The 54253-nt window shown below is 63.1% G+C and carries 61 protein-coding genes and 1 tRNA gene (1 of these 62 cut by a window edge); 28 read left to right on the top strand and 34 right to left on the bottom strand.

Annotated features, from left to right (window positions below; genetic code table 11):
- A protein-coding gene (locus CRO75_RS12305) for a LysR substrate-binding domain-containing protein (protein WP_097135819.1) crosses the window boundary here: on the top strand, positions 1–385 show its 3' end. 551 nt of this gene lie to the left of the window's left edge; the window shows 385 of its 936 coding nt (coding positions 552–936); its start codon lies beyond the left edge, outside the window; its stop codon occupies positions 383–385.
- A gap of 10 nt (positions 386–395) precedes the next feature.
- Here the strand turns inward: CRO75_RS12305 and CRO75_RS12300 are convergent, their stop codons facing one another.
- Positions 396–1418 (bottom strand): GlxA family transcriptional regulator, encoded by a 1023-nt coding sequence (locus tag CRO75_RS12300; RefSeq protein ID WP_164485838.1) that lies wholly within the window; start codon positions 1416–1418, stop codon positions 396–398.
- A 293-nt stretch (positions 1419–1711) separates the two neighbouring features.
- Here CRO75_RS12300 and CRO75_RS12295 point away from each other — a divergent pair, with 293 nt between their 5' ends.
- Together CRO75_RS12295 and CRO75_RS12290 are read left to right on the top strand one after the other, a co-directional pair.
- The gene (locus CRO75_RS12295) at positions 1712–2383 is read left to right on the top strand and encodes a response regulator transcription factor (RefSeq protein ID WP_097135593.1); all 672 of its coding nucleotides are present in this window, start codon (positions 1712–1714) and stop codon (positions 2381–2383) included.
- 83 nt (positions 2384–2466) lie between these two features.
- Positions 2467–7962, top strand: coding sequence for a trifunctional serine/threonine-protein kinase/ATP-binding protein/sensor histidine kinase (locus CRO75_RS12290; protein ID WP_097135815.1), 5496 nt, complete (start codon positions 2467–2469; stop codon positions 7960–7962).
- A 127-nt stretch (positions 7963–8089) separates the two neighbouring features.
- Here the strand turns inward: CRO75_RS12290 and CRO75_RS12285 are convergent, their stop codons facing one another.
- Entirely contained in the window at positions 8090–9070 is a 981-nt protein-coding gene (locus CRO75_RS12285; protein ID WP_097135592.1) for an alpha/beta hydrolase, read from the bottom strand.
- 308 nt (positions 9071–9378) lie between these two features.
- Between CRO75_RS12285 and CRO75_RS12280 the strand changes: the two genes are divergently transcribed.
- Entirely contained in the window at positions 9379–9540 is a 162-nt protein-coding gene (locus CRO75_RS12280) for a DUF2986 domain-containing protein (protein ID WP_097135590.1), read from the top strand.
- 74 nt (positions 9541–9614) lie between these two features.
- Here the strand turns inward: CRO75_RS12280 and CRO75_RS12275 are convergent, their stop codons facing one another.
- Positions 9615–11741 (bottom strand): TonB-dependent receptor, encoded by a 2127-nt coding sequence (locus tag CRO75_RS12275; RefSeq protein WP_097135588.1) that lies wholly within the window; start codon positions 11739–11741, stop codon positions 9615–9617.
- Positions 11742–12009: 268 nt separating this feature from the next.
- Between CRO75_RS12275 and CRO75_RS12270 the strand changes: the two genes are divergently transcribed.
- Both CRO75_RS12270 and CRO75_RS12265 read left to right on the top strand, forming a co-directional pair.
- Complete coding sequence (locus CRO75_RS12270; RefSeq protein ID WP_097135586.1) at positions 12010–13755, top strand: SulP family inorganic anion transporter; 1746 nt, start codon at positions 12010–12012, stop codon at positions 13753–13755.
- A gap of 55 nt (positions 13756–13810) precedes the next feature.
- Positions 13811–14203, top strand: a complete 393-nt coding sequence (locus CRO75_RS12265) for a GFA family protein (protein ID WP_097135584.1) — start codon at positions 13811–13813, stop codon at positions 14201–14203.
- Between the two features lie 12 nt (positions 14204–14215).
- Here the strand turns inward: CRO75_RS12265 and CRO75_RS12260 are convergent, their stop codons facing one another.
- Entirely contained in the window at positions 14216–15244 is a 1029-nt protein-coding gene (locus tag CRO75_RS12260; RefSeq protein ID WP_097135813.1) for a sterol desaturase family protein, read from the bottom strand.
- Between the two features lie 247 nt (positions 15245–15491).
- Here CRO75_RS12260 and CRO75_RS12255 point away from each other — a divergent pair, with 247 nt between their 5' ends.
- Positions 15492–16112 carry a LysE family translocator gene (locus tag CRO75_RS12255; protein ID WP_097135582.1) on the top strand — a complete coding sequence of 207 codons (621 nt, stop codon included), beginning with the start codon at positions 15492–15494 and terminating at the stop codon, positions 16110–16112.
- Between the two features lie 137 nt (positions 16113–16249).
- Positions 16250–16870: a LysE family translocator gene (locus tag CRO75_RS12250; protein ID WP_097135580.1), complete on the top strand. Its 621-nt coding sequence runs from the start codon at positions 16250–16252 to the stop codon at positions 16868–16870.
- Positions 16871–17101: 231 nt separating this feature from the next.
- Here the strand turns inward: CRO75_RS12250 and CRO75_RS12245 are convergent, their stop codons facing one another.
- Positions 17102–17482, bottom strand: a complete 381-nt coding sequence (locus CRO75_RS12245) for a hypothetical protein (RefSeq protein ID WP_009043509.1) — start codon at positions 17480–17482, stop codon at positions 17102–17104.
- Positions 17483–17919: 437 nt separating this feature from the next.
- Here CRO75_RS12245 and CRO75_RS12240 point away from each other — a divergent pair, with 437 nt between their 5' ends.
- Positions 17920–18381, top strand: coding sequence for a GNAT family N-acetyltransferase (locus tag CRO75_RS12240; RefSeq protein WP_097135577.1), 462 nt, complete (start codon positions 17920–17922; stop codon positions 18379–18381).
- Positions 18382–18473: 92 nt separating this feature from the next.
- Here the strand turns inward: CRO75_RS12240 and CRO75_RS12235 are convergent, their stop codons facing one another.
- On the bottom strand, positions 18474–18956 hold the full coding sequence (locus CRO75_RS12235; protein ID WP_097135811.1) for a GNAT family N-acetyltransferase: 483 nt from the start codon (positions 18954–18956) through the stop codon (positions 18474–18476).
- A 165-nt stretch (positions 18957–19121) separates the two neighbouring features.
- Here CRO75_RS12235 and CRO75_RS12230 point away from each other — a divergent pair, with 165 nt between their 5' ends.
- On the top strand, positions 19122–20324 hold the full coding sequence (locus tag CRO75_RS12230) for a PrpF domain-containing protein (protein ID WP_097135809.1): 1203 nt from the start codon (positions 19122–19124) through the stop codon (positions 20322–20324).
- 43 nt (positions 20325–20367) lie between these two features.
- Here the strand turns inward: CRO75_RS12230 and CRO75_RS12225 are convergent, their stop codons facing one another.
- Positions 20368–21492 (bottom strand): endonuclease/exonuclease/phosphatase family protein, encoded by a 1125-nt coding sequence (locus CRO75_RS12225; protein ID WP_097135575.1) that lies wholly within the window; start codon positions 21490–21492, stop codon positions 20368–20370.
- 216 nt (positions 21493–21708) lie between these two features.
- Between CRO75_RS12225 and thpR the strand changes: the two genes are divergently transcribed.
- The gene (gene thpR / locus CRO75_RS12220; protein ID WP_097135573.1) at positions 21709–22254 is read left to right on the top strand and encodes an RNA 2',3'-cyclic phosphodiesterase; all 546 of its coding nucleotides are present in this window, start codon (positions 21709–21711) and stop codon (positions 22252–22254) included.
- A gap of 89 nt (positions 22255–22343) precedes the next feature.
- On the top strand, positions 22344–22535 hold the full coding sequence (locus CRO75_RS12215) for a hypothetical protein (protein WP_097135571.1): 192 nt from the start codon (positions 22344–22346) through the stop codon (positions 22533–22535).
- Positions 22536–22568: 33 nt separating this feature from the next.
- Here CRO75_RS12215 and CRO75_RS12210 read toward each other — a convergent pair whose 3' ends face one another.
- Positions 22569–23054 (bottom strand): adenosine-specific kinase, encoded by a 486-nt coding sequence (locus CRO75_RS12210; protein ID WP_009043517.1) that lies wholly within the window; start codon positions 23052–23054, stop codon positions 22569–22571.
- Between the two features lie 341 nt (positions 23055–23395).
- On the opposite strand from CRO75_RS12210, the gene CRO75_RS12205 reads away from it, so the two are divergent.
- From CRO75_RS12205 to CRO75_RS12190, 4 genes are all read left to right on the top strand, one after another.
- Entirely contained in the window at positions 23396–23677 is a 282-nt protein-coding gene (locus tag CRO75_RS12205; protein WP_097135569.1) for a DUF3303 family protein, read from the top strand.
- Positions 23678–23740: 63 nt separating this feature from the next.
- Positions 23741–24013, top strand: a complete 273-nt coding sequence (locus CRO75_RS12200; RefSeq protein WP_097135807.1) for a DUF4242 domain-containing protein — start codon at positions 23741–23743, stop codon at positions 24011–24013.
- Positions 24014–24234: 221 nt separating this feature from the next.
- The gene (locus CRO75_RS12195) at positions 24235–25224 is read left to right on the top strand and encodes a DUF2157 domain-containing protein (protein ID WP_097135568.1); all 990 of its coding nucleotides are present in this window, start codon (positions 24235–24237) and stop codon (positions 25222–25224) included.
- A complete protein-coding gene (locus tag CRO75_RS12190) occupies positions 25221–26258 on the top strand; it encodes a DUF2157 domain-containing protein (protein ID WP_097135566.1) in 1038 nt (345 codons plus the stop codon). The genes CRO75_RS12195 and CRO75_RS12190 overlap by 4 nt, the downstream gene beginning before the upstream one ends.
- A gap of 52 nt (positions 26259–26310) precedes the next feature.
- Here CRO75_RS12190 and CRO75_RS12185 read toward each other — a convergent pair whose 3' ends face one another.
- Positions 26311–26664 carry a hypothetical protein gene (locus tag CRO75_RS12185; RefSeq protein ID WP_007931870.1) on the bottom strand — a complete coding sequence of 118 codons (354 nt, stop codon included), beginning with the start codon at positions 26662–26664 and terminating at the stop codon, positions 26311–26313.
- A gap of 299 nt (positions 26665–26963) precedes the next feature.
- On the opposite strand from CRO75_RS12185, the gene ltnD reads away from it, so the two are divergent.
- The 6 genes from ltnD to CRO75_RS12155 all read left to right on the top strand — a co-directional run bounded on the left by ltnD (position 26964) and on the right by CRO75_RS12155 (position 33039).
- A complete protein-coding gene (gene ltnD / locus CRO75_RS12180; RefSeq protein WP_256596202.1) occupies positions 26964–28049 on the top strand; it encodes an L-threonate dehydrogenase in 1086 nt (361 codons plus the stop codon).
- Positions 28050–28059: 10 nt separating this feature from the next.
- On the top strand, positions 28060–29352 hold the full coding sequence (gene otnK / locus CRO75_RS12175) for a 3-oxo-tetronate kinase (RefSeq protein WP_097135564.1): 1293 nt from the start codon (positions 28060–28062) through the stop codon (positions 29350–29352).
- Positions 29349–29999, top strand: a complete 651-nt coding sequence (locus CRO75_RS12170) for an aldolase (RefSeq protein WP_097135562.1) — start codon at positions 29349–29351, stop codon at positions 29997–29999. The genes otnK and CRO75_RS12170 overlap by 4 nt, the downstream gene beginning before the upstream one ends.
- A 191-nt stretch (positions 30000–30190) precedes the next feature.
- The gene (locus CRO75_RS12165; RefSeq protein ID WP_097135560.1) at positions 30191–31657 is read left to right on the top strand and encodes an SLC13 family permease; all 1467 of its coding nucleotides are present in this window, start codon (positions 30191–30193) and stop codon (positions 31655–31657) included.
- A 19-nt stretch (positions 31658–31676) separates the two neighbouring features.
- A complete protein-coding gene (otnI, locus tag CRO75_RS12160) occupies positions 31677–32459 on the top strand; it encodes a 2-oxo-tetronate isomerase (protein WP_097135558.1) in 783 nt (260 codons plus the stop codon).
- 166 nt (positions 32460–32625) lie between these two features.
- Positions 32626–33039: a hypothetical protein gene (locus CRO75_RS12155; RefSeq protein WP_009043526.1), complete on the top strand. Its 414-nt coding sequence runs from the start codon at positions 32626–32628 to the stop codon at positions 33037–33039.
- Between the two features lie 21 nt (positions 33040–33060).
- Here CRO75_RS12155 and CRO75_RS12150 read toward each other — a convergent pair whose 3' ends face one another.
- Positions 33061–33894, bottom strand: coding sequence for a DeoR/GlpR family DNA-binding transcription regulator (locus CRO75_RS12150; RefSeq protein WP_037004675.1), 834 nt, complete (start codon positions 33892–33894; stop codon positions 33061–33063).
- A 225-nt stretch (positions 33895–34119) separates the two neighbouring features.
- Here CRO75_RS12150 and CRO75_RS12145 point away from each other — a divergent pair, with 225 nt between their 5' ends.
- From CRO75_RS12145 to CRO75_RS12135, 3 genes are all read left to right on the top strand, one after another.
- Positions 34120–34422 carry a hypothetical protein gene (locus CRO75_RS12145; RefSeq protein WP_097135556.1) on the top strand — a complete coding sequence of 101 codons (303 nt, stop codon included), beginning with the start codon at positions 34120–34122 and terminating at the stop codon, positions 34420–34422.
- Positions 34423–34565: 143 nt separating this feature from the next.
- On the top strand, positions 34566–35162 hold the full coding sequence (locus CRO75_RS12140) for an antitoxin Xre/MbcA/ParS toxin-binding domain-containing protein (RefSeq protein ID WP_009043529.1): 597 nt from the start codon (positions 34566–34568) through the stop codon (positions 35160–35162).
- Positions 35162–35665 (top strand): RES domain-containing protein, encoded by a 504-nt coding sequence (locus CRO75_RS12135; RefSeq protein ID WP_009043530.1) that lies wholly within the window; start codon positions 35162–35164, stop codon positions 35663–35665. The genes CRO75_RS12140 and CRO75_RS12135 overlap by 1 nt, the downstream gene beginning before the upstream one ends.
- Before the next feature lie 160 nt (positions 35666–35825).
- Here the strand turns inward: CRO75_RS12135 and CRO75_RS12130 are convergent, their stop codons facing one another.
- The 3 genes from CRO75_RS12130 to CRO75_RS33205 all read right to left on the bottom strand — a co-directional run bounded on the left by CRO75_RS12130 (position 35826) and on the right by CRO75_RS33205 (position 37347).
- Positions 35826–36428 carry a hypothetical protein gene (locus CRO75_RS12130; protein ID WP_239990576.1) on the bottom strand — a complete coding sequence of 201 codons (603 nt, stop codon included), beginning with the start codon at positions 36426–36428 and terminating at the stop codon, positions 35826–35828.
- Positions 36429–36624: 196 nt separating this feature from the next.
- Positions 36625–37170 carry a fimbria/pilus periplasmic chaperone gene (locus CRO75_RS12125; RefSeq protein ID WP_256596207.1) on the bottom strand — a complete coding sequence of 182 codons (546 nt, stop codon included), beginning with the start codon at positions 37168–37170 and terminating at the stop codon, positions 36625–36627.
- 6 nt (positions 37171–37176) lie between these two features.
- Positions 37177–37347 carry a hypothetical protein gene (locus CRO75_RS33205; RefSeq protein WP_239990575.1) on the bottom strand — a complete coding sequence of 57 codons (171 nt, stop codon included), beginning with the start codon at positions 37345–37347 and terminating at the stop codon, positions 37177–37179.
- 1130 nt (positions 37348–38477) lie between these two features.
- Here CRO75_RS33205 and CRO75_RS12120 point away from each other — a divergent pair.
- Positions 38478–38564 (top strand) — tRNA-Leu (locus CRO75_RS12120).
- A gap of 80 nt (positions 38565–38644) precedes the next feature.
- On the opposite strand, the gene CRO75_RS12115 is transcribed toward CRO75_RS12120, so the two are convergent.
- From CRO75_RS12115 to dcm, 5 genes are all read right to left on the bottom strand, one after another.
- Complete coding sequence (locus tag CRO75_RS12115; RefSeq protein WP_097135555.1) at positions 38645–39670, bottom strand: tyrosine-type recombinase/integrase; 1026 nt, start codon at positions 39668–39670, stop codon at positions 38645–38647.
- Positions 39671–39877: a DUF4224 domain-containing protein gene (locus tag CRO75_RS12110; RefSeq protein WP_080768734.1), complete on the bottom strand. Its 207-nt coding sequence runs from the start codon at positions 39875–39877 to the stop codon at positions 39671–39673.
- A gap of 38 nt (positions 39878–39915) precedes the next feature.
- A complete protein-coding gene (locus CRO75_RS12105) occupies positions 39916–40119 on the bottom strand; it encodes a hypothetical protein (RefSeq protein WP_097135553.1) in 204 nt (67 codons plus the stop codon).
- A gap of 156 nt (positions 40120–40275) precedes the next feature.
- A complete protein-coding gene (locus tag CRO75_RS12100) occupies positions 40276–40653 on the bottom strand; it encodes an ASCH domain-containing protein (protein WP_097135551.1) in 378 nt (125 codons plus the stop codon).
- Positions 40654–40729: 76 nt separating this feature from the next.
- Positions 40730–42232, bottom strand: a complete 1503-nt coding sequence (gene dcm, locus CRO75_RS12095) for a DNA (cytosine-5-)-methyltransferase (RefSeq protein ID WP_097135549.1) — start codon at positions 42230–42232, stop codon at positions 40730–40732.
- Positions 42233–42316: 84 nt separating this feature from the next.
- Here dcm and CRO75_RS12090 point away from each other — a divergent pair, with 84 nt between their 5' ends.
- Positions 42317–42844: a hypothetical protein gene (locus CRO75_RS12090; RefSeq protein WP_143503912.1), complete on the top strand. Its 528-nt coding sequence runs from the start codon at positions 42317–42319 to the stop codon at positions 42842–42844.
- An 8-nt stretch (positions 42845–42852) separates the two neighbouring features.
- Here CRO75_RS12090 and CRO75_RS12085 read toward each other — a convergent pair whose 3' ends face one another.
- The 13 genes from CRO75_RS12085 to CRO75_RS12025 all read right to left on the bottom strand — a co-directional run bounded on the left by CRO75_RS12085 (position 42853) and on the right by CRO75_RS12025 (position 49597).
- On the bottom strand, positions 42853–43161 hold the full coding sequence (locus tag CRO75_RS12085; protein ID WP_097135545.1) for a hypothetical protein: 309 nt from the start codon (positions 43159–43161) through the stop codon (positions 42853–42855).
- A gap of 75 nt (positions 43162–43236) precedes the next feature.
- Positions 43237–43698, bottom strand: coding sequence for a hypothetical protein (locus CRO75_RS12080; RefSeq protein ID WP_097135543.1), 462 nt, complete (start codon positions 43696–43698; stop codon positions 43237–43239).
- Positions 43695–43937 carry a hypothetical protein gene (locus CRO75_RS12075; protein WP_097135541.1) on the bottom strand — a complete coding sequence of 81 codons (243 nt, stop codon included), beginning with the start codon at positions 43935–43937 and terminating at the stop codon, positions 43695–43697. The genes CRO75_RS12080 and CRO75_RS12075 overlap by 4 nt, the downstream gene beginning before the upstream one ends.
- Positions 43934–45556 carry a YqaJ viral recombinase family protein gene (locus CRO75_RS12070; RefSeq protein ID WP_097135539.1) on the bottom strand — a complete coding sequence of 541 codons (1623 nt, stop codon included), beginning with the start codon at positions 45554–45556 and terminating at the stop codon, positions 43934–43936. The genes CRO75_RS12075 and CRO75_RS12070 overlap by 4 nt, the downstream gene beginning before the upstream one ends.
- Positions 45553–46440 (bottom strand): recombinase RecT, encoded by an 888-nt coding sequence (gene recT / locus CRO75_RS12065; RefSeq protein WP_097135538.1) that lies wholly within the window; start codon positions 46438–46440, stop codon positions 45553–45555. The genes CRO75_RS12070 and recT overlap by 4 nt, the downstream gene beginning before the upstream one ends.
- Before the next feature lie 155 nt (positions 46441–46595).
- Positions 46596–46799: a hypothetical protein gene (locus CRO75_RS12060; protein WP_097135536.1), complete on the bottom strand. Its 204-nt coding sequence runs from the start codon at positions 46797–46799 to the stop codon at positions 46596–46598.
- Complete coding sequence (locus CRO75_RS12055) at positions 46796–46987, bottom strand: hypothetical protein (RefSeq protein ID WP_097135534.1); 192 nt, start codon at positions 46985–46987, stop codon at positions 46796–46798. The genes CRO75_RS12060 and CRO75_RS12055 overlap by 4 nt, the downstream gene beginning before the upstream one ends.
- Positions 46984–47421, bottom strand: coding sequence for a hypothetical protein (locus CRO75_RS12050; RefSeq protein WP_097135532.1), 438 nt, complete (start codon positions 47419–47421; stop codon positions 46984–46986). The genes CRO75_RS12055 and CRO75_RS12050 overlap by 4 nt, the downstream gene beginning before the upstream one ends.
- A gap of 21 nt (positions 47422–47442) precedes the next feature.
- On the bottom strand, positions 47443–47649 hold the full coding sequence (locus CRO75_RS12045; protein WP_097135530.1) for a DUF551 domain-containing protein: 207 nt from the start codon (positions 47647–47649) through the stop codon (positions 47443–47445).
- Positions 47650–47670: 21 nt separating this feature from the next.
- Positions 47671–47862 carry a hypothetical protein gene (locus CRO75_RS12040; protein ID WP_097135528.1) on the bottom strand — a complete coding sequence of 64 codons (192 nt, stop codon included), beginning with the start codon at positions 47860–47862 and terminating at the stop codon, positions 47671–47673.
- A gap of 614 nt (positions 47863–48476) precedes the next feature.
- Entirely contained in the window at positions 48477–48734 is a 258-nt protein-coding gene (locus tag CRO75_RS12035) for a hypothetical protein (RefSeq protein ID WP_177409744.1), read from the bottom strand.
- A gap of 38 nt (positions 48735–48772) precedes the next feature.
- Complete coding sequence (locus CRO75_RS12030; RefSeq protein ID WP_097135524.1) at positions 48773–49339, bottom strand: hypothetical protein; 567 nt, start codon at positions 49337–49339, stop codon at positions 48773–48775.
- Between the two features lie 78 nt (positions 49340–49417).
- Positions 49418–49597 (bottom strand): hypothetical protein, encoded by a 180-nt coding sequence (locus CRO75_RS12025; protein ID WP_097135523.1) that lies wholly within the window; start codon positions 49595–49597, stop codon positions 49418–49420.
- A gap of 463 nt (positions 49598–50060) precedes the next feature.
- On the opposite strand from CRO75_RS12025, the gene CRO75_RS12020 reads away from it, so the two are divergent.
- Complete coding sequence (locus CRO75_RS12020) at positions 50061–50378, top strand: DUF1654 domain-containing protein (protein WP_097135521.1); 318 nt, start codon at positions 50061–50063, stop codon at positions 50376–50378.
- A 508-nt stretch (positions 50379–50886) separates the two neighbouring features.
- On the opposite strand, the gene CRO75_RS12015 is transcribed toward CRO75_RS12020, so the two are convergent.
- The 3 genes from CRO75_RS12015 to CRO75_RS12005 form a co-directional block, all read right to left on the bottom strand.
- Positions 50887–52515 (bottom strand): hypothetical protein, encoded by a 1629-nt coding sequence (locus CRO75_RS12015; RefSeq protein ID WP_097135519.1) that lies wholly within the window; start codon positions 52513–52515, stop codon positions 50887–50889.
- A gap of 264 nt (positions 52516–52779) precedes the next feature.
- A complete protein-coding gene (locus CRO75_RS12010; protein ID WP_097135517.1) occupies positions 52780–53058 on the bottom strand; it encodes a hypothetical protein in 279 nt (92 codons plus the stop codon).
- A gap of 310 nt (positions 53059–53368) precedes the next feature.
- Positions 53369–54253 (bottom strand): Ig-like domain-containing protein (locus CRO75_RS12005; protein ID WP_143503910.1); only part of this gene is annotated, 885 nt, incomplete at its 5' end.

The raw sequence follows: 54253 nt of genomic DNA, 5'->3' as shown, positions 1-54253 counted from the left end.
ACCGGTAACGCTGGACGAATTCTGCCGGCGCCCGCACGTGCTGGTCTCGACGCAGGGCACGGCGAGCGACGATGTCGACCGCGCCCTGGCAGGCCAGGGTCGTCGGCGCCGCGTGGTGCTGGCGGTCCCGCAATTCAGCGCCTTGCCGGCACTGCTGGAGAGCAGCGATCTGCTGGCCATCGTGCCCGACTACGTGGCCCAGGCGATGGTCCGCCTGCAAGGGCTGCGTGCCGATTACGCGCCGCTGCCCCTGTCGAGCCCGGACCTGTCCATGGCCTGGCGTGGCACCAGCCATGCAGACCCGCGCGAGTGCTGGCTGCGCGCCTGCTTCGCCCGCCATCTGGCGCGGCAGCCGGAACACCCGGCGGTGCTGGCCGTGGCCTGAGGGCGGGGTTTCAGCCTTGGCGGGTAAAGCGGCTGCGGTAGTCGCGCGGCGAAATCGACAGGTGACGCTGGAAGGTGTTGCGCAGCCGCTCCTCGTCGGCGAACCCGCAGGCGCGGGCGATCTGCTCGATGTTGCGCGGCGAGTTTTCCAGCAGGCGTTTCGCCGCCTCCAGGCGCAACAGTTCGATGGCCTTGGCGGGCGTGCGCCCGGTGTGCTGCTTGTAGACACGGGAGAAGTTGCGCAGGCTCATCTTCGCCTGTTCCGCCAGGCGCTCCACGGTCAGGTCCGGGTCGCTCAGGTGCTCGGCCAGCCACAGGTGCAGGTCGTCGAATAGCGAACTGTCCTGCGCTTGCATCTGCAACAGCGTGCTGTATTGCGCCTGTCCACCCGGCCGCTTGAGGTACACCACCAGCTCGCGGGCCGCCTGCATGCTGACCTCGCGCCCGCAGTCCGCTTCCACCAGGGCCAGCGCCAGATCGATGCCGGCGGTCACGCCTGCCGAGGTCCACACCGTGCCCTGCTGGATGAAGATCGCGTCGGCGTCCACCTCCAGGGTGGGGAAGCGCTGTTGCAGCGTGTCGCACATGGCCCAATGGGTGGCGGCGCGACGGCCGTCGAGCAGGCCGGCCTTGGCCAGCAGGAAGGCGCCGCTGCAAACCGAGGCCACGCGGCGCGCGGTGGGCGCTTCGCGGCGCAGCCACGCCACCAGCTCGACGTGGCTGTCCAGGGTCTGGCAGATATCGGGGGCACCGGGAACGACGAGGGTATCGATGGCCGCGAGATCGAGCTCGGCAAATGCGCAGGTGTCCACCGCCAGGCCCTCGACGGTGGACACCAGGCCGCCAGCGAGACTCGCCGTGCGCAGCCGGTAGCCGGGCAGCCCGCGCTGGGAGAGCGCCTTGCCGGCGGCCCAGAACACCGTCTGGGCGCCACTGAGATCGAGCAGGCCCATTTGCGGGTAGGCGACGAACACCACCTCGCGCGGGCCGGGCCAGGGCTGGTGATGTGTCGAGCGGTTGGGGGCGTTTGTCATGGAGTCCTGCCTGTTCGAGCAGCGAGCGAAATAGGGGGGGCGTGGGGCGTTTTCAAGCGCGCGAGGCTGGCCGTTTTTCAGGGGTTTCTGGCCTGGTGACGGCTCGCGCCGGCGTGCTAGTTTTCTTCGCGGCGCACATCCTTGTGCCACCGCGCGCGTGCCGACACCGACCGCCGAAAACCCCGGCCATGCTCCGGCTAACCGTTTGGCTGGCGCGTTGCTGCGGGTGTGATCATGGACTATCTTTTTTGACCTGCACACTGTGCGTGATGCGGTCCCGCTAAGGAGGCAAGATGACCTCGTGGTCCAGTTCCAACCCGCCGCACAACCCGCAGGCTCCCAAGGACCCGGTGGTCTATGTGGTCGATGACGATGAATCAATGCGTCTCGCGCTCGATGGCTTGTTGCGCTCGATCGGCCTGCAGGTGCAGACCTTCGAATCCTCCCAGGATTTCCTCGCTTTCGCCAAGCGCGACGTGCCCGGTTGCCTGATCCTCGATGTGCGCCTGCGCGGCGAAAGCGGCCTGGCGTTCCAGGAACAGATGGAGAAGAACGGCGTGCGCATTCCCATCGTGTTCATGACCGGCCATGGCGATATCGCCATGACGGTCAAGGCGATGAAGGCCGGCGCGGTGGATTTCCTGGCCAAACCGTTTCGTGACCAGGACATGCTCGACGCCGTCGCCAGCGCCCTGGCGCGTGACAGCGAACGCCTGCTCGCCGAGCACTCGGGCGCGGCCTTGCGCAGCGCCTTCGAGGCGCTGACCCAAAGAGAGCGCGAGGTCCTGCGCTTCGTGGTGGCGGGGTTGATGAACAAGCAGATCGCCGCGGAACTCAACCTGAGCGAAGTGACGGTGAAAGTCCATCGCGGCCAGGTGATGAAGAAACTGGGCGCGCGTTCGGTTGCCGACCTCGTGCGCATGGCCGAGGCACTGGGCGTGGAACCCTCGCGCCGGACAACCTGAGCGGGTCGCGCCGCTGATTGCCAGACACGCCGCGGGCCACGATTGCGCGCGGCAGCACAAACCCCATGAACGGTGCCATGCCGATGCCGAGCAGACAGCAGATCTTGTGGGACGATGGCGAGCGGGTGTTCTCCCGGGTTCGCCGCTCGGGGCAGGGCAGTGACAGTCATCTGCTGGTGCGGCCATCCGCTGAACAGCCGCTACCCGCGACCCTCGACCGACTGGCTCACGAATACAGCCTCAAGGATGACCTGGACAGTGCCTGGGCCCTGCGCCCCCAGGCGCTGATACGCGACGGCGGCCAGACGCGCCTGCTGCTCGACGACCCGGGCGGCGAACCGCTGTCGCGCCTGCTGCTGGCCCCTCTGGAAACAGAGGCTTGCCTGCGCCTGGCCATTAGCATCGCCGAGGCGCTGCGCCACTTGCACCAGCGTGGCCTGGTGCACAAGGATCTCAAGCCCAATCACCTGCTGGTCAATTGCCGCGACGGCCAGGCACGGCTGACCGGTTTCGGCCTGGCTTCCCGGTTGCCACGGGAACGACAGGCGCCCGAGCCGCCGGAGACCATCGCCGGCACCCTGGCGTATATGGCGCCCGAGCAGACCGGACGGATGAATCGCTCCATCGACTCGCGCAGCGATCTCTACTCTTTCGGCATTACCCTCTACCAGATGCTCACTGGCGTCTTGCCGTTCAGCGCGAACGACCCGATGGAGTGGGTGCACTGCCACATCGCGCGCAAGCCGCTGCCACCGTGCGAGCGGGTGGCCGGCGTGCCGCTGATGCTGTCGCAAATCGTCATGAGGCTGTTGGCCAAGACGGCCGAAGAGCGTTACCAGAGCGCCGCCGGGGTCGAGCACGACCTTCGCCGCTGCTTGGCCGACTGGCAGGGCGAGGGGCGCATCGAGGCATTCTCCCTGGACGAGCAGGGCACGCCCGACAGGCTGCTGATTCCCGAGAAACTCTACGGCCGCGAGCGCGAAGTGCAGACCCTGGTCGAGGCGTTCTCGCGCATCGTCAAGAGCAGCGCCCCGGAGCTGGTGCTGGTGTCCGGCTACTCCGGAATCGGCAAGTCCTCGGTAGTCAACGAACTGCACAAGGTCCTGGTGCCTCCACGCGGGCTGTTCGCGTCCGGCAAGTTCGACCAGTACAAGCGCAACATCCCCTACTCGACGCTGGTGCAGGCCTTTCAGGACCTGGTCCGCACGCTGCTGGGCAAGAGCGACGAGGTTCTGGCCGGCTGGCGCAGCGCATTGCTGGAAGCGCTGGGCCCCAACGCCCGCCTGATGACCGACCTGATTCCGGAGCTGAAGCTGATCATCGGCGAGCCGGCCCCGGTGCCGGAGTTGGAGCCGCAACAGGCGCAGCGGCGTTTCCTCCTGGTGTTTCGCCGCTTCATCGGCGTCTTCGCCCGTGCCGATCATCCCCTGGCGCTGTTCCTCGATGACTTGCAATGGCTGGATGCGGCGACCCTCGACCTGCTTGAAGACCTGCTGACCCACTCGGAACTGCGCCACCTGATGCTGGTGGGCGCGTACCGGGACAACGAGGTGGATGCCAGCCATTCGCTGACCCGCAAGCTGCAGTCCATTCGTCATGCCGGCGTGCGCGTCGATGAAATCAGGCTGGTTCCGCTGGCCAGGGCGCACATCGAACAGCTGATCGCCGAGGCGCTGCGTTGCCCGCCACCCAGCATCGTCGCGCTGGCCGGGCTGGTGCAGGACAAGACCGCTGGCAATCCATTCTTCGTCATCCAGTTTCTCCAGGCGCTGGCCGAGGAAGAGCTGCTGAGCTACGACCATGCGGCGCGCCGCTGGCGCTGGGAGCCGGAGCGCATCCACGCCAAGGGCTACACCGACAACGTCGTCGACCTCATGGTGGGCAAGCTCGCGCGCCTGCCAGCGCAGACCCGGCAGGCGCTCCAGCAACTGGCGTGCCTGGGCAACGTGGCGCAGATCGACACCCTGGCTACCGTGCTGGATCTGCCGCCGGCGCGGGTCCATGGGGTGCTGTGGGCGGCGGTCCGCCAGGAGCTGGTCGAACGACAGGAGGGCGCCTGTGCGTTCGCCCACGACCGCATCCACGAAGCCGCCTATTCGCTGATCGCCGAAACCTCCCGTGCCGAGGCGCATCTGCGGATCGGCCGGCTCCTGGCGGCGCAGACGCCCGTGGAACGGCGCGAGACCGCCATCTTCGAGATCGTCGGCCAGCTCAACCGTGGCGCCAGTCTGATCAGTGCGCGCGACGAGCGTGAGCAACTGGCCGAGTTCAACCTGCTGGCCGGCCAGCGCGCCAAGGCGTCCACCGCCTATGCCTCGGCACTGGCTTACCTGGGCACCGGCGCGGAGTTGCTCGACGAGGATTGCTGGGAGCGCCGCCACGCACTGCGCTTCGCCCTGGAACTCAATCGCGCGGAGTGTGAATTCCTCACCGGTCAACTGATGCTGGCCGACCAGCGCCTCACTGCGCTGGCGCAGCGCGCCATGACCACGGTGCATCGCGCGGCGGTGGCCTGCCTGCAGATGGACGTCTGCCTGCTGCTTGGTCGCAGTGACCGTGCGGTAGGGGTGTGCCTGGCGTATTTGCGCCAGGTCGGTATCGATTGGTCACCCCACCCGGACGACGAAGAGGTGCGCCGCGAGTATCAGCAGATATGGACGCAGCTGGGCGAGCGCAGCATCGAGCAACTCATCGACCTGCCGCTGATGGAAGACGCAGCCTCGCTGGTCACCCTCGACGCCTTGAGCAAGCTCTTCGCACCGGCTTTGCAGACCGATGCCAACCTGGCCTGCCTGACCATCTGCAAGGCGGTCAGCCTGAGTATGGAGCGCGGCAACTGCGATGCTTCCTGCGTGCTGTATGCCAACGTCGGGCGAGTGGCCGGCCGGCGTTTCGGCGACTATCAGGCGGGCTACCGATTCGGCCGCCTGGGCTGCGAGCTGGTCGACCGGCGTGGCTTGACTCGCTTCGAGGCGAGCACCTACCTGTGTTTCTCGATGTTCGTCGCGCGCTGGATGAGGCCGGTGCGCGAGTGCCGGGAGCTGCTGCATCGCGCCTTCGTCGCGGCCAACCGGGTCGGCGACCTGCCGTATGGCGCCTATGCCGGCAACGGTCTCATCTCCGACCTCCTGTTTATCGGCGAACCGCTGCAAGAGGTGCAGGGCGAAGCCGAGCACGGCCTGGCCTACGCGCAGAAGGTGCGCTTCGGTCTGGTCATCGACTTCATCGGCACCCAGCTGGCGTTGATCCGCATGCTGCGGGGACAGACCCGGAGCTTTGGCTGCTTCGACGATGGCCAGTTCGACGAAGCGCGCTTCGAGGCGCACTTGAACAGCACGCCGGACCTGGTCCTGGCGGCGTGCAAGTACTGGGTGCGCAAACTGCAGGCACGCTACCTGGCCGGCGACTATGGCGTGGCCGCGGACTGCGCGGCGCAGGCCAAGGCGCTGATGTGGGTCGCGTCGTCATTCTTCGAGGAAGCCGAGTACCATTTCTACGCCGCGCTGACGCTGGCGGCCTGCTTGGATGCCGGCGCCACCGCGGAGTCGGCCGCGCAACGGCAGGCTTTGGCCGAGCACCATGGCCAGCTGCAAACCTGGGCGCAACAGTGCGCGGAAACCTTCGCTTGCCGGGTGGCGCTGGTGGGCGCGGAAATCGCCCGCATCGAGGGGCGCCTGGTCGAGGCGGAACTGCTCTACGAGCAGTCCATCCAGTTGGCGCAGGACAGCGGCTTCGTCCATCTCGAAGCGCTGGGCAACGAGCTCGCGGCACGCTTCTATGGCTCGCGCGGCCTCGGCAAGATTGCCCGGCTGTACCTGCAGGACGCCCGCTACGGTTACCTGCGCTGGGGCGCCGACGGCAAGGTCCGGCAGTTGGAGAGGCTCCACCGGCACCTGCGCAACGAAGAAGTGGCACCCGGCCCGACCACCACCATCGCCACGGCGGTGGAGCACCTGGACCTGGCCACGGTGCTCAAGGTTTCCCAGGCCGCCTCGGGCGAGATCGTCCTCGAAAAACTGATCGACATGGTCATGCGCACGGCCATCGAGCAGGCCGGCGCGGAGCGTGGCTTGCTCATTCTCGCCGAGGCCGGCGAACCACGCATCGCCGCGGAAGCGGACACCGCTAATGGCCCCACCCAGTTGCGCGACGGGCCGGTGAGCGCGGCCGCGCTGGCGGAGTCGGTGCTCTACCAGGTGCTGCGAACCGGGGAGCACCTGTGCCTGGAGGACGCCACGGCTGACCCCGGGTTCGCTGCGGACCCTTATATCCACCAGCGCGGGGCGCGGTCGATCCTGTGCCTGGCGTTGATGAATCAGGCCAAGCTCATCGGCGCGCTCTACCTGGAGAACAACCTCACCGCCGGCGCGTTCAGCCCGGCGCGAATCGCCGTTTTGCGGCTGCTGGCGTCGCAGGCGGCGATCTCGCTGGAGAACGCGCGCCTGTACCGCGATGTGGCCGAACGCGAGGCGAAGATCCGCCGACTGGTGGACGCCAATATCATCGGCATTATCGTCTGGAGTGCCGATGGCGAGATCATCGAGGCCAACGATGCCTTCCTGCGCATGGTCGGCTACGAGCGCGACGATCTGGTTTCCGGGCGTGTGCGCTGGAACGAAATGACCCCGCCGCAGCGCCGTGCGGAAAGCCAGGCGGCCCTCGCCGCGGCCGTGCGCACCGGCCGCGCGCAACCCTTCGAGAAGGAATACATCCGCAAGGACGGCAGCCGTCTGCCCGTGATCGTCGGCCTGGCGGCCTTCGAGGCCAGCCGGCAGGAAGGGGTTGCCTTCGTACTCGACCTGACCGAGCGCAAGCAGGCCGAGGAGCAGGTCCGCGACGGCGAGCGGCGCTATCGCGAGGTGCAGACGGAACTGGCCCACGCCAACCGCGTGGCCACCATGGGGCAACTGGCGGCGTCCATCGCCCACGAAGTGAACCAGCCGATCGCCGCCACTGTGACCAATGCCAACGCCGCCTTGCGCTGGCTGGGCGCGCAACCGCCGGAACTGGGGGAGGTGAGCCAGGTACTGGGGCGCATCATCAAGGATGCCAATCGGGCGGCGGACGTGCTGGGGCGCATCCGCGAGCTGATCCGCAAGGCGCCGCCGCAGAAACAGCCGGTGGACGTCAACGCGGCGGTGCGCGAGATGGTCGAGTTCACCCGCGGCGAAGCCATCAAGCATGGCGCGGTGGTGCGTACCCGGCTCAGCGACGGCTTGCCCCTGGTGAATGCGGATCGGGTGGAACTGCAGCAGGTGCTGCTCAACCTGATCATCAATGCCTTCGAGGCCATGGGCGGCGTGCCCGATGGCGAGCGCCAGCTGCTGATCAGCACCGCGCACGAGCCGGACGGGATGCGGCTGACGGTCGGCGACAGCGGGCCAGGGTTCGCCGAAGAGAACGCCGAGCGGGTCTTCGCGCCGTTCTACACCACCAAGGCCACCGGCCTGGGCATGGGCTTGTCGATCTGCCGTTCGATCATCGATAGCCACGGCGGTCGCCTGTGGGCCAGCGCAAACCTGCCACGTGGCGCGCTGGTGCAATTCACGCTGCCGGCGTATCTCGCAACGGGCACCTGACGTTCAGCGCCGCGCTTGGCCTTGAGAGCCTGCGACCTGTCCCCACGCGGCGGCGAACCCTTCGGCGAAAAGCTCCGGAGCAACTGCCTCCGGAGCTTTTCGCCACGAGGTTACGGCGGCCGATCCATCAGCCCTGGATGAACGCCAGCAGGTCCGCGTTGATCGTTTCGGCATGGGTGGTGCACATGCCATGGGGCAGCCCGGGGTAGGTTTTCAGCGTTGCGCGCTTGAGCAGCTTGATGGACAGCCGCGCCGAGTCGTCGATGGGCACGATCTGATCGTCTTCACCGTGCAGGACCAGGGTGGGCACCTCGATCATCTTCAGGTCCTCGGTGAAGTCGGTTTCCGAAAACGCCTTGATGCAGTCGTATTGCGCCTTGGCGCCGCCGTTCATGCCCTGGCGCCACCAGTTGTCGATCAGCGCCTCGGAAACCTTGGCCCCCGGCCGGTTGAAGCCGTAGAAGGGGCCGGCGGCCACTTCCCGGTAGAAGGTCGCGCGGTTTGCCGCAAGCGCCTCGCGAAAGCCGTCGAAAACCTTCAGTGGCAAACCGCCCGGGTTCTTGTCGGTGCGCAGCATGATGGGTGGTACGGCACCGATCAGCGCCGCCTTGGCCACACGACCACCGCCACCATGGCGCGCGACGTAGCGGGCCACCTCGCCACCACCGGTGGAGTGGCCGATATGCACGGCGCCCTTGAGGTCCAGGTGGGCTGCCAGCTCCGCGACATCGGCGGCATAGGTGTCCATCTCATTGCCCACCGCGGACTGGCTGGAGCGGCCATGACCACGTCGGTCATGGGCGATCACCCGATAGCCCTTGTCGAGGAAGAACAGCATCTGGGTATCCCAGTCGTCGCCGGACAGCGGCCAGCCGTGATGGAACACGATGGGCTGGCCGCTGCCCCAGTCCTTGTAGAAAAGACGCGTGCCGTCCTTGAGCGTGAGATAGCCCGAGCCCTGGTCCTGGCGGCGCGAGCCGCCGTTCGCGGGTGTTTCGGCCTGGCTCGATTGAGCCGCCAGGGCAGGCACGGCCACCGCCAGCGCGGCAGCCGCCACGCCGGCGTTCATCAGGGCTCGGCGGGTAGTTCCTTGGGTTTCGTCGGTCATGGTGATAGCTCTCGTCTGGGTACCGCTCTCGCGGCGAATGAGGGCCGGTACGAACGCTCTCGCGAAGGGCGCAAGGCTTTTCGCAACAAGACCGAAGTACCGGTCCGCAAACCCTATTCCCAGGCAATATCCCGCACCATCGTCCATGGGTATCGCGCAGCCATACTTTGGTTTCACGGATGGGTTGGAAGGTGGCAGCAGGGGAGTGCTGCCGCGGTCATCTCCTCAGCGGTGGGGAGCACGACAGGAGTCGGGTCCGGTATGTTTGGCTGATATCATTCAAGAACTGACCAACCGAGTAGCAAACCATGAACCGTCGTAAAAAAATCAATCAGCTATTAAAGGCTAACGCGAAAAAGGCCAGTGCCAAATTGGCGCCGCGCAGCAAGCCCAAATACATCAGCAAGGCCGACCGATTGAAGCTGGCTGCCGAATCCAGTCCCGAGGCCGTGGTGTCCTCCGAGGGCTGATAGCGCGCCTTTTCCGGGTGGCTTCAGGCTGCCCGCCAAACCGGATCGCCTGCCCACGCCTGGCCGCCCTGGCCTTAACGCAGGCTCCACGACACCCCGAGATACATCGCCATGCCTTCCCCCGGCGTCGAGCGCGCGGCATCCAGGCCTTTGTCGTCGTAGCCCGGGGTGACGGTGGCGGCGTAGTGCTGGTCGGTCAGATTGCGCAGGTCGAGCCAGGTCTGCCAGTCGCCCTTGGGCGCGTTGTAGCCCAGGGTGGCGCCGAACAGCGCGTAGGGATCGGCGTAATAGCTGTTGGCGTAGTCCACCGCCACCTTGGACACCAGTTGCGTGTTGAGCGCGGCGAAGAAGCCCAGGGGCCAGTCGTAGCGCAACTCACCCTGGTAGTAGTGCATCGGCAGGCCCGGCAGGCGGTTGTCGCCGAAACGTTCATCGTCGCGGTAGTGGAAGTCGCTGAAGGTGTAGCTCTGGCGCAGGCTCAGCTGGCCGCCGTCTTTCCCTGACCACAGCTTGCTGTGCAGGCTGGCTTCCACGCCCTGGTGCACGGTGGGGCTGGCGTTGAGCTCGTAGGGGGTGGTGGCATTGGCGTCCGGCAAGACCGAGAGCAGTTCGTGGCGCACCTGGGCGTAGTACCAGGCCAGGCTCCATTGGCCGATGGCGCTGTCGCCACGGCCGCCGAGTTCCAGGGTGGTGGCGGTCTGGTTTTGCAGTTTGATCGGGTCGCGCTGGGTGCCGGTGGCGGCGCCGCTGCCGGCCGGGAAGCGAATGTTGGAGCTGTAGATCAGCGACCAGGGGTGTGGCGCCTCGACCGAGCGGCTGAGGTTGCCGAACAGTTGCAGGTCGGGGGTCAGCTGGTAGCGCAGGCCCAGGCGCGGGGCGTAGTCCCAGTCGCCGAGGCTGGTCTTGCCACCGCCGTCGGGGTAGGTCACGGCGCTTTCGCGGCGGGTGTAAATGGCGGCCAGGCCGGTGGTCAGCCACAGGTCGTCGGCGATTTCCAGGTCATTGCCCAGATGCAGGACGCTGTCCGAACCCTGGTAGGTGAAGTTGCGCATGTGGGTACCCGGCGCGTAGCCGGCGGTGTTGCCGCCGGGGATGCGCACCAACTCGCTGGCCCCTGAGTTGGGTAGGTGCTTGGTCACGCGCAGGCCCAGGGTGCTGTGGCTTTCCAGGCCCCAGAGGGTGTCGCGGCGCTTGTAGTCGAAGGTGCCGCTGACGTCGGTGTAGGCCACCTTCAGGCGGTTGGGGCCTTCGCGCAGGTCCATGGGGTAGTCGTGGTAGACCAGGCCGGTCTGGATACTTGAGTCGTCGTCGATATACCAGGTGGTCTTGTTGCCGATAAAGGTGCTGCCCGGCTGGTCGCGGCTGTCGTTACGCGTCACGTAGGCCGGGTTGGCCGCCCGCGGGTCGTGCTCGATGGAGCCTTTGGTGACCCGCCCGGCGAGGTCGTTGTCGGTCTGGCGATGGCGGATGTAGAAGCGGGTTTCCAGGTTCGGGTTGAAGCGATAGCCGAAGTTGGCGACGACCCCCTGGCTCTTGCTGGCGCTGTGGTCCTGGTAGCCATCGGAGCGGGCGTCGGTCAGGGACAGGTAGTAGTCGAAGTCGCCCAGCACCTGCCCGGAACTGACCTGGCGCTGCTGATAACCGTGGCTGCCGGTGGCGTAGCGCACCTGCAACTTCGGCGCGTCGTAGCCGGTGTGGCTGATGTAGTCGATGGCGCCGCCCAGGGCCAGGGCGCCGCGGTCGAAACCGTTGGCGCCGCGTAGCACTTCCACCCGCTCGAGCCACAGCGGCTCCAGTAACTCATAGGGCGTGCCGCCCGGGCCGCTCAGCGGCAGGCCGTCGAGCATCGTGTACAGCCCCGAGGCATGGGCGCCCGGCGCGCGGTTGATCCCCGAGCCGCGGATCGAAATCTTCACCCCTTCGTTGCCCGCGGACTGGGCATAGACCCCCGGCTGATACGCCAGCACATCCTGGTTGCTGGCCACGCGGCCCTGTAGCGGGCCGCGCAGGTCCACCACATTGCTGCCGCCAGGCACCTGGGCCAGCCGCGCCTTGGCCTCCTCGATCGATGCGTCTTCGCCGCTGCGCTCCTCGGCGCCGATCAGCACCTGCCCCAGTTCCAGGCCCTGGGCTTCGGCCAGGGCTGGACAGACAAGGGCCAGGCCCAGCAGCGCGGTGGGCAGGGATTTGGGCGAGGGCATCGAGGGAACTCCAGACAGGCAGGAACGGGCGGTGAGAGGTGCAATGAAATGCGCAGTGAGAACTGCGACGTATGAAAGAACGAAGGAAACACATGGCGATTTTGTGCTTTTGCCAGATGACCGGGCAGGGCCGCGGGCGCGGGTTGCCAGGGCCCGATCGATCCGCCGATATTGTGTTGAAAAGCCTGCAAAGAAAACCGACTCTGCTTAGCTCTTATCCCGGGCCCGAGGTTTCGCGTCCGCAAAGCCTCTGATCAAAGGTGCCTCCATGCTGCTTGCCCGCTGGCTGCCAGGTTTGGCCAATCTCCTGCAATACCGCCGCGAATGGTTCAGGTACGACCTGCAGGCCGGTTTGTCGGTGGCCGCCGTGCAGATCCCGATTGCCATCGCCTACGCCCAGATCGTCGGGTTGCCGCCCCAGTACGGCTTGTACGCCTGCGTGCTGCCGATGATGGTCTATGCCCTGGTGGGCAGTTCGCGGCAGTTGATGGTCGGGCCGGATGCGGCCACCTGCGCCATGGTCGCCGGCGCGATCGCCCCCCTGGCGCTGGGCGATCCCGAGCGCCTGGCGCAGTTGGCGGTGATTGTCACGGTGCTGGTCGGCCTGATGCTGATCGGCGCCGGCATCGCCCGGGCGGGGTTTATTGCCAGCTTTTTCTCGCGGCCGATCCTGATCGGCTATCTGAACGGCATCGGCCTGAGCCTGCTGGCCGGGCAACTGGGCAAGGTGCTGGGCTACAAGATCGAAGGCGACGGGTTCATTCTCAGCCTGCTGAACATGCTGCAGCGGCTTGGCGAAACCCATCTACCGACCCTGGCCATCGGGGCGGGCGCCCTGGCGCTGTTGATCTGGCTGCCGCGGCGTTTTGCCAGGTTGCCGGCGGCGTTGGTGACAGTGGCCATCGCCACCCTGTGTGTCGGGGTGCTGCGCCTGGACCGCTACGGGGTCTCCGTACTGGGGCCGATTCCTTCGGGCATGCCGCAGTTGAGCTGGCCCGAGACCGACCTGAGCGAATTGAAACGGCTGCTGCGCGATGCGCTGGCGATCGCCACGGTGAGTTTTTGCAGTGCGATGCTGACGGCCCGCAGCTTCGCCGCCAGGAACGGCTACACGGTCAATGCCAACCATGAGTTCCTGGCGCTGGGGGTGTCCAATATCGCCGCCGGGGTCTCCAGCGGTTTCGCCATCAGCGGCGCCGATTCGCGTACGGCGGTCAACAACATGGTGGGCGGCAAGAGCCAGTTGGTGGGGATCATCGCCGCCCTGGTGATTGCCCTGATCTTGCTGTTCTTCACCGCGCCCATGGCCTGGATTCCCCAGGCGGCGCTGGGGGCGGTGCTGTTGATGGCCGGCTGGGGGCTGATCGATATCCAGGCGATGCGGGTCATCCGCAAGCTCAGCCGTTTCGAATTCTGGCTGTGTGTGCTGACCACCCTGGGGGTGATTGGCGTGGGGGTGCTGCCGGGCATCATCGTCGCGGTGCTGCTGGCGATCCTGCGGCTGCTCAAAAGCATCTACCAGCCCACCGACGCGGTGCTGGGCTGGGTGCGCGGGATCGAAGGCCAGGTCGATATCAGCCAATACCCGCAGGCGCGCACACTGGCGGGGCTGGTGGTGTATCGCTTCGACGACGCGATCCTGTTTTTCAACGCCGACTACTTCAAGGCGCGCCTGCTCGAGGCGGTCGAACGCGAGCCCGAGCCCCGCGCCGTGCTGTTGGTCGCCGAGGCGGTGACTTCGATCGACGTCAGCGGCATCGTTGCCCTCAGGGAGCTGCGCGACACTCTGCTGGCCCGAGGCATCATCCTGGGCATCGCCCGGCCGCATGGGACATTCCTGCGGATGCTGGTGCGTTCAGGCCTGGCGCGCGAGCTGGAGCAGGGATTGTTGTTTCCCTCGGTACGCGCCGGCATCCGCGCTTATCGGATCTGGCGCAATCAGTTGCAGCGCAAGGCGCAGAAAGAGGAGCCTCGGGCCGGCATCCTGCCAGCGCCCGCCAAGCCGACGCCATGACTGGACGCGGCCCTGGCCAGCCACCACCAACGCTTGACCCAAGAGGAGGTACGGCATGGAACGATTCACCGGCGGTTGCCTGTGCGGCAAGGTGCGGCTCGTGGCGTCGGGGCCGCCATACCGGGTCGGTTTGTGTCACTGCCTCGACTGTCGCAAGCACCATGGCGCGCTGTTCCATGCCTCGGCGATCTTCCCCGAGGACGCGGTGACCGTCGAGGGCGAGACCCGCGACTACGCCGGGCGGTTTTTCTGCCCGCGCTGCGGCTCGTCGGTGTTCGCCCGCAGCGCCGACGAAATCGAAGTGAACCTGGGCGCCCTGGACGCCCCCGACCAACTCAAGCCCAGCTATGAAAGCTGGACTATTCGTCGCGAGTCCTGGCTGCCGGCGTTTCCACTCGCCAGGCGCTACGAGCGTGACCGTGATGCCAGCAGTCGCTTCGAGCAATAGCTGTCGCCCCGGCTATGACCAGGGCGTCTCGGGCGCCACCCCGCGCGGGCGTTTCGCCAGGAGCTTGCGCGCGGTATCGACGAAGGGCGTGACGATCAGGCTGTAGACCGTCAGGTAACGCCGCTGGTCCTGCTCGCCGGTGCCGAAGCGCAGCGGCTCGGGTGTCGAGGAGGTGACGTAGAGCGTGCCGAACATCCAGTCCCACAGGGACAGGTTGGTGCCGAAGTTGCGGTTGAAGTGGCGGGGCGCGTCGCTGTGATGGATCTGGTGCTGGGCCGGGCTGTTCAACACATGCTCCAGCCGCGGGCCGAACGACAGCCAGACATGGCTATGGCGCAGGTTGGCCGCCAGGCTGTTGAAGATGAATATCAGGTAGGTCACGCCGAACAGGGTGTAGCGGCCGATCTCGCCGCCGCAGGCATACCAGAAGCAGCCGGCGTAGAGGCCCAGGCCGAGGCTGATGCTCAGCTTCTCAACGATCTTTTCCACGAAGTGCACCCGGCTCGCCGTCGCCGGTACCAGCACCGGCGCCGAGTGATGGACCTTGTGGAAAGCCCACAGCCAGCGTGAGTGAAACGCCCGGTGCGCCCAGTAATGGATGAAGTCCTTGAGCAGGAACACCCCCAGCCCGTAGAGCAGCGCCAGCCCCAGGTTCTGGCCCAGGCGCGGGCGCTCACCCCAGAGGTTGCTGAAAAAGGCCAGGTAGTCCCCGGAGCGCAGGATGTAAGGATCGACCAGATGGACGATGGGCAGCACCAGCGCAACCTTGAGGATGGCGCGCACGAAGTAGTAGCGGTAATCCAGCAGCGCCGAGGAATGCAGGTGCACCCAGCCGCCGCCGAGGAATTGCCAGAACGACTGGGCGTGGCTCAGGCCGCGGCGCTTTCGGAAACGGAACAGGCCATAGGCGACGCCGTAGGACACGCACAGGAACAGGACTCCGAGGCGGCCGTTCAGATTGAAAATGCCGAGAAACTGCGCGGTGACAGGGGCGATCACCCACTCGGTCAGGTGCTTGTAGACAAGCGACAGGGCATCCACGAATCGCCAGCCTCTGAGCCAGAAAAAAAGAATGGCATTGTAAATCAGTTCGGTTTGGCCGGGCAGGGTGGCGCGACAAGCAGGCAAGGTGCCCCGCGCGCCATCCGCCTGGAACCGGCCGCGGCTGTTGGCCGAGCATCGACAAAAAAGAGTCTCGACGGCATGCCCTGGATTGGGCAGGCTTGTGGCCTCGCACCCGCCCGGTTGGCGGGTGTGGAATTCAAGCCATCAGCCGACGGATTTATCCATGAACCTTGCCACCCTGGTGCTGTTTCTCCCGGCCTGTTTCGCCCTCAACATGGCGCCCGGGCCGAACAACCTGTTGTCGATCCGCAACGCCACCGCCTATGGCTTTCGCGCCTCCTGCCTGGCGGGAGTAGGGCGGCTGGCCGCCTTTGCCCTGATGATCGCCCTGGCGGCGGCCGGGCTGGCGGTGGTGCTGCAAGCTTCGGAACTGCTATTCCATGGGATCAAGATTCTCGGCGCCGGCTACCTGCTGTACCTGGCATATCAGCTGTGGACGGCGGATACCCAGGTCGAGGCCGAGAACAAGACCGCGCCATTGGGCCTGCTGGCCTTGGCTCGGCAGGAGTTCCTGATTGCTATCGGCAATCCGAAAGCGATATTGATCTTCACTGCCTTCCTGCCGCAGTTCGTCGACCCGCAAGCCCCGGTTCCCGCCCAGTTCCTGGTGCTCGGCGCACTGTTCCTGGCCCTGGAGTGGATCGCCATCAGCGCCTACGCCTACATGGGCCTGCACCTGCGCCGCTGGTTCGCCGAGCCACGGGGCAAGAGAATCTTCAACCGCTGCTGCGCGGCGTTGTTGTCGGCGGCGGCTTCGGTGCTGCTGTTGGCGCGGCGGGCTTAGTTTTGGCTGGCGGGAATAGGGCGGTTTGCAGTCAGGGGCTGATGGGCCAGGTGCAGGAAGGGATGCGCGTCGGCATGAATTTCAATCGGCTGCCTTTCAAGGATAATCTTTCGCCTACCTCTGGCTGAGACTCACCTATGCCTTTCCTCGACAACCTTATTGCCTTCACGTTTGCCGCGACACTATTGACCCTGACGCCCGGCCTCGACACCGCCCTGGTATTGCGAACGGCCACTGTGGAAGGAAAGCAGCAGGCTTTACGCGCGGCCCTTGGCATCAATGCGGGCTGCCTGTCGTGGGGCGCAGCCGTGGCTTTTGGACTGGGGGCACTGATCGCCGTGTCAGAGCTGGCGTTCAATGTCTTGAAATACTGCGGTGCGGCCTATCTGGCCTGGCTTGGGCTCAACATGCTGTTGCGGCCCCGGCAATCGTTGTCCCCTGCCGGCGGTACTGACAAGGCAACGACGAACTGGTTCTTCAAGGGGATGATGGGCAATCTTCTGAACCCCAAGATCGGTATTTTCTACGTCTCTTTCCTCCCCCAATTCATTCCGCAAGGTCAGCCATTGATTACCTGGACGTTTGGCCTTGTCAGCATTCACGTCGTCATCGGATTGCTCTGGTCGATCATCCTGATTGGCGCGACCCGGCCGCTGGCCAAAATGTTGCGCAGCGAGAAGGTGATTACCTGGATGGATCGCGCCACTGGCATGATTCTCGTGCTGTTCGCGGCTCGTCTTGCCTTCAGTAAACGGTAGGGTTTGAGGCCGTTCGGTGGTCATGTCCGTGATGGCGACGAATATCGGCAGTCGGGGCGAGAAGGGCCAGCGAAGCCGCGTTTTTCGGCGTTCGCTTGCCAGTCGCCGTGACTGGCGGCTTCTGGCCGAAAGCCAACATCCGCGAACGAGCGCGTTCGGCCAATAGCTGCCGATTCAAGGATGCTGAACTCCCATTTCTCGCTCGGATCGACCGATCCGCCGGACAGTCTGTTAGTCGTTACGTGTCTGTTCAAGCCGCTTATCAAGCTCGCTTGGCGGCAAGTTCGGCGTCGAGTGAAGTGTCAGCCAGACGGCCCGCAGAATGTTGATCGCGGCCATGTTCAGGTGTTGTTCGGCGGCGTGCAGGGCTAGTTCGGCTGCCAGGCGCTTGTCGGCAGCACTGAGGTGCGCCGTTTTGTGGGTCATGTCCGCATCGACATTGGCCAACAGCCCCTGGAGTTCCTGCACCGCCTGATCCGATGCCTGCCGCATGTCCGCCAGCAGGCGGCTGGCTTCGGCAGGCGTCATGGCCAAGGCGCGGACGCTGCGAAAAGTCAGGCGGGCGGGCAAGGTGGCCAAACTGAAACCCGTCGAAATTAACTTGCCAATCATGCGAACAACTCCTGTAAGCGAGTGCTTCAGCAGCGTATCAGAGTAAATCGCAAAAAAATGTCTGCTCATCGCTTGCCAGAATCAACTCTCCGCTTATTTTTGGCATCAAGCATCTGATCGCCGTCAGAACCCTCGAACGATGCGCCCATAGGCACTTTGGAGTCGGGGACGAGATCCTCACGCCCTGAGCCATCACCGCTACCTTCCCATGGGTGTCGGTCAGGCGCTCCCCGAAGAGATCTGCCACAGATCCGAGATGCCGTAGATGACCGGAGACTCTACGAAAAATCAGCTCCTGAGGGGCGGCGATTGGGTTCCTCTGGATTTCGTACAGAGCCTAAGGGCGGTGCCGTGAACCCCACCCGGAATCGTCCCTAGTTTAATAGATCTGAGGAATGACTCCTTTTGGCCGATACCCACCCACACAAGGATATCGAATGGTTATGTCAACGGACGAACTGGCGATACGCCAGATTTCAGCGCTTGTTCCGCAAGTCCTGGTACTGGAAGCGGAGGCAGTTGCGGACGGTTTCAGGTTTCTCACGCGCTTGGTTGCAGAGTGGCAGAACGGGTCGAATCGGTTCGATCAACCGGGTGAGTGCCTGTTGGGCGCCTTTCGCAACGGGCAACTGATTGCCGTCGGTGGCCTTACTCGTGACCCCTATGCCAGGCCGGATATCGGCAGGCTACGGAGGGTATATGTCGCGCGTGCAGCAAGGGGCCGGAATGTGGGCAAAGCCCTGGTGCAGCGGCTTTTGGAGCGCGCGGCTCAGCGATTTTGTGTGGTACGCCTATCTACGGATACACCAGAGGGCGCCGCGTTTTACCTGCGCTGCGGGTTCCAACAGATACAGGATGATTTTGCTACGCACGCGAAGTCATTGGCCGATGCCACGTAACCAGGTCATTGGAGGGCAGATGGGGTGGCGTAGCCGGTCAACGGCGAAGAGTGAAGGTTTTGCAGGCTTGCAAAGCCTTGCAGCAGGGGACATCAGCGCGACAGGCCCACTGTCGAAACGCACTGACGAACATAGTAATTATCGAATTCAGCGCTTTCGATGAATTGAAAACCGTGGCGGGTATAGAAACGATTCGAAGCGCTGCCTTTGAGGGCACCCACTCTGATAGGGAGCCCAGCCACATCCGCCTCTTTGAAAATCTGGACGAGAACCGCAGAGCCTATCCCTGATCCCTGCGCGGTCGGTCTCACATACAAGTGGTCGAGCAAGAGTTCATTGTCCCGGTGCTTGACCACGACAAAACCAACCTTCTCTCCAGATACCTCGATGTAGCGTGTATTGCGGGCTTCAAAGCCGCTAAGAAAACGTTCGCGCGCGCGCACCGGATCAAATCGTCCAACACGCTCCAGGCTTTCGCGCATGGCCTCCATTCGAATGGCTACCAGATTGTCCAAGTCGCTTTGTCGAGCCAGGACCAAAATGACCTGGGAATTTTTATCGGCTGTGGCGGGCATCATTTGCGCTCTGACTGTCATTCAGGGAAGCCAGTATAGAGAGAATGGAAACAGACGGTATTCTGGCCGCACCCAAGCGGCCCCCCCGTTTTTTCCTTGAAAGCTGCGCTCGCCCAGGCCGCGGTTTATGATCGCTGCCTGTCGTCCCTCACTGCGAGCCCGATCATGCCTTTTGAACTGGACCTTCCCGAAATCCGCGCCGGCATCGTTGAATTCCCTGTCTGGCATGCGCGCGGTGGTACCTCCACCGGTTTGATCCTGGCTCGCGAAACCCTGCCCGAGGACCCGTTGCTGGTCGAAGAACTGTTGCGCCACCTGATGGGGGTGCCGTTGAGCGGCGAGCTGCCGGGCAATAATCAGATCACCGGCCTGGGCCGTGGCGGGCCCACCAGCAACAAGGTGTTCATCGCCGAGCGCCAGCCCGGCGAGGCGCGGATGGTCAGCACCCTGGCGCAGCTGGCGGCGGGTAAAAGCGCGATCGACTGGAGCGTCAACTGCGGCAACATGTCGGCGGCCTTGCCCCTGTACGCCCTGGAGCGTGGCTGGCTGAGCGCGGACGAGGACAGCGCGCAGATCGAGATCTTCAACAGCAATACCCAGACCACCATGCTTGCGCGCCTGGCGTTTCGCGACGGTCGCCTGCTGAGCGATACGCGCATTCCCGGGGTCAATGGCGTGTTCCCCGGGGTCGACCTGTTTCTCAGCGATCCGGTGGGGGCCAAGACCGGCCAGCTGTTTCCCACTGGGCAACGCATCGACCTGCTCGATGGCGTGCGCGCCACCTGCCTCGACGTGGCGGTGCCAATGGTCATCGTCCAGGCCGCGGACCTGGGCAAGACGGGCCTGGAAACCCCGGCGCAACTGGACGCCGATGCCGACTTCAAGGCGCGCTTGATCGGCTTGATGGTCGAGGGCGGCCTGCGCATGCAACTGCGCAATCGCGGCGGCGCCTTGATGAGTGCCGATGAGTTGCAGCGCAGCGAAACCCTGCCGAAGATCTGCATCGTCAGCCCGGCCCAGGGCGCGGGCGATATCAACACCCGGTATTTCACCCCGCAAAATGCCCATCCTTCGCTGGCCGTCTCCGGTGGCTGCTGCCTGGCCGCCGCCTGCCTGGCGCCAGGCACCGTGGCCCACGAACTGCTCAAGGCGCCCAAGCCCCTGGGCGCCACCACGGCGGAATACCCGGTGTCGATCGAAAACCCGGCGGGGGTGCTGGACACCTTGATCACCGCGCGCGAGGAGGGTGCCTCGATGCGCATCGACGCGGCCGCCTACCGGCGCAGCGCGCAGATCCTGCTCAAGGGCCGGGTGCCGCTGTACAACGCTTCGGCGGCGTTGGTCGAGGCGTTGCAAGGGCGGCGTTGACCCGCAGGCGCTCCGGGGCCATCGCTAAACGGGGCCCTGCGGCTCACAGGTCGAGGTCGACCCACACCGCCGCGTGGTCCGAGCCGGCGTTTTCCTTCTTGTCCAGCTGCGGGTAGACCTCCCAGCGCTTGGGCTGGCTGCCCGGCCACATGCCCTTGCGCCATACGCCGCCGGCGGTGACGGTGGCGAACAGCGCGGGGGAGAGCAGCAGGTAGTCGATCTTGTTCGCCGCCTTGCAGGTGTCGAAGGTACCGGGGTAACCACCGTTATCGAAGGCCGGATGGACAAAGGCATCCTTGAGGTCCGTGCCCTTGAGCAAGGGCTCCAGCGGCGCGCTGTCCGGGGTGTCGTTGAAGTCGCCGACCACCGCGATATAGGCCTCGCCCTGGGCCACCAGCGCCTGGTAGATGAGCTTGATCCGCTCGGCCTGGGCCAGGCGCTTTTTCGCCGAGGCCGCAAGGCCGCCGAAGCCTTTGCTCTTGAGGTGGTTGACCAGGACGATCAGCTGCTTGTCCTTTTGTTTTGCAGAAGGCAACGGGATCTGGAACTGCGCGCAATCGCGGGAAAAGATCAGCTCCCCGTTGGCCGCGGCGTCGTCGACATGGCTGCGCAGTTGGCCGATGGGGTAGCCCGCGGCGGTCATCAGGCCGACATCGATGCCCCGTGTATCGTTGCCGTCGATCAGCATCACATGGGAGTACAGCGGGCCGCCCAGGGCGCCGATGATTTCGGTGTTGAAGTCGCGCAGGGCCGGGCGGCTTTCCGCCTCGACCACCGCCAGCACATCGGCTTGCAGGTCGATCATCACCCGCGCGGTATTGCGCATAGCTTCCAGGTCCACCGGGGCCTCGATCAGCTCCAGCGAACCGACCCACTCGGTGCGGCCGTTGGCGACAATCTCCAGGCCACCGGCCTTGGGCCGCTTGACCAGGCTGCCTTTGTTCTGCCGCAGGATCACAAAGGGGCCGGTGTCTGACTTGCTCAGGCCCAGCTCGGTCAGCAGCTTGACCATCTGCGCCTTGTCCTGGTCGGTGTAGATGGGCTCGCCCAGCAGCTGGTTGAGCTTGGCGAAACGCTCCAGCACCGGCTTGCCTTCGGCCCAGCCTTCCAGGTTCATGGCCTTGGCGCGGTTGAACAGGTTTTCAACGTTGTAGGACGCGAGTCTCATCGGGCTCTTCCTTTGCGTGGGGCGGACGTCAATGGGCATTACAACCGATAAAAATGACCGAATGCCGACAGACGCGGCATCTTGTTGCCTTCTTTATGCTGAACTCAGGAAAGGGCTAAACCGGCCCGGGATTCCCGGTGGGCGAGTCGCAGAGGGCCGGTGGGGAAGCGACCTGACAGACAGCACTTCGCCCGAACTGAATGGGGAGGACAGGGCATGAATGATGCGTCCCGCGAGCAGGGCGAGCCGTTCAAGCGGCTGTTCTTCGCCTTGCCCTGCACCGCCACCCAGCGCCGGGCCATTGCCCAGTGGCGCGGCGCGCTTGGGCTCAGGAGCGGCCGGCCGGTGCCGGCGGAAAACTTTCATTTGACCCTGATGTTCCTGGGCTCGGTCGCGGTGGCGCAGATTCCGCGGATCTGCGCCGCGGCGGCGAACGTGCGAACGCCCGGTGAGGCGTTGTACGTCCCGCTCGACCGCCTGGAGGTCTGGCGCCGGGCCGGGGTCTTGTTGCTGGCGCCGGCACAGGCGCCGCTGGCGTTGCGTCAGCTGGTGTATGCCTTGCAGGAAGCGCTGCTGCCCCTTGGGCTGGTCGATTCGCCGCGGGAGTTTCGCCCACACTTGACCTTGATGCGCGACTATCGGGCGCCAGTTCCCGAGTCCCAGACCCCTGCGGATTTTCACCTGAGTGCCCGGCACTTCGCCCTGTACGAGTCGCATAAGGGCCGTTATCGGCCGCTGGCCGAATGGGCGCTGGCGCGGTGACGGTCGGGGCAGCCGCCGGTCAGCCGAAACCCGCGTGCCTCAGGGCCTGCACGTTATAGTTGATGGGGCCGAATCAATGGGAGGAGGGCATGCGCCAGATCGTCAGCAAAGAGCCGTGGTGGGCCACGCCGCCGAAACCGGGCCAGGATGAGTCCGAGCTGGACTGGGGCTGGCTGATCACTTACAACGAGGGCGAGCCGCGCTTCGAGTTCGTCAAGGAGCGCCCTTCGGAGCAGGAGATCCGTCAGCGCAAGAGTTGCCGGACTACGCCGTCCGAGTAGCCGGTCGGCGCAGAGGGCAATCTTGCACGACCCTCACTGCTTGTAGCCGATCTGCCGCAGCAGGTTCTTGCGCCACAGGATGTCGTCGTCGCCTTCCAGGCCCTTGGCGCAGAAGCCATCCACCACCCCCAGCACCGCCCGGCCCTGCGCCGTTTCAGCGAGAATCACCTGGCTCGGGTTGGCGGTCGCGCAGAAGATGCGGCACACCTCAGGCACCATCTTCAGGGCGTTGAGCACGTTCAACGGATAAAAACCGTCGCCGAGAAACACGATAAAGCTGTGGCCGGCGGCGATCGCCTGGGCGTTCTTTTGCGCCAGCGCGATCATCGTCGGATCGCTGCCGGACCAGCGCACCAGGCATTGGCCGGAGGCTTCGCAAAAGGCCAGGCCAAAGGCGATGTTCGGCACGCTGGCGACCAGGGCTTCGTGGATGTCTTCGACGGACTTGATGAAGTGGGTCTGGCCGAAAATGAAGTTGGTGGCTTCCGGCTTGTCGATGTTCACGCTGATCAATTGCATCTCGAACCGCTCCTTGCCGATGTCGCGCGGCGCTGGGGGGGCGTTGACGAAAAGGGGGCAGCCGTCGCCGCCCGTTATTGCGGCGGCGGGATTGCTTGCTGCAACAGATCAAGCATAGCCATTCATGGATCGCGGCTTCGCTCGTTCGCGCTTGGGGCGCGAGTGCCCGGCAACAGGATCGACGGTCATGCGTCGGCAGCGGCAGGCTGCTATGCCTTCCCTAGGGGGCAATGGTTTCGGGCCGGCCGAGAGGCGGGGCGATACCGATGCGTGGTCGTGGTCACGGTGCCTGCCTGGCGCACGCAACGAACAACGGGCGCCCGTTTCGCAGGAGGTGGCAGATGTTATTCATTGTCAGTTGGTCAATCAGCCCCGAACGTCGTAACAGTGCGATCGAGCGATTTCTCAAGACGGGTGGGGCGCCACCCGCAGGGGTGAGCATGCTGGGACGCTGGCATGCCGTCGGCGGTATGACGGGGTTTGGTGTCGCACAGACCGACGATCTCACGCTGATGCAGAAATGGGTGCTGGAGTGGAGCGACCTGCTCAGGATGGACGTGCACCCGGCGCTGACCGATGAACAGGCCGCGCCGTTGCTGGCGGCGGTGATCGGCAGGCAATAGCCATTGGCGATCGGCCTGAAGCTCTTGCTTCAGCAAGAGCGGGACACAGAACTGGAGGTTGTCATGCCTAAATTTGTCATTGAACGCGATATACCGGGAGCTGGAGCGCTGTCGGCGCAGGATCTGCAAGGGATCGCGCAAAAGTCCTGCAAGGTGCTTGGTGAACTGGGGCCGCAGGTGCAGTGGCTGCACAGCTACGTCACGGGCGACAAAATCTACTGCGTCTATATCGCGCCAAACGAGGAGCTCATCCGCGAGCATGCCCGGCAAGGCGGCTTTCCGGCGGACCGGGTATCGCGGGTGACCTCGATCATCGATCCGACGACCGCGGAGTAGGGCCTTGCGGTGACAGGCGCGCGTCTGGCTCGGCGTACCCTTGCCCCAGGGCGAGGTGATGCCGCTGGCTGGAAAACAAGGCCGCCCTCGGGGCGGCCTTTTTCATGGGCGCGGCGTGCCGCGTTAGCGCCGCGGGGCGTCTTGCCAGGCACAGGCTCGGCTATGCTGCAGAGTCGACGGCCGGTTTGCGGCCGATGTCCACACCTTGAACCAAGAGCGCCATGAGAAAAACCACCCAGCAGATGTTGCTCCACGAAATCGCCGACTGGCGCCACCGTGGCCTGATCGATGCCGAGGCGCAGCAGCGGCTCGGCGCCCTGTACGAACGTCCCGAACACCGTTTGTCCACGGTCCTGCAATGGCTGGGCATCGGCGCGGTGTTGCTGATCGGCATGGCGGTGCTGGGCGGCATTGGCCTGCTGGCCGAGTCGGTACTGGTGGGGGCGGTGCTGTTTTTCGCCGCCGGTGTCGGGCTCTGGCTGATCGGCGCGCGCCTGGCCCGCGATCCGGCGCGGCGCATGCCGGTCACCGGGGTGGCGATCCTGACCATCGGCCTGATCCTGATGGGCGCCAGCCTGCTGCTGGGCAGCTCCGACAGCGAAACCGGCGACTTCGGCAACCTGCCCCTGGCGCTGCTGGTCACCGCCGCCCTGAGCATTGCCACCGCCTATGGCTATCGCCTGCGCTGGCCGCTGCTGCTGGGCCTGCTTTGCGTTTTCCACGGCCTGGGTTCGTGGGAGTGGTATGGCGGTTCCGGCACTTACTATTTCGGCATCCAGGACCCGCGCTCCATGGCCGTGATCGCCGCGCTGGTCGCGCTCCTGGGGCTATGGCACCAGCGCGCCGAGGATCACGCCTTGCGCCGGTTCAGTGGCTTCGGACGGCTGTATGTGATCTTCGGATTGTTGTACTTCAACTGTTCGCTGTGGTTCCTCAGCCTGGAGGAAGCTTACCGCCAGACCCTGACCTGGACCCTGTTGTTCACCTTGGGCGCCATCGTCCAATTGGTACTCGGCGCGCGCTTCAAGCACCCCAGCTTCACCGGTTTTGGCGTGGTGTTCCTCGGCATCGACCTGTACACGCGCTTTTATGAGTACGCCTGGGAACAGCTGAGCGCCGCGGTGTTTTTTGCCGTGGCCGGCGCCCTCGGCATGCTCCTGGGCTGGTTGTTCGAACGCACCGCGCTGCGCGCCGGGGAGGCTGGCCAATGAACCCGGATCGCCGTAATCGCCAGATGCACAACGCCCTGGACCAATGGCTGCGCGACGGCCTGATCGACACCCAGGCCCACGCGCGGATCGCCGAGCTGTATCCGCAGACCCGCTGGGACTGGCGTTCCCTGGGGCGCTGGTTCCTGACCTTCGGCGCCATCAGCCTGGCGGCGGGCTTGCTGATCCTGCTGCATGAACACCTGACGTTCACCTTACCGAAACTGGCGGGCGGCCTCGGCCTGTTGATGGTCGGCTTGTTCGTCGCCGGGCGCTGGCTGCTGGGCAAACAACTGAAACTGCTCGGCGCGACCCTGGAGTTGCTCGGCGGTTTTGCCCTGATCGGCCTGAGCCTGGTGTTGGGCATGATCTACTCCGACGGCTCGGGCAACTGGCCGGCGCTGTTGCTGGTGGACCTGCTGCTGTTGCTGGCGCTCAGTTATGTGCTGAACAACGCCTTGCTGCTGACCCTGTGCAGCGTGCTGTTCTTCATCTGGTTCGGCGGGCGCAGCGGTTATGAGTCGGGGTGGGGCGCCTACTGGTTCGGCATGAACTACCCGCTGCGCTTCCTCGGCGCGGCCCTGGCCATGGTGCTGTTCGGCTTTGTCCATCTGTGGGGCGAGGCCTCGACGCTGGCCCGTTATCGCGGCTTTGCCAAGGTGTGGATTTCTGCCGGGCTGTTCATGGCCCAGATGTCGTTGTGGCTGCTGTCGCTGTTCGGCAGCTACGACCTGATCGACGGTCCGTGGCACCTGGCCGAGGCCGGCGAACTGGTGCTGTTCAATGGGCTGTGGGCGGCGTTCAGCCTGGGCTTGCTGGCACTGGGCATTCGCCTGCGCTTTTCCATGCTGGTGGGCTATGGCGCGACCTTCTTCATCATCCAGCTGTACACGCTGTTCTTCACCCAACTGGCGGACACCCTGGGTTGGTTCGTCAGCCTGCTGATTGCTGGTGGCAGCCTGCTGGGGTTGGTGATCTGGCTGGAAGGCAAACGCCAGCAACGCCGGGCTGGGCCGGGCGAAGCGGAATCGGTGTAGGGAAGGGGAGAAGCCCATGCCCGAAGTCGCGGGCATGGGCAGGCGACGGACCCTAGGCTGTCAGTCGTTTTTCGATATCCCGGTAGGTTTCGCTGTCTGTGGCCGCCAGCAGTTTGCGGCCATCCTTGAAGGTGCCGATGAAGGTCACCTCGGTTTCCTTGCCGGCTATCAGGTAGCCCGCAAGCGCACCCACCGGACCCAGCAGCATGGCCCCGGCGATGCCGTAGCCAATGGCGTCCCTGTTGGTAATGCTGTCCTGTGTCGCGATTTCCAGGTGTTTGAATGCGGAGGCTTTGACCTCGACGCCCGGGGAGGGGTTGGTCACGGTCGGCAGCTTGAAGACGCCCTGTCGGTACTCGCCATTCCCTTGTAGAAAATCACCAGCCAATACATTGATCTTTGCCATGTTGAATATCCTTGTTCAAGCATTGCGGATTGACCATACAGCGCCGTCCCGTGCCCACCGTCAATGAGGGGGCGATGAAGGGCGGTACCACTGATCGGTGATGTTGCGCCTAACAGCATCGGTCTCGAGTGTAGACGCCTGGTTGACGCAGATCAGTTCGCTGGTCGCAATGGGCTACCGCTCGTCCGTTTGATTCTGCGCGGGCTGCAAGGCTGTCACGAGTTGTCTGGCGTCCATGTTCGGCAATGTTAATAAATGTTAGATTGAAAAAATACTTCACATAATTCGTTCATTGGTGGATGATCAGGCCACACCTGATAACAACAAATCACAGGACGGCCCCTCGATGTCCGACAAGGTCTCGATTCACCCGCCAGGCGACCCTGTCGCCCCTGCCGCCCGTGCTGCCCTTTACCTCGCGGCCCGCCGCCCGCGCCTTGCCGGCGTGGAGCAAGCCGCTGTCTTCCCTGGAGTACCCCATGAATAACAAGAATGTCGGTGTTGTCGGCCTGGGCGCGATGGGCCTGGGCATTGCCCGCTCGCTGCTGCGCGCGGGTTTCAAGGTGCATGCCTGTGACGTGCGTGAAGCGGTCACCCAGCAGTTCGCCAGCGAAGGCGGGGTGGCCTGCGCGTCGCCGGCGCGGATGGCCGAGGCCTGCGATGTGATCATCACAGTGGTGGTCAACGCCGAGCAGACCGAAACCGTGCTGTTCGGTGGAGAGGGCGCCGTGTCGGCCTTGGGTGCCGGCAGCCTGGTGATCGGCTGCGCCACCGTGGCGCCGACCTACGCCGTGGAGCTGGGCGAGCGCCTGGCCGAGCAGGGCCTGCTGTACCTCGACGCGCCGATCTCCGGCGGCGCGGCCAAGGCTGCCGCCGGCGAGATGACCATGATGACCTCCGGCCCGGCTGCGGCCTACGCCAAGGCCGAAGCGATACTCGCCGGCATGGCGGGCAAGGTCTATCGCCTGGGCGATGCCCACGGCCTGGGTTCCAAGGTCAAGATCATCAACCAGCTGCTGGCCGGGGTGCACATCGCCGCGTCCGCCGAAGCCATGGCCCTGGGCCTGCGCGAAGGGGTGGACGCCGACGCCCTGTACGAAGTGATCACCCACAGCGCCGGCAACTCCTGGATGTTCGAGAACCGCGTGCCGCACATCCTCAAGGCTGACTACACACCGTTGTCGGCGGTGGACATTTTCGTCAAGGACCTGGGCCTGGTGCTGGATACCGCCCGCGCCAGCAAATTCCCGCTGCCGCTGTCGGCCACCGCGCACCAGATGTTCATGCAGGCCTCCAGCGCCGGTTTCGGCCGCGAGGACGACTCGGCGGTGATCAAGATTTTCCCGGGCATCGACCTGCCGACCGCCAAGCCCGAGCCTGTCTGAGGAACGCTCCATGACCCATTCCACCGCACGCCCGTTGCTGGGCTGCATCGCCGACGATTTCACCGGCGCCACTGACCTGGCCAACATGCTGGTGCGCGGCGGCATGCGCACGGTGCAAAGCATCGGCATCCCCAGCCGCGAAGTGGCGGCCGGGCTGGATGCCGACGCCATCGTCATCGCCCTCAAGTCGCGCACCACGCCGGTGGCCGAAGCGGTCGAGGAATCCCTCGCGGCCCTGGACTGGCTGCGCGAACAGGGCTGCGAGCAGATTTTCTTCAAGTACTGCTCGACCTTCGATTCCACCGCCGCCGGCAATATCGGCCAGGTCAGCGAGGCCCTGCTCAAGGCCCTGAACAGTGATTTCACCCTGGCGTGCCCGGCGTTCCCGGAAAACGGCCGGACCATCTTCCGTGGCCACCTGTTCGTCCAGGACCAGTTGCTCAGCGAGTCGGGCATGCAGCATCACCCGCTGACGCCGATGACCGACGCCAACCTGGTGCGCGTGCTGCAGGCCCAGACCCAATTGAAAGTCGGCCTGTTGCGCTACGACAGCATCGCCGGGGGCGTCGAGGCGGTGCGGGCGAAAATCGCCGAACTGCGCGCGCAGGGCGTCGGCATGGCCATCGCCGACGCGCTGTCCGACCAGGACCTCTACACCCTGGGCAGCGCCTGCGCCGACCTGCCGTTGCTCACCGGCGGCTCCGGCCTGGCCCTGGGCCTGCCGGGCAACTTCCGCCGCGCCGGCAAACTGCGCGACTTCGACGCGGCGTCGCTGCCGACGGTCGAAGGCGACGAAGTGGTGCTGGCCGGCAGTGCCTCGGTGGCCACCATCGGCCAGGTCGCGGCCTGGCTGGAGGCCGACCGTCCGGCCCTGCGCATCGACCCCATGGCCCTGGCCGCCGGCGAGCCGGTGGTGGAAAACGCCCTGGCCTTTGCCCGCGACAGTGACGAAACCGTACTGATCTACGCCACCAGCACCCCGGCCGAGGTCAAGGCGGTGCAACAGCAGCTCGGCGTCGAACGCGCCGGCGCGCTGGTGGAGAACGCCCTGGGCGAGATCGCCGCGGGCCTGCGCCAGAACGGCGTGCGCCGTTTTGTGATCGCCGGTGGCGAAACCTCCGGCGCGGTGGTCAAGGCGCTGGGGGTCAACCTGCTGCAGATCGGCGCGCAGATCGACCCGGGCGTGCCGGCCACCCTCAGCAACTCCGCCGAGCCTCTGGCGCTGGCCTTGAAGTCCGGCAACTTCGGCAGCCGCGACTTCTTTGCCAAGGCCCTCAAGCAACTGGCCGGAGGTGGCCAATGAGCGCCGCGGCGAATAAGGAACAGGCCCTGCGCGAAGAGATCTGCGACGTCGGCCGCAGCCTCTACCAGCGCGGCTACACCGTGGGCAGCGCCGGTAACATCAGCGCGCGCCTCGACGATGGCTGGCTGATCACCCCGACCGACGTCTGCCTCGGCCGCCTCGATCCGGCGGCCATCGCCAAGGTCAACCTGGCGGGGGAGTGGGTGTCCGGCGACAAGCCATCGAAGACCCTGGCCCTGCATCGCCAGGTCTATGACCGCAACCCGGGCGTCGGCGGCGTGGTGCACACCCATTCCACCCACCTGGTGGCGTTGACCCTGGCCGGCGTATGGCAGCCGGATGACATCCTGCCGCCGCTGACGCCGTACCAGGTGATGAAGGTCGGGCACATCCCGCTGATCGGCTACCAGCGCCCGGGTTCGCCCAAGGTCGCCGAGCAGGTGGCGCAACTGGCCAACAGCGTGCGCGGGGTGATGCTCGAACGCCTGGGGCCGGTGGTCTGGGAAAGCTCGGTGGCCAAGGCCAGCTACGCCCTGGAAGAACTGGAAGAAACCGCGCGGCTCTGGCTGATGAGCAACCCCAGGCCGGAACCGCTGGATCAGGCAGCCCTGGATGAGCTGCGCGAGACCTTCGGCGTGCACTGGTAGGTAGCGCGCCGCTGCAACTCGACACTGTAAACCGACATTGCAAGCACTGCCCGGGAGCCGCCGTCAGGCTCTCGACGGCCCCGGCTTGCCTGAAAAACAATAACAACAGGACATCCCCGCATGACGTTCCCTGACTGCAGCTGTTTTGGCTTCACCGGCGCTTCTTTCTCTTATGAGGGAGGGGCCGCGCAATGAGCCCGCTTATCCTGATGTTGACGGCCGGCGCGGGCATCGCGCTGCTGCTGTTCCTGGTGCTCAAGTACAAGTTCCAGCCCTTTGTCGCGCTGATGCTGGTGAGCATCCTGGTGGCGCTGGTGGCCGGGGTGAAACCGGCCGATCTGGTGGCGACCATCGAAGGCGGCATGGGCAAGACCCTCGGCCATATCGCGATCATCATCGCCCTCGGCGCCATGATCGGGCGGATCATCGAGCTGTCCGGCGGCGCCGAGGCCCTGGCCAAGACCCTGATCGAGCGTTTCGGCAACCGCCGCACGCCGCTGGCGCTGACCATCGCCGGGTTCATCATCGGCGTGCCGGTGTTCTTCGAAGTCGGGGTGATCATCCTTATGCCGCTGGCCTATGGCGTGGCGCGCCGGGCGCGCAAGCCGCTGCTGGTGTTCGCCTTGCCGATGTGCGCGGCGCTGCTCACCGTGCACGCGTTCCTGCCGCCCCATCCGGGCGCCGTGGCCGCGGCTAGCCAGCTGGGCGCCGACCTGGGCCGGGTGCTGATGTTCGGCCTGCCGATCACCGCCTTCCTGTGCTACGTCGGCTACCGCGTGGCCGGGCGCATGACCCGGCGCTTCTACCCGATGACCGACGACATTCGCGCCGAAGTCTATGGCCCCCACGTGACCAACGACGACCTGCTGGCCTGGACCAATGGCAACGGCCATGAGCTGAACCCGCAACAGGCGGCGGTGGCGGCGTCCCACATGGGCCTGGAAGAATCCACCAGCGCCATAGTCGCCAAGCTGCCACCGGCGCCCGCGCCCGGTTTCGGCCTGATCGTCAGCCTGATCTTGCTGCCGATCGTGCTGATCCTGCTGGGCACCCTGGCCACTTCGCTGCTGCCCGCCGAATCCACCCTGCGCGGCATCATGACCGTGCTCGGCGCGCCGCTGGTGGCGCTGCTGATCGATACCTTGCTGTGCGCCTGGCTGCTGGGTTCGCGCCGTGGCTGGAGCCGCAACCAGGTGTCGGACGTGATCGGCTCGGCCTTGCCGGGCGTGGCCATGGTGATCCTGATCGCCGGGGCCGGCGGGGTGTTCGGCAAGGTGCTGGTGGACACCGGGATCGGCGCGGTGGTCTCCGACCTGCTGCGCACCACCGGCCTGCCGGTGCTGGCCCTGGGCTTTTTGCTGACCATGCTGCTGCGCGCGGTGCAGGGTTCGACCACCGTGGCCCTGGTGACCACCGCCGGGATCATCAGCCCGCTGATCGCCACCCTGAACCTGACCCCCAACCACATGGCGCTGCTGTGCCTGGCCATGGGCGGTGGCGGGCTGGCCATGTCGCATATCAACGACGCCGGCTACTGGATCTTCACCAAGCTCGCCGGGCTCAACGTCGCCGACGGCCTGCGCACCTGGACCGTGATCACCACCTTGCTCGGTACCCTGGGTTTCTGTATTACCTTGCTGATCTGGCCTTTTGTCTGAGCCGTTTTTAGGAGCCAACATGCCTCGTTTTGCTGCCAACCTAAGCATGCTCTACCCGCAACACGGGTTTCTCGAGCGTTTCGCCGCCGCGGCGGCCGACGGTTTCGAAGCGGTGGAATACCTGTTCCCCTACGACTACAGCCCCCAGGAGCTCAAGCAGCGCTTGAGCGACAACGGCCTGGTCCAGGCCCTGTTCAACGCGCCGCCCGGCGACTGGGCGGCGGGCGAGCGGGGCACCGTGACCCTGCCGGGGCGCGAGGCGGAGTTCCGCGCCGGCTTCGACCGCGCCCTGGAATACGCCGCGGTGCTGGGCAACTCGCGCATCCACGTGATGGCCGGCCTGCTGCCCTCGGAAGACCTGCGCGAACGCCATCACGCGGTGTACCTGGAGAACCTGGCCTACGCCACCGCCCAGGCGGCCAAGGCCGGGGTCACCGTGCTGCTGGAGCCGATCAACACCCGCGACATGCCGGGCTTCTTCCTCAACCGCCAGGACCAGGCCCAGGCGATCTGCAAGGAAGTCGGCGCGAGCAACCTCAAGGTGCAGTTCGACTGCTACCACTGCCAGATCGTCGAGGGCGACCTGGCGACCAAGCTGCGCCGCGACTTCGCCGGCATCGGCCATATCCAGATCGCCGGCGTGCCGGACCGCCACGAGCCGGACCTGGGCGAGTTGAACTACCCCTACCTGTTTGCGCTGATGGACCAGCTGGGCTACGACGGCTGGGTCGGTTGCGAGTACCGGCCGCGCGGCGATACCTCGGCCGGCCTGCAATGGCTACGGGACTGGAAAGCCTTCTGAGGGGCGGGCAGGGCGGTGGCGCTGGTCAGTGCGTGCCCGCCCGTTAGCTGTGATTCTGCGCGAATCTGAACATTTCTGAAGGTGTCGGCCTTCGCTCCCCAGCTGCGGGTACATTGGCTCCCTGTCGCCAGGGCCATCACTGGTGCCATCAATGGGAGCGGGGAGCATGGAAAAGTCGATATTCGTCGATCAGTCGGGCCTGGACGACGCGCCTTGTCGTCCGCACGATCTGCATTGGGAACAGATCCCCACCGTGACCCTGGAGCGCATCGAGCGCGAATACCGCCGTGCCCGGCGCACCACCATTCTTGGTCAGTGGATCAATATCGCCAGCGTGCTGCTGGTGGTGCTGAGCGCCGCCTGCGGCCTCTGGCTGTGGAACCACTTCCGCGCCCAGGGGCTGGACCAGGGCTTCGGCCTGCGGCAACTGTTCGTGCTGCTGTTCTTTTTCGCCAGCCTGTGCGCGGTGGTGGAGTGGCTGCGACGCATTCGCCGCACTACCCGGGTGGCCCTCGACGGCTTGAGCGAAGACCTGCGGGATATCGCCTGCGTGCTGTGGTTCAGAAAGCAGCACCAGTGAGCGGCACCCGCGCAGCGGCTGTCAGTCTTTCGCTGCAACCGCTTGCGAGTCGGAGGGCAGCAGCAATTCCACCCCTTGCTTGCGAATCCCGTCCGCCGCGGCCTGGGCCAGGTCGTCGTCGCTGATGATCACGTCGAACTGCTCCAGCCCAGCGATGCGGTACATGCTGAAGGTGCCGTACTTCGAACTGCTGGCCACCAGCACCACCTGGGACGCCGACTGCATCGCCACCTGCTTGACCTCGACCTTCAACGCCGACGGCGTGGTGATGCCGCGGCGCAGGTCCCAGGAGCTGGTGGACATAAAGGCGATATCGGTCACCACCTGACGCAGGGTCGCCACCGCCAGCCCGCCGACGCAGGAATGGTTGTCGTGGTCGAGTTGGCCGCCGGTGTGGATCACCGTCACCTGCGGCGCCTCCATTAGCGCCTGGACGATGCCGAAGTCGTTGGTCACCACGGTCATGCCCGACAGCGCCTTGATGTACGGCACGATCTCCAGGGTGCTGGTGCCGGCGTCCAGGTACACCGTCATGTCCGCGTGCAGCAGCCGCGCCGCCAGCCGGGCCATGGCCTGCTTCTGCGGCAGCTCGACCACCGCCTTGGTCTGGTGGCTCGGCTCGCTGTGCAGCTGGCTGGCGATACGCACCCCACCGGTCACCGAATAGGCCCGGCCTTCCTGCTCCAGCAGCGCGATATCGCGGCGCACGGTCATGTGCGAGCAGTCGAACATCTCCATCAACTGATGCACGCTCAACACCTGGTGCTTGCGCAACTGGCGCAGGATCAGCTCGCGACGCTGCTCGGGAATCATCGGGGCGCCGCTATCGCTGGCGATGTCCTTGGGGTTGGGCATTGAGGCTCCGCAGTGGCTGGGCAGAAGGCAGGTAACTGGCGGACATAGTAGCGAATCCGCGGGGCGGGAACGAGAAGCACGCAACCGATCGTCCCCCCTGTACCACCGCGCGGCTCTGCCTCTGCAGGAGCGCAGCTTGCACGCGAAGAACGATGACGCGATATTCCTGCATTGCGCGTGACGGCTATCGAGCATCGACCGGCGAGCAGTTACCAAGGAGCGGTCATGGACCCCAAGCGTTATGAACACCTGACGATCAGCATCGAGCCCCATGAAATGCGCATGAGCCATTGGGTGTACGCACCCAGGGTGGTGGATGCTCGCGATGGCCGGGTCGTGCTGGACCTGAGTGGCGGGCCGTGGGACCTGGTGTCCTGCTCGTCATCGACGGCGGCGGTGGAGCTGCTGTTGCGCAAGTACCCCGGAGAGCGTGAGGCGGTCTGCCTGAGCATTCGCCTGGCCGACAACAGTCTCTGGCTGGGCGACAGCCCGGTCGCCGCCGGGGATATCGCAGGGGCGCTGGGCTGAGTTGCGCCTTTGCGCCCGTCCAGGGGCTGCGCCATTGCGCGAAGCGTCACCAGGGCCTGACGACCGTTGGTAAGCTGGTGGTTCTTTATTTTGCCAAATGGCATTAAAGTTAATGCCATCTGTCATCAGGCCGGGAGATGATCATGACCGCCGCCGCCAAGAATACCGCCACCGTGAAACCTTCGGCCGAGGCTGAGAAGGCCAAGGGCAGTGCGCCCAAGGCCATCGCCAAGGTCGAACCGCGCAAGCCCTCCGCCAGCCGCATCCGCGGCCCCAAGGCCAACCTGCTGCGCGAAGAGGCGGCGGTCTATGCGCTGCCTTCGCCCATGGTGCGCGGGCTGCTGCCGGGCACTGACGCCGATGACCCGATGGCGGTATTCAGGGCCACCCAGCTGGGGTTCTCCCTGGGCGCGGTGATCGAGCTGGTGGAGTCGGTCGAGGCCTTCAAGCGCTACAACGTGCTGGCGAAGATCGTCGGGTTTTCCGAGCGCACCCTGGCGCGGCGCCTGAAGAACCAGGACCAGGCCCTGACCCCCGAACAGAGCGCCCGCGCCTTGCACTACGCGCAAGTGCTGGAAAAGGCCGAGGCGGTGCTGGGCTCCCGGGCGCTGGCCGAAGACTGGATGACCCAGCCGGCGCTAGGCCTGGATGGCGAAGTCCCGATCGACCTGCTGGCCAACCCGGTGGGCTATGAACTGGTGACGGACTTTCTGCACCGGCTCGAGTTCGGGGTCTACTGATGCTCACTGATCCCCTGGCCCCGGCCCTGCATTTCTGGCGTCTCGACCAGGCCCGGCATGCCTCGACCTGGAATAGCGGCATTGGCGCCGAAGGCAGCGGCGGGCGCTGGAACCCCAAGGGGGTGCAAGTGGTGTACGCCAGCCTGGACGCCTCGACCGCGATCCTGGAAGTGGCGGTGCACAAAGGTTTCAAGGCCCTCGACTGCCTGCCCCACACCCTGACCGCGGCCCGGGTGCTGGACCCATCGCGGGTCCACACCGTTCGCCCCGAAGACATCCCCAACCCCAACTGGCTGATCCCCGGAACCCCCAGCCACAGCCAACAAGCCTTCGGCGCCAGCCTGCTGGAACAGCATCCCTTCGTACTGATCCCCTCCAGCGTGTCGCGCCATAGTTGGAACCTGCTGATCAACCCCTTGCTGGCCACGGGGTTGTATGAGCTGGTGTTGCAGGAGCGCTTTGCGCTGGATGGGCGGTTGAGTCCGCCGGAGCGTGTCGTGTAGCGCAGCAGCGCCGAGCAATTTCAGAATCTTCCTACACCCCGGCTGTCGCCACTTAGCGTAACGTTCCGTTGCCAACTGCAACCAAACTTGCCCCCATCTTGATGGGGGCTTTTTTATGGTTCTTCACGGATTACCGGGAAGAACCCATTTTTTACCTGCCTTACCGACGGATGTTACGCATTTGCCACGTTCTTCTGCCCGGCCGAAATGAGTGGGTTACCGTCTGGTTCGGTACCGAGCAGGTGCCATCGATCGGGGTGACAGTGCCCTTCAGGTAAATGTACAGGGACGAAGAGCCTGCCATTTCGAGCCCGTAGTAGTTCGGAGAGCCCATGGCGCCAGCCAGGGAGCCGCCTAGATTTTGGCGACCATCGCCGAGTAACTGCATTTCGATTGGCTGGGTGAACGAGACCCCTGGCTGTGAAGTTCCGTAGGCTGTTCCATTGATCAACAAACGAGTCGATATGCCCGAGACGTTCGTGGTGATTATTGGTGAGGTTGAGGTTGATACGCCGCCATTTGGGAAGGCATAAATTCTTTGGACTGAGCACTTCGATTGGCCGCATGCCTGCTGCGCAGTGATGTAATGTCGAGCCAGTATGGTGCCGCTGGCCGTGTTCTTCGGGATCGACAGTTCCTGCCCAAATGCATCCACACTTGCAGCCTTCGCGGACGGCGATACGGCGAAGGCCATGAGTGCAATGACGCAAAGTTGCGGTGCGCCGAACAGGGCGCTGATCATTTTTTCTGCTGTGGTCTTCATTGCCTGCTTTTCTCTGATCGACCTTGAATAGGGTTCGTGGGTGAATCGCTCTTGCGCACCCTGGTTCCATGCGTTCGGAAATGAATCTCTTTGTTTAGGCGAAGATTGTTGGCGACGTGTGTATTTCACTAAGCATTCAGCTGATAACAAGACGCGGGTTCAGCGACAAACAAAGAGTTCTGATCTTTAACCTGGCTCAACTGGATAGGTCGCCTGAGTGCTGTACCGCTACGCCATCGTCGTTGATGCTTTCGAACTCGATCTTTGTTGCTCCGCCTGGCGCCAGGGAAGATGCCCTCTCGATCGCGAATGATTGGCTTGAATAGGGGGGCAGCATTGTCGCCGGAACCGGATAACTGTTCGAACCGCTCTTGACGTTCACCGTGCCGAAAGAAATGTGAAACGCGGAGTCATTCCTGATTTCCAGGCCGGGCTTGCCCTCCTTGGACACCCTGCGCCATTGCAGCCTGGAGGGGACCTGGTCAACGTCGCCGGGCAAGCCGGCGGGCCGGTAAAACAACTTGATGCGCTGGCGCACGGCAATCTGCAGGATGTTTTCATCCTTCGACTTCTGGGGGATTTCCTGCACGCTCAACCAGAACACCGACTCCCTGTCCGCGGGTAGCCCCATGCCTAGATACAGAATGCGCAACTGCTGCCGGGCGTTCCCGTTCAGGCGTTTCAGCGGAGGGGTGAGGGCAAAGGGGACGTCCTGATCGGTGCTTGTGCCGAAGGGCTCGATCCAGGACTAGATCATGATGGGTGTCGATTCATCGTTCAGCACCAGCATGGAAGTTTCTTTCTTCGGTCCGGCCAGTACCACTCGAGTTTCATTCAATGAGATACCGGCATGGGAAGGCAGGGCAAACAACGACAGAAGTCCGGCAAACGCCACACTCATGGCAAGGAACTTTTTCATGGAATTTCTCGAAAGTGCTGAAAGAGACATCGGTGCGCTTCTTTCTTATGGCGTGTTCATTATCCAATACGGGTGATTGTGGGACTTTCATCGCATGCCTTTATAAATGCCGGGGCATACTAGTGGCACTGGACTTTCCCAGGTATCAGTCGATTCTTAAAACGTTGGTGACCCCTGGGGCACTGGGACAGAAGTGCACAATCGGGAGTATTCCGCGACTTTTGGCAGGTATAGCGCGACCTACTCGTTATATTGATGGCGTCCCATCCACCGGCTCGCTATCGCAGTCCGTTCAAGATATTGGCTTGGCAGGTAAGGGAGTTGCTGTGCCCTGTTCGCCGAGTTGGATAAGCAGTAAGTCAGCCCCGCCTCGAACGCTTGCGTCGATACGCTAGCCCGTCCGATCACCGCTCAACCGAGGTGCTCGCCCGCGTGCTTCTGCCGGCTACGTCCAGGTTTCCTCAAGCTGTTCAGGTTTCTTCAGAATTGTCTTCGAGACATGCGCGACCGCTCTGATTAGAGTGGTCCCGCTTGCCCGGCCAGGTGTGTTTACGATGGATTGCTGAACGGCCAACAGCTGGTCAGGGTGGGCGCCAATTCAGATCCGGCATTGTGCCGGGTGATGTTGCGGTGTCTTTGCATAATCCCTCGCTGAAAAAATCCGGAAGAGCGATGCAGCTCTTTCTCTGTCTTAGGCTTGGTTGATCGCTCCTTCGCGGTTTGGCCTATGGCCTGTGTCTTCGGCTCCGCTGGCCCATGAGTTCAGCCATCCCAGGATCCCCGTGTCGGCTGGGAAAAATCTGCCTTCGCCTGTCTGGAAAGCTATAATCCTTTTAGAATCAGATGGTTATGATTTTTTTAGTGTGATAGCCTGCTGGCATCTCTGGTTTTTATCAGTGGCATGCAGCTTCCTTCTGCGCCGGTTCGATTCCGGCCGTAGCCCCCACCGATAGAAACAGCTCTGTAGATCTATGATTTACGGAGCTTTTTGTTTATGGGCAGGCTCGATATTCAGTCTTGAATTTGACGCCAACGAACTTGCTTCAAAGGGAGGGGATGTATATATTTCACCCCCTTGCCGCAAGGCGCTGAAACGGCTCAAGCCTTTCAGACCGCAACACCGCGCTACCGCCCGAATGGCGAAACTGGTAGACGCATGGGACTTAAAATCCCCCGCTCGTAAGGGCGTGCCGGTTCGATTCCGGCTTCGGGCACCATCTATTTCAAGGGTTTGCGGCTGTTTTGGCTGTGAGCACTCAAACAGTGAATTGCCGCAATCCTAGATTGTTGCCGCAATTCACTTGGTCGGCGAAACCTTCTTGCCCCTCCTATTTCGGATGTAATGCTCGGTCATGACGACGGTTGTGTGCCCAAGCTGGTCCCGGGCCTGGACGATATCGCTCGACTCCTCCTTGTCCGTACCGGCCTTAGCTCGTAGATCCCTCATCTGAAATTCCGGCTTGGCCACGCCAGCGGCTTCTCTGGCCAAATCAAACCTTCTCCGCAACATTGCCGTCGTCATCGGCGTGCCATCCTCCAAAACGATCAGCCGCGTCGAGCGGACCTTGTGGGAAGCCTTCCTTGCCACGATTCGATCAAGAACAACCTTCAACTCTCCAGTGATCTCGATACGTCGTTTAGCCTTTGTCTTTCCTTGCTGAACAGCTAAACGTCCTTCGCGGATGTCGCGCTCGTCCATTTTTAAGGTGTCAGCGATTCGTTGTCCGGTCAGATAAAACAGATCCAAGGCGTCCTGAAGGCCTACATCTGCCTTGTCATACACGCGCTTCAGCAGTTCATCCTCGACATATGTGTCGCGGCCGGTCTCTTTGTTCCCCTTGATTCCGGAGCAAGGGTTTGCCAGGGCGGTGTAACCTTTGTCGCGTGCATAGTTCCAGATGGCGCTGAAGAGAGCTTTTTCGCGATTCGCGCGGACTGGCGCCGAGGATCTCCAGGTCAAATACTGCCTGATATGTATTGGCTCGACTTTGTCCAGTGGTCCGGGCGGGTCGTCGAAGAAGGCCAGCAGGTTTTTCATTTCCCTGAGGTTGTCCTTCTGGGTATTCGAGCCCTTTGTAGGAACGACCTCCACTAGGTATTTCTCCGCAACATAGCGGAAGGTGATGACCTTCGCGGCAGCTTCTGTCGCGGTACGGTCACGCTCAAGGCGTGCGTACTCCATGATGGCAACGCCGTAATCCTTCCCCAGATAAATCTCTTTGCGCGGCTTCCCGCCAAGGTCGTAGGTGAAATACACCAGCTTGCCGCGCTTCCTTTCCCTGAGCCGAGAAATGCTCCCGGGCTTTGTCGGTCTACGTCCCATTTATCCCGCCTTGCGTGGCTTCCAGGTTAGCTTTTCTTTCGGATCTACCGGGCCGCCGATGAGCGCCGCTGAGATGACGCATGGCCATCCGCTGCGTTTGATCGTGTGGCGAATCCCATTTCGAACGAGAACTGCGATCTGACCGGCCTTTGTCCTTGCTCCGGTCAGTTGACACACATCCTCATGTGATAAAAATTCAATTGTCATAATTTTCCCCATGCCGCCCGCGGCGGCAGAGAATGAGTTCAGGGCCTGGCCCGCTGGATGATGTAAACGATGCCGCTTGCGGTGACGGCCAGCCACAGCACCGACCCAGCAAAGGCGGCAATGAGGGCGGCCTCGGTCCCGCTGTCCAACATCCCCGGGACGGCGTAGAAGAGCCAGAGCAGGGTGATCAGCAGGTAGGCCAGCATGCCGACCAGGATCTCGAAGAGTTTTTTTGCAGACATGGGGATTCCTCGCCCGCCTGGCGGGCTTCTGAATGTTGAGTGTGATTTGCAGAAAGGTCTTGCAGACGCCGGCGTTGCGCGCGGCTACTGTTGGGTTGTTCGCCCGGCCCGTTGTCCTGGCTATCCGTCGACTTTCCAGCGGGCTGTGGCGAACTCCTATTGCTGGATCAGCGCGTCAGGCACTTCAAAGAAGCCAAGCCTGCCCTTGAGCGGGGTGAACGGCAGCGGCTTTGGATCGCGCAGCAGGAGTCCCTTCTGACCCATGTACCAGGGCGAGTCGCTGGTATCGAGGCTGTCGACCAGCCCAACCGAGCCGATGATGCCGCCGCGCTGCATATCGGCACGATCAGGCATTGGCAGGCCGCGGTCGTAGCAGTACAGCAGCGCCTGGGTGAACTCAGCGCTGGTCATGCCCTTGGCGGCGTGCACTAGGAACCGGCCGCGATACTTCGTGTGCCAGCTGCGGTTCTCGATGTCCTTGCCGCCGTGGACGATCAGCCATGCCCAGGGCTGGCGAATTGATAGAGCTTTCATCGCTTCGGCCCTCGGTAGATGTGCTGGCCCAGGTTGCTGGCCGGGAGCTGGGGGCGAAGTTGCTTGCGGAGCGTGGTTAAAGCTGCTGCAGAATCCGCCTACCAATCCAGCGAACCACGGTGACAGCCTTGCTGTTGCCGATCGCCTTGTAGCGGGGCCCGTCCGGGCATTCCTCGGCAGGCTTGCCGCGCCAGGGGATCAGCGTGTAGTTGTCGGCCATGCCCTGGAGGCGCTCGCACTCGATTGGCGTGAGGCGGCGAACTGCTGATCCGCCTACCAACATGGACGCCTCTGTAGTTGGGTTGCTGTTGTTGCGCATGTTCCCGGACCGTAGTGTTGGAGACAGCTCCGCAACGATGTTCGGCCCCAGGGCGGAGTTGGTGTTGTCCAACTGCTTGCCGTAGTTACTGGTAACCGTTTGCGCGATCTCCCGGCAGTACAGGGCGTTCTCCTGGCCATTATTACGGCCCAGTGTGTGGGCCTTATCAATGCTGACGCAGGGGTCTTGCGTGCCATGCACCACCAGGTGGCTATGCTCGTGGTTCGCGTCTTGGCCAGAGCAGCCTTGCAAGCGTCCGTAGCTCGCATCGAGGGTCGCAGCGACACATGGCACGTCGTCGTAGCTGTAGCCGCCATTCTTCCGGCCGCCGCCGGCTAGCGTGGGAGCGACAAAGAACGTCTCGCTTTCGATGTCCAGTCGGCTGTCTTTCGCGGTGAGAGTCGCAGCTCGCTCGATCGATCCGCTCAGGCTGTGGCCACCGAATGCCGGTATCCCGCCGAACATCCCGACCGCGGGCCCCTCGTCACCCTCGCAGTTCGGGCAGCCGTAGACGCCTAGGGATTCCCCAAAGACGTATCCGCATCCGCACTGGAGCGCAGGGCCGAAAGGAGCTGTTCCGGTAACGTCTTGCCCCTCGCCTCGGCGCGGCGCAGTATCCCGGCGCACGCCTTCGCGCTCAAAAAGTACCTCAGTGGGATCGAACCCGTCTCGAGCACTTGCGACAACGAACACACGACGGCGTCGTTGGGCCAGGCCGAAATATTGGGCGTCCAAGACCCGCCACGCGATTGTTCTTTTGGGTCCATACACACAACCAGCGTCCTGCCATTTCTTCCCTGGAGGCTGCAGCTCGCAGTCTTCCCCAGCAAGCGCGCCAAGAAAGCATCCGAAGGCGTTCCCCTTGTCACTGAGGACGCCGGGGACGTTCTCCCAGGTGACGATGCAGGGCGGCTTTCGCTGACCTGCTCGAACATAGTCAACTGCATCTGCAAGCTCCACGTATTTGATGGTGAGGGCGCCGCGGGGATCGGTTAGGCCTTCGCGCATACCGGCCACGCTGAAGGCCTGGCAGGGTGTGCCGCCGACGAGGATATCCGGCGCGGCGATCTTGCCGGCCAGCACCAGGGCAGCCAAACGGGTCATGTCGCCGAGGTTTGGCGTATCGGGGTAGTGGTGGGCCAGCACCGCGCACGGGAACGGCTCAATCTCAGCGAACCAGGCGGCACGCATTCCTAGCGGGTGCCAGGCCTGGGTCGCAGCTTCAATGCCGCTGCAGACGCTTCCATAGGTAATGGGCATGGTTGATCCTCGCCGGCTGGCGTGATTCGTAGAAGTGGGCTATTGCTTGATGGCCCGGCATGAGGCCGGATCAAGGAAATCAGAGTGTTTACTGGAAAAATCCCGAAAGAAATGCCGCTAAAATTGCTCCGCGCAATCGATGGCATGTACCTAGATAAGCACGGCCATGGCATCCGGCATTTGGATGAGTTCTTCGCGTTGGCCACTGCTCACGAACTGTTCGATCAGCACATCGACGGTCTTTTCGAAGTGGAAGGAAACGTCGCACGACCGTTGCTTCTCGATAACTTCAAGGAACTTGAGCGAAAGGGATACATGCGGTGTGAGGGAGGGTTGAAGTACTTTCTGACCGAGGCTGGTTACGAACAGGCATCCAAAACCAAATGGCAAAGTTTTGTTGATTACTGGAATTCGAATCCTGGGTTGAACACGCTGGTGGCGATTCTTAGCGCGATGATTGCCACGGTGAGTCTCGTTGTCGCCATCATAGCGCTGAGCAACACAGGCGCGCCTAAACCCCAAAGTAATCAGCCTGGAACTGAAACGTCTCAGGTCCTGGCTGCTCCCCAGAAAGCAGAAAATAGCCAGCCCATCCAATCGCAGAAAAAGTGAGATATAGGTCAGGCTTCGACACCGGTCTGGGCAAATCGCTCAAGTTGTCGCGACTGCTTTTCCGTGATTACGATTTTCTGTCGCGACATGCTGGCGAAGCGTGCCGATTCTTCGACCGACGCCGCAGCCAGATTCAGGATCAGCGTCGACACCGTCTCCTGCCATTCCTCAAAGCCGTGGCGCTCGCCGAGGATCAGCAGGGCGTCATCGAGAGCTTTCGAAACAATCAGCGAACGTTTCTCGGCGCCGATCCGCTCGAGCAGCGCCTTCTCCTTGGCGCGTTTGTCCTTCTGCAATTGGGCATTGCTCTTGGCCATGGCCTATCTCTTCAATTCCACTGGCCGGCAGTGCCAGCCAGGTCTGTCGTTTGCGTTGTTGGGTGCGGAAACGTCTCACGCTGCTACCTTCACCTGATTCCAGGCGCCGATTGATGCCAACAGGGAGGACAACTGCGCCTCGGGCACAGAGGTGTTTCCAGGAACGGCCAGCCACCCCATGCCGACAAGGTGGTTCGGATTGCAGTCAGCTTTCACCTCGTCGTAGAAATGCTCGAGCACATCCGAAAGCCTTTCCACCAGGTGGACGCCATCCGGTGTTATGTCGATTGACTTGATGTACTGAGCGCCATCCTGCCGAACGCAGATGCCGGCTATGTAAATCGTCCAGCGGTGCGCTACATCACACAGCGCGTCGGAAACCGGCTTCGAGAGAATCTGCTTTCCGTTCTTCCAGTTGATCATGACCTGAAGGCCGCTCGGGTCGATGTTGATAACTGCTGCATGGTTGGTGTTGACCAAGGCCCGCATACTGCGCTCGATCTGGACTCGTCGATTGCATGGTTTGCGCTTGCTCATAGTGAGTCCGCCATTTTTCGAAGGGCGCGGCGTTCGGCCAGAGTCATCGGTCTCGGTTTACGCTTGAGGACCGTTTCAGGATCTACCCGGGTTGAGCGGGGAGGCTGCAGGGGATTTCGCGGCGGGCTTTTCAGTCGGGAAATCTGGCCGCCGGAGGCCAGGTACTGCGCAACCTGGTCACTGAGTGATTCCGCGCTCTGCCGCTGTTGCTCGATCAGGCTCAAGTGGTTGCTGATCATGCCGCCACCTTCACCAGCCTCACGCCGGCCATGCTGAACTTGGTGCCCTGTGCCGCAACCATCGCGTCGAGCTTTTCCCAGTCCACGGTCAGCACCGTGATAGGCGCATGACCTCCGGCGACGGCATGAATCAGCGCCTCCAGGTCGAACACTTCAGCCTGCAGGCTTACCGGCGCCGCAGTGGTGGTCGCTGGCTTCGTGGCGGACTGAACCGGTGCGGCGGGTTTCACCGACGCCGGGCTAGCGACTGGTGCAGGCTCAACCGGCGTCCTGGCCTTCGCCTCGTCTTCCATTCGCTTCAGTTCCTGCTGGCGGATCTGTTCGCGTTGGGCCTCGGCTTTCTGCTCCTCGGCCTCCTGGTGTTCGGAGATCCGCACCTTGATCAGCGCGACTAGGTCGTCGTTCGCCTTCATCACCAGCTGCTGAACATCGTTGAACAGGAAGGCGTGATCGACTGCCAGCTCGGCCAGGCTGGCCAGATTGATGCGGATTGCGTCCGCGGTTTGGCTCGCAGCAATTTTCGCCCGAGCCAGCTCGGTATCCACGGCGTCCTGCAAGCTGGCGATCGTGCGCTTGTTCTTCATGGCGCCGACGAAGTCCGCAGTCACCGCCGGCAGGGTGACCCGGCCCAGAGTTTTGTTTATCGCTGCGACGTGATCCGCCAGCGCCTGCTCGGCCTTTTGCTTGATGTTGCTCTTCACCAGCAGCTCTTGGGCTTTCACCAGCTTGTCGACTTTCAGGCGAGTTTCCCGGGCGTGCGCGCAGATGCGATCGAGAGACGAAAACAGCTCGTCGATGGTCTGGGTTTGCGAGAGGGCCTGTTTCTTCGCGGTGTCGACTGCTTGCTCGACATCGCCGCACCACTTCACAGCCTTCTTGGCATCGGCGAAGTCCTGATCCGTCACCAGCGTGGTTTTCACCGAGTCGATTACCGCCAGCGCCGACTCCTCGAACACCTTGAGGTTGCTCGCGGTGACCATGCCGGTTAGCTCGATGCGGAGTGCGGGAAGCTCGTCCGGGGCTTTGCCAACAACGATCGACGGCGCCTCGGCCATTTCGAAGTTGGCCAGGTCGGCCTCGAACTGTTTCCAGCCTTCGACTAGTTGCGCCGCGCGACCGGTGACAGGCCGGTATTCCATGTGCACGAAGTTCTCGGCGGTGCCGTCGGAGCAAACGAAGATCACACGCTCTGCACCGCTCACCAGCAGTTGCTGCTCAAGCTGCCAGTAGTAGTGCGGTTCCAGCTCTCCAGCCTTCACCTGGGCAACCAGCGACTCGTTCCACAGCTTGTGCTCGAACAGGGTCTCGCCAAGCATCGTGGCGCCGTCCATGGAGGCCAGCAGTTTGCCGTCGGTGCCCACGACTGGGTAGAGCTCTTCGCCGATCATGGCCTCGACGAGCGGCCGGGCCAACGCTTCGGTGGCGTGGCCCTTGTCGAAAATGTGCTGCTGGGCCGGGGTGACTTCCGGCGTGATGCCGGTTTTCTTCACGGTCAGCAGTTCGGTTCGGGTCTGGTATTTCGAGACCCCCATCATGGCGGGAGCCTCGGAGGCGGTGTCGTGCTGGGCGCGGAGGGCATTCCACTCGGCGGAGCCTTGAGCTACGTTGTGAATTTTCATACCGGCTCACCTTCAATCGGCGCGAGGCCTTGGATGGTTTCGATCTGCTGATCGGTCAGGGTGTACTTGCTGGCGATGGTCGCGATGACTTTCTCGGGTGTTGACCGGCCCGCGTCGATCGCGGCGCGCCATTTCGGCAGGTTCTCGGCGAGCTTGTCGTCGGGGTAATCGCGGAGTTCATCGGGAGAGGCTGTCGGGCGTGGTGAAACGTCGCGGACAGTTGGCGCGCTTTCTTCGAGCTCGTCCGGGCTGTATACGCCTAGAATCACGTCTGGGCAGTAGAGGCGCGACCAGCGTTTGGTGGCCAGGTAGGCCAGTTGCTGGCGAGGATCGTCCGCCCAGAGTGTGCTGTTGCGGGTGCGAGCCTGGGCCAGAAGCAGCTCAAGGACGCGTGGTTCGTCCTCGCCGCGGAAGGTGGCCCAGACCTTTACGCCTAGGCCTTGCTCGTCCTCCAGCTTCCAGCCCGGGACGCGGTACTCGCCCTTGTCGCCGTTCTTGATGGTGAACTGTCCGATCACCTTCTCCCAGGCCCCGAACCACTCATAGTGCAGGCGATCCATCACCGGTGCGCAGGTGGTAATGACCGCGTTGACCAGCTGAGCCTCATAGCCAAGGACGCCGTTGACCAAGTGCGTTTTCTGGGCCACCGCAAATGGATTCATCTTCCACTGCATCGATTGCATGACGACCGCCAGACAGTCCGCAGGGTTTCCATTGAAGTGCTTCGGCAATGTGGCGCGGCCGGTGGCCATGACTTCGGCCAGGCGCATCATCTTGTCCAGGCTGTCGCCATCCAATACCAGGGCGCTGGTGCTGGTTGCGGCATGCGGCAGGACGTGAAGGTTTCGTTCGTGCGCCACCGGCGCCACGTTTTGTGCGGACATGACTGTTCCTTGCCGCGCCAAGCGCAGCGATGAATGCTTGATTTAGGAGGTGATGCGGTCGGCTAGGGCGCCCAGCAGCATCAGGAAGGTGCAGAAGAGAAGGGTGATTGCAGATCCGCGCCAGTAGGCCGCGCGGCGGGCGACTTGGAGGCGGCTCACGCCTTTACCTCATAGGCTACTGTCCACTCTCCGCAAAGGCAGGCCCGGCCGCTCCAGGCATGCACGTTCGGGATGCCCGCATCGTGAGCCAGCGAAAGGGCGCCAAGCCACTTGGCGTGAGTGAAGGCCAGGATCATGCGGTCGGCGGGCAGCTCTTCAAGCTGCTCATCGATCAGGGACTTAACCGGTGCAGTACTCATGCTGCCTCCTTGCGCCGCTGGCAGGCTTCCAACAGGCGCTTGCAGTAGTGGTTGAACTCGTCAGTGGTGATTGCGCCATCGGTGAACAGGCGAGTGATCAGGTCCTGCACCAGGACGTCGATGTCCGACTGGCTGCCTGGGTCGGCGACCCCGTCCAGGGCCTGGTCGATGAGGATGTGCGGACTCACCAGCCAACCTCCCGCTCCAGATCATCCTGCTCGGCCTGCAAGGCGACAGCTTTTGCTACGTGTGGACGAAGCAGGTCGAGGGCTACTTCCTTGCGGGCCGTCTTGGAGCCCAACAGGTACACCTGTAGGTCAAACATCCTGCCGCCGCTGCCGAAGCTGCCGGCCAGGGCCAGAAGCTCGCCGAAGGCGTCAATTTCGTCTTCGCCATCCTTCTGTCGCTGATTGGCCAGGTCCTGGAGTGCTTGCCAGTAGTCGGCCTGGGTGACTTCGCCGCGGTCCGACTTTTTGTAACCCCACTCGATGCGGTAGCCGAGTATCAAGCGTTCGGCGTTCGTTTTCAGCCATTCAGCCTCGGCTTCGGCCTGGGCTTCCTCGCTCACCGGAGGAGGCAAGCGTTCGTCATACTCAAACTGTGCTTCGCGTAGTGCGCTCATGGTCGCCTCCAGGGTGGCGGGTTACTCGGTGGGCGGGGCGGGGAGTGGCTGCCAGTGCGTAGGCGTGATGTCGCAGCGGTCGCCGTCGATATAGCGCCAAGGCCGGTGCTCATTGCCGCAGGTCATGGCGAAGAAGGGGCCGTCGTTGGTCTTCTTGCCCAGGCGATACACCAGCACGCGCTGGCGAATGGGCGGAAGCCTGTCGCTGCACTTGATCCAATCGCTCATGGCGACCTCCAGTGTTTGGGGTTATGCGGTGGTTGGCACGGCTTCACGAAAGCGCGAAGGGCTCCAGTCGCACGATTCGTCAGCAGGGATGTGGCCGAACATCAGCGTGCAGCGGCGGCAGTGCACGCAGTCACCGCAGGTCTTGCCCTCGGGCAGATTCATTTGGTCTGCGTTATCCGTCGACCGTGGTAAAGGCGCTCGTTGCTCGCTCATGACTTGCTCCTGGTTGATCCAACAAAACTCGGCTGCACTCATCCGATCCACTGGTTGCCGTTGGGCGTGGAGGGGAGTGCATGCGACTTGTGTCGGGGAAGACGAAAGCCCCGTTGGACGTCGGGGCTTTCGGGTGCAGCTCTACGATGCAGTGATCTCAGAGTCAGAATTTTGGGCGGGACAGTGATCGCCAGAACGACCGCCGACCCTCAGTACATCGCCAGTGCTCACGGTGAAAGCGCAGTGGATCGGTTGGCAGGCCGGCAGGGATAGGCGGTTCTGGCCGCACATGACTCAGCGCTGCGCCGATCAGGATGATCTGGAGCATGGTGCTCTCCGGTTGGGTTGTGATGCAGAAGGCCGGTGCTGATCTCCGGGAATAGCGGTCATCGCTTACGCTGCTCAGCAGCAGCGGCTGTTAGCTCAACCATCCGCATCGGGGTGTGATCTACGACGGGTTTCGAAGCCCGCAACCACCACGGCTCCAACCTATGGGCATCCAGCCCTATTCCGGTCGGGGGTAGCCCTACCATTGAGCTACGCAGATCACACCCCGATGCGCTCTCATAGAGAGGATCGGGCAGTTAACGACAGGCTGTCGTGGCGCTGGTTGTTCAGCCGATGATGATCGGGTCTGCAATGAAGTCGTTGAGCGACTGCTGTTGAGCGTCATCGCTATCGAGGAAGCGAATCGCCCAAGGCATCAATGTCTGGACGGTACCGTCAGCCATTTCGACGATGGCGACGCTGAAATTGCCAGGGCCACTCTCGAACTCCTCGTACTCAACGCCCCAGCCGTGAAACTTGCCTTCTGCCGCGTCTTTTATCCCTGTCCGGCGCCCACGATCGTCGTGCAGGGCCTTCATGGTCATAACTGGTCGCATCGTCTTGCCCTCCAGGGCTGTTGATTTCAGATAGAAGCGAGCTTGTCGGCCCTATCCAGCAGGGCGATGCAGACTCGCTCGTCGAATCTGTCGGTCGTGCGGTACTGATCGACCGCTTGCCGGATGACGCCAGCTTTGGCGATGGCCCAGGCTCTGTGCGCTTCGTGTGGACAGTCAAAGCTGCCTACGCTGGTGCGACTGCCATCCAGCCAGTGAACTCTTGCCATGAATGGCTTGCCGCGCTTCGTGTGTGATACCCCGACAGGCAGATCGCCTCGCTGGGATGGTCGATCTATGGCCAAGTTGTTCAGGATGCTGGGCACGAACACCGAAGTTTCCGGACGGTAGATCTTCGCGCCGGGGCTCAAGATGTCCTTGTCTAGGTGATTGCCAAGCCAGGGCTGCTGCTCCATCCAGGCTTTAAAGACGCTGAATCTCAGCCATGGCTCCGCAACCTGGCAGCCTTCATAGTGGCGATCATCACGCTCGCCGAAGCAGCGCCGGAGAATCCCTTTCCACCTGCTGTAGAAGGGGCAGTTGTGATAGCGGGGCAGGTCGTTGATGCCTATCCCAAGAACCAATCCTCTTGCCATGGTTATCTCCTGTGCATCAAAGCGGCCTCGGTGAATCGGCTTTGATGCCGGCCCTGTCGCCAAGGCCAGCCAGTGAAATCAGGCAGCGCGAACTTTGCTGGCGCGCGCTTTCATCTCTTTGCCGTCAACGTCGACGACCAGGTATTCACCGCCACCGCGGCCGGTACCCAGGTTCTTAACACCGACGAATTTGCCGGCCTTCTCCGTGCCGCGAGGATTGGTAAGGATGACCGGCTGGCCTTTGGTAAATGCGCTCATAGGAGCTCCTTTCGTTGGGTTGTGGTTGTCATCCCAAGCAACCCTCGCAAGAAGGCTGCTCAGTGATGCTTTCCGCCGTGACCCGCTACTGGCGGCCGTCATCGGCTTGAATCCAACTACCGAGAAATCCTCGGCAGTTGCTATGTTGTGTTGGCCGCTGCGACGGCATGCCGGGCGCAGCAGCTGAATTCTCTAAAGCTCAACAGACCAGCGAGCCGACGTGTCGGGCAAGGGAGCCTGCTGTGTTACTTACTGTTCACCCGGGCTTATGGCCACTGTCAGGAAAAGAACTCTGGCGCCGGGTGACTCGTCTTCACGTTGTTAAAGAGCGGCGGGCCTCTTGAGGCCCTGTCCAAGTGCAAGTGGACTTGCATTTATAAAAGCATGCTTGTGTTTATAATGCAAGCGAACTTGTGCTTATTTTTAATACTGTATGCATGTACAGATATTCATGAGGTGCAGTATGAGTAAGCAGAAGAAGAGCCAGGGGCCGCAGGAGCGGCCAGAGCTAACTGGCCTGGAGAGGTTGGGGCTCAGGGTTTCAGCAATGATTGGTTCGCCGGTGGCGCAGATTCAGAGGTGGGTGACAATTCATCGCCTGGACACGGACGGCGATCAGGAATGGGAGGCCGTTCTCGAGTTGCTGGCTGAAACTGACGGCATCGACATGACCTTCAACGATGACGGCACGGTCACTTTGAAGTGGGATAGGTCGAGTGACGAGGATCGGGTGATCGAAGGAGGAGAGTTGGAGGAGGTGGATGAACCGCCACCCTTTTAGCTAGGGCACAAAAAAGCCCGCACTTAGCGGGCCTCGGATGGATTCCTGTTTCTAGTCAGAGATCGGCGGATACTTGCCGCTAACCGAGTCCCGATACACGATCTCACTGAAAAGCCTTGGCTCATTGCGTAAAACGGCCAGAGCCTGTTTGGCTTCAGCTTTTGTTTCGAAGGGGCCAGCACCGATAGCCAGGCCGATCATTTGGACTACAGGCAGATCAAGAGCAGATATTGCATCCCTCACACGATCTTGCTCTTCGATATCTCTGCATGGAACTGTAAGTTCGCAAGTTTGTTGGCACACACTTGCAGGATGATTGGCACGGCCCTCAGCGAACGTGAGGGCGGCAATTTGCGCGATATTTGTCACCAACCGGCATCGCAAGGATTTGTCGCGCGGTCGTATAGCTATGGGGATTGTCGCGTTATCACTTTAGCCGCGAAGCGACTCTGGGCAGCATTCGGTTGATGCATGCCTCAGGCGAGGATCGCCCGGGGCATGCAACGACTTAGGCACCGATGACCATATTGGCCATCGTATCGATGGCCGATGCTGCGGGGGCTGGAGCCTCAACCTGCACGATCTGTGTGTAGTAGCTATGCGTGTTGCCGGCCTTATCGATGCTGTGCGTATACACAACGGAGGGGCCTACGAAGCTAGGAAACTCGCTACTGGAGACACTCATTGACCATCGTCCCGCGCTATCGACGGCCACCGTCTTCGTTATGGCAGGCTCGGTACTGGAAGTACCAAAAAACCAATTCATAAGCACCTTGCCATCCGGTTCGGCAGTGCCGGTGAGAGTAAAACCCGCAGCCCTCTCGGCAGCAGTGATCCGATTGTCGCCAGTCACATCATCAATCGTTGGAACTTTTGGGGCTACCGTATCCACTACCACTGCCCGGGTGTTTATGGAGGTCTTGCCGGCGGCCGTAATGGTGGAGTTACCATCGGCTGGCACCTCGCTACGATCGAAGCCCGCCGACCACTTGCCCTCAGTGTCAGCCGTTACACTCTTTCGCGTCCCTCCCCACTCCAGCTCAACGGCACTACCAGCCGCCGCACGACCGCTGACAGTGACGCCAGCGTTCCTCTCGGCAGCATTGACCTGATCGTCGCCGCTTACAGTATCAATCGTCACGTCCCCAGCCCCGCGCGTGAAGGTGTCTTCCCTCCAGTCATCGACCGTGTCGCTGGTCAGTGCGCCCTGGGCCTTAAGGTCGTCAACAGTGGCCGACGAGCCCTTGCCGGCCAGGGTGTAGCGCACCGTATCGGTACGGACCGCACCATCGGCGAACACCAGCAAGTCGCGGGTCAAGCCGATCAGGCCATTGCCGACCGTCACATGCTCGGTCTTGCCATTGACCTCGCGGGTCAAGATGATCGAGCCTGATTCGCTATCCAGTGTCTTGTGGTAGTCCGCCCAGGTGCCGGTAAAGAAAATACGGTCTTCGCCGCCCAACAAATTCTTGGCATTAACGGTCGCACCCGGGGTGACGAACACTTGATCCACCCCGGCGGAACCGGCAAGCACCTGGGCCACGCCTGGGGTCGGCAACGCAAAGTTGGGCCCCGGCTTGGCAAACCCCCGCACGCTGCCTCCTGGGTTATCCGGCAACAAGGCTCCCGGATTACCGGAGGTGACCTGGGTATTCCAGTCGTCGGCCGTAGTGTCGGTCAGCGCGCCCTGGGTTTTAAGATCCTCGGTGCTGGCCGCCAGCCCCTTAGTAGTCAGGGCCTCGCGCACGGTGTCGGTACGCACGCTGCCATCGGCAAACACCAGTAGGTCACGGGTCACGCCAATTCGGCCATTACCAACCATCACGCGTTCGACTTGGCCATCAACGGTGCGGGTAAAAACGATAGCGCCGTCATCCGTGAGGGTCTTGGTGTAATTCGACCAATGCCCGGTAAAGAAGATGCAATCCTCCCCCCCGAGCAGTTGCCGAGCATCGAGCGACACCCCCGGTGCCGCCCGCACAACGTTCGACACGCTGTTGCCGCTGACTTTTACATCGCCACTCAGGCGATAGTCATAATCGACCCCATTAAGCCTGTACCGAGCCCCCTCGGTGCGCAGGTCCAGGATGTCACGGCTGGTGGATGGATTAATAAGATAGAGCAGGTTGGTTGACATGGATGATTCCTGTTATATGAGAACTTGAGGTCTGCGGCGTGCACTGGTACGCGATGGGCGGTGTCAGGCTGATGCAGATACACTGGAACGTGGGGCAAGGCTGCGCCGCCGATGCCAGCGCAACGGCCTGACAATATGTCCTTGCATCCGAATAAAAGAACTCCGCCAGCGGCGAAAGGCGCGCTCCAAGCGGGGGAGCTTGACGTAAAGTCAACGGCGTTTCAGAAGAAACAGAGCCACGAGTTAGCGGGAAACCCAGCCGCCTTAGGACTCGTCGAGTTCGATACTGCGTTCGCAGTGCCTGGAATCGAGCCGATCCAGGAAGCGGCATAACACGCAGCCCCAGCGCCTGCCTGCACGGGCCGCCTTCCCGGCCCGGCTGCTAATGGTCTCGTCTTCATGACCGCCTAACGCCGCGTTCACCAGTTGGTCGTGCGCAATTGCCAATCTCCAGGCGCGCTGACTGCCAACCAAGGCGGCCAGCAGCATCCAAAGGGCGACCACCAGCGAACCGAGCAGGCACAGCAGCCAAAGGCCGATCAACGACAGACGCTTTATGCAACAGCCCCCACGGGAAAATTAGGCGGCCAGCCGCCGGTGAGATCACAAATCCCTGGGGAGTTCTGCACGTTCGCAGGTATACACTTGCGGGATGATTGGCACGGCCCTCAGCGAACGTGAGGGCGGCAATTTGCGCGATGTTTGTCACCGACCGGCATCGCAAGGATCCTTGCGTGCGGTCGTATGGCGATGGATTTGGGGGCGCTTAGCCGCGAAGCGATTCTGGCCAGCATGAACTTGGTTGGCGCATGCCTCAGGCGTGGATAGCCCGGGACATGCACCAACGACTGGCTTAGGCACCGATCACCATGTTGTCCAAGGGGGAGACTATCAGGGTACCCGGCTCACTTGCGTCCATCTGCACCTGATAATCTCGATCCGAGGAGTTACCGATTTGGTCCCGAACAAGTAAATGGAGGGTACCGTTACCGTTCAGGATTTGTTCATTAGTCAACGTCAACGACCACTTGCCGGTATCGTCGACGTTCACATTTTTCGAGTCTCCATCCAAATTCCAATAAACGACCATCTTGCTGCCCGCCTCGGCACTGCCGGTTAGGGTGAGGCCGGCAGCCCGTTCGGCGGCCGTGATTCGATTGTCGCCAGTCACCGGATCAAGCACCGGTTTATCCGGAGCGATCGTATCCACCGTCACCATCCGGTTGATTGTGGATACTTTGCCGGTTTGGCTGGTGACGGTGGCTGTAATGGTGGTGTTGCCATCGGCTGGCAACTCGTCGCTACTGAAGGACGTAGACCACTGGTTATTGGCGTCAGCCGTTACGCTCTTGCGCGCACCCGCCCACTCCAGCTCAACGGTACTGCCGGCCGCCGCACTACCGTATACAGAGACACCACCAGAATATTTGTGGTACTTACTCACCTGATCCTTGTAGCCCACTTCGGCAATCTTCGGCGCTCCGGGTCCACCCGTGAAGGTATCACTCTTCCAGTCATCGACCGTGTCGCTGGTCAGTGCGCCCTGGGCCCTTAGATCGTCGACGGTGGCCGACGAGCCCTTGCCGGCCAGGGTGGAGCGCACCGTGTCGGTACGGACCGCGCCATCGGCGAACACCAGCAGATCGCGGGTCAAGCCGATCAGGCCATTGCCGACCGTCACATGCTCGGTCTTGCCATTGACCTCGCGGGTCAAGATGATCGAGCCTGATTCGCTATC

It is taken from the genome of Pseudomonas sp. LAMO17WK12:I10 (genome assembly GCF_900215185.1).
Lineage (GTDB): Bacteria > Pseudomonadota > Gammaproteobacteria > Pseudomonadales > Pseudomonadaceae > Aquipseudomonas > Aquipseudomonas chlororaphis.
Note: the sequence above shows the minus strand (reverse complement) of the source record. Positions and strands in the feature narration are given on the sequence as shown.

Bases quoted from the DNA above. Each gene is read 5' to 3' on its own strand.
- CRO75_RS12145 (WP_097135556.1), top strand. From the start codon at position 34,120: ATGGACCCCAAGCGTTATGAACACCTGACGATCAGCATCGAGCCCCAT.
- CRO75_RS12080 (WP_097135543.1), bottom strand. From the start codon at position 43,698: ATGAGCAAGCGCAAACCATGCAATCGACGAGTCCAGATCGAGCGCAGT.
- CRO75_RS12295 (WP_097135593.1), top strand. From the start codon at position 1,712: ATGACCTCGTGGTCCAGTTCCAACCCGCCGCACAACCCGCAGGCTCCC.
- CRO75_RS12135 (WP_009043530.1), top strand. From the start codon at position 35,162: ATGCTCACTGATCCCCTGGCCCCGGCCCTGCATTTCTGGCGTCTCGAC.
- thpR (WP_097135573.1), top strand. From the start codon at position 21,709: ATGAATGATGCGTCCCGCGAGCAGGGCGAGCCGTTCAAGCGGCTGTTC.
- CRO75_RS12045 (WP_097135530.1), bottom strand. From the start codon at position 47,649: ATGAGCGATTGGATCAAGTGCAGCGACAGGCTTCCGCCCATTCGCCAG.
- CRO75_RS12200 (WP_097135807.1), top strand. From the start codon at position 23,741: ATGCCTAAATTTGTCATTGAACGCGATATACCGGGAGCTGGAGCGCTG.
- CRO75_RS12280 (WP_097135590.1), top strand. From the start codon at position 9,379: ATGAACCGTCGTAAAAAAATCAATCAGCTATTAAAGGCTAACGCGAAA.
- otnK (WP_097135564.1), top strand. From the start codon at position 28,060: ATGACCCATTCCACCGCACGCCCGTTGCTGGGCTGCATCGCCGACGAT.
- CRO75_RS12215 (WP_097135571.1), top strand. From the start codon at position 22,344: ATGCGCCAGATCGTCAGCAAAGAGCCGTGGTGGGCCACGCCGCCGAAA.
- CRO75_RS12105 (WP_097135553.1), bottom strand. From the start codon at position 40,119: ATGTCTGCAAAAAAACTCTTCGAGATCCTGGTCGGCATGCTGGCCTAC.
- CRO75_RS12300 (WP_164485838.1), bottom strand. From the start codon at position 1,418: ATGACAAACGCCCCCAACCGCTCGACACATCACCAGCCCTGGCCCGGC.
- CRO75_RS12070 (WP_097135539.1), bottom strand. From the start codon at position 45,556: ATGAAAATTCACAACGTAGCTCAAGGCTCCGCCGAGTGGAATGCCCTC.
- CRO75_RS12235 (WP_097135811.1), bottom strand. From the start codon at position 18,956: ATGCCCGCCACAGCCGATAAAAATTCCCAGGTCATTTTGGTCCTGGCT.
- CRO75_RS12290 (WP_097135815.1), top strand. From the start codon at position 2,467: ATGCCGAGCAGACAGCAGATCTTGTGGGACGATGGCGAGCGGGTGTTC.
- CRO75_RS12085 (WP_097135545.1), bottom strand. From the start codon at position 43,161: ATGGCCAAGAGCAATGCCCAATTGCAGAAGGACAAACGCGCCAAGGAG.
- dcm (WP_097135549.1), bottom strand. From the start codon at position 42,232: ATGCCCATTACCTATGGAAGCGTCTGCAGCGGCATTGAAGCTGCGACC.
- CRO75_RS12255 (WP_097135582.1), top strand. From the start codon at position 15,492: ATGAACCTTGCCACCCTGGTGCTGTTTCTCCCGGCCTGTTTCGCCCTC.
- CRO75_RS12205 (WP_097135569.1), top strand. From the start codon at position 23,396: ATGTTATTCATTGTCAGTTGGTCAATCAGCCCCGAACGTCGTAACAGT.
- recT (WP_097135538.1), bottom strand. From the start codon at position 46,440: ATGTCCGCACAAAACGTGGCGCCGGTGGCGCACGAACGAAACCTTCAC.
- ltnD (WP_256596202.1), top strand. From the start codon at position 26,964: ATGATCAGGCCACACCTGATAACAACAAATCACAGGACGGCCCCTCGA.
- CRO75_RS12015 (WP_097135519.1), bottom strand. From the start codon at position 52,515: ATGTCAACCAACCTGCTCTATCTTATTAATCCATCCACCAGCCGTGAC.
- CRO75_RS12185 (WP_007931870.1), bottom strand. From the start codon at position 26,664: ATGGCAAAGATCAATGTATTGGCTGGTGATTTTCTACAAGGGAATGGC.
- CRO75_RS12100 (WP_097135551.1), bottom strand. From the start codon at position 40,653: ATGAAAGCTCTATCAATTCGCCAGCCCTGGGCATGGCTGATCGTCCAC.
- CRO75_RS12025 (WP_097135523.1), bottom strand. From the start codon at position 49,597: ATGAGCGCATTTACCAAAGGCCAGCCGGTCATCCTTACCAATCCTCGC.
- CRO75_RS12170 (WP_097135562.1), top strand. From the start codon at position 29,349: ATGAGCGCCGCGGCGAATAAGGAACAGGCCCTGCGCGAAGAGATCTGC.
- CRO75_RS12240 (WP_097135577.1), top strand. From the start codon at position 17,920: ATGGTTATGTCAACGGACGAACTGGCGATACGCCAGATTTCAGCGCTT.
- CRO75_RS12245 (WP_009043509.1), bottom strand. From the start codon at position 17,482: ATGATTGGCAAGTTAATTTCGACGGGTTTCAGTTTGGCCACCTTGCCC.
- CRO75_RS12060 (WP_097135536.1), bottom strand. From the start codon at position 46,799: ATGAGTACTGCACCGGTTAAGTCCCTGATCGATGAGCAGCTTGAAGAG.
- CRO75_RS12110 (WP_080768734.1), bottom strand. From the start codon at position 39,877: ATGACAATTGAATTTTTATCACATGAGGATGTGTGTCAACTGACCGGA.
- CRO75_RS12050 (WP_097135532.1), bottom strand. From the start codon at position 47,421: ATGAGCGCACTACGCGAAGCACAGTTTGAGTATGACGAACGCTTGCCT.
- CRO75_RS12225 (WP_097135575.1), bottom strand. From the start codon at position 21,492: ATGAGACTCGCGTCCTACAACGTTGAAAACCTGTTCAACCGCGCCAAG.
- CRO75_RS12030 (WP_097135524.1), bottom strand. From the start codon at position 49,339: ATGGCAAGAGGATTGGTTCTTGGGATAGGCATCAACGACCTGCCCCGC.
- CRO75_RS12285 (WP_097135592.1), bottom strand. From the start codon at position 9,070: ATGACCGACGAAACCCAAGGAACTACCCGCCGAGCCCTGATGAACGCC.
- CRO75_RS12130 (WP_239990576.1), bottom strand. From the start codon at position 36,428: ATGAAGACCACAGCAGAAAAAATGATCAGCGCCCTGTTCGGCGCACCG.
- CRO75_RS12035 (WP_177409744.1), bottom strand. From the start codon at position 48,734: ATGACCATGAAGGCCCTGCACGACGATCGTGGGCGCCGGACAGGGATA.
- CRO75_RS12250 (WP_097135580.1), top strand. From the start codon at position 16,250: ATGCCTTTCCTCGACAACCTTATTGCCTTCACGTTTGCCGCGACACTA.
- CRO75_RS12275 (WP_097135588.1), bottom strand. From the start codon at position 11,741: ATGCCCTCGCCCAAATCCCTGCCCACCGCGCTGCTGGGCCTGGCCCTT.
- CRO75_RS12270 (WP_097135586.1), top strand. From the start codon at position 12,010: ATGCTGCTTGCCCGCTGGCTGCCAGGTTTGGCCAATCTCCTGCAATAC.
- CRO75_RS12155 (WP_009043526.1), top strand. From the start codon at position 32,626: ATGGAAAAGTCGATATTCGTCGATCAGTCGGGCCTGGACGACGCGCCT.
- CRO75_RS12115 (WP_097135555.1), bottom strand. From the start codon at position 39,670: ATGGGACGTAGACCGACAAAGCCCGGGAGCATTTCTCGGCTCAGGGAA.
- CRO75_RS12210 (WP_009043517.1), bottom strand. From the start codon at position 23,054: ATGCAATTGATCAGCGTGAACATCGACAAGCCGGAAGCCACCAACTTC.
- CRO75_RS12230 (WP_097135809.1), top strand. From the start codon at position 19,122: ATGCCTTTTGAACTGGACCTTCCCGAAATCCGCGCCGGCATCGTTGAA.
- CRO75_RS12020 (WP_097135521.1), top strand. From the start codon at position 50,061: ATGAGTAAGCAGAAGAAGAGCCAGGGGCCGCAGGAGCGGCCAGAGCTA.
- CRO75_RS33205 (WP_239990575.1), bottom strand. From the start codon at position 37,347: ATGAAAAAGTTCCTTGCCATGAGTGTGGCGTTTGCCGGACTTCTGTCG.
- CRO75_RS12190 (WP_097135566.1), top strand. From the start codon at position 25,221: ATGAACCCGGATCGCCGTAATCGCCAGATGCACAACGCCCTGGACCAA.
- CRO75_RS12265 (WP_097135584.1), top strand. From the start codon at position 13,811: ATGGAACGATTCACCGGCGGTTGCCTGTGCGGCAAGGTGCGGCTCGTG.
- CRO75_RS12150 (WP_037004675.1), bottom strand. From the start codon at position 33,894: ATGCCCAACCCCAAGGACATCGCCAGCGATAGCGGCGCCCCGATGATT.
- CRO75_RS12075 (WP_097135541.1), bottom strand. From the start codon at position 43,937: ATGATCAGCAACCACTTGAGCCTGATCGAGCAACAGCGGCAGAGCGCG.
- CRO75_RS12165 (WP_097135560.1), top strand. From the start codon at position 30,191: ATGAGCCCGCTTATCCTGATGTTGACGGCCGGCGCGGGCATCGCGCTG.
- otnI (WP_097135558.1), top strand. From the start codon at position 31,677: ATGCCTCGTTTTGCTGCCAACCTAAGCATGCTCTACCCGCAACACGGG.
- CRO75_RS12140 (WP_009043529.1), top strand. From the start codon at position 34,566: ATGACCGCCGCCGCCAAGAATACCGCCACCGTGAAACCTTCGGCCGAG.
- CRO75_RS12040 (WP_097135528.1), bottom strand. From the start codon at position 47,862: ATGAGCGAGCAACGAGCGCCTTTACCACGGTCGACGGATAACGCAGAC.
- CRO75_RS12195 (WP_097135568.1), top strand. From the start codon at position 24,235: ATGAGAAAAACCACCCAGCAGATGTTGCTCCACGAAATCGCCGACTGG.